52 protein-coding genes and 1 other RNA gene (2 of these 53 only partly in view) are annotated in these 56279 nt (G+C 67.5%); 28 read left to right on the top strand and 25 right to left on the bottom strand.

From position 1 onward, the window contains the following. Positions 1-49: the 3' portion of a glutathione S-transferase family protein gene (locus tag EAH76_RS00545; RefSeq protein WP_140846709.1), read on the top strand. Its footprint begins 617 nt before the window's first position; the window shows 49 of its 666 coding nt (coding positions 618-666); its start codon lies off the left edge, out of view; the stop codon is at positions 47-49. 4 nt (positions 50-53) lie between these two features. On the opposite strand, the gene EAH76_RS00550 is transcribed toward EAH76_RS00545, so the two are convergent. Further along, positions 54-518 carry a cupin domain-containing protein gene (locus EAH76_RS00550; RefSeq protein ID WP_194150914.1) on the bottom strand — a complete coding sequence of 155 codons (465 nt, stop codon included), beginning with the start codon at positions 516-518 and terminating at the stop codon, positions 54-56. A 10-nt stretch (positions 519-528) separates the two neighbouring features. Between EAH76_RS00550 and dapE the strand changes: the two genes are divergently transcribed. Then, a complete protein-coding gene (gene dapE, locus EAH76_RS00555; RefSeq protein WP_140846713.1) occupies positions 529-1665 on the top strand; it encodes a succinyl-diaminopimelate desuccinylase in 1137 nt (378 codons plus the stop codon). 110 nt (positions 1666-1775) lie between these two features. Then, entirely contained in the window at positions 1776-2918 is a 1143-nt protein-coding gene (locus tag EAH76_RS00560) for an SET domain-containing protein (protein WP_140846715.1), read from the top strand. 4 nt (positions 2919-2922) lie between these two features. Here the strand turns inward: EAH76_RS00560 and EAH76_RS00565 are convergent, their stop codons facing one another. The 5 genes from EAH76_RS00565 to EAH76_RS00585 all read right to left on the bottom strand — a co-directional run bounded on the left by EAH76_RS00565 (position 2923) and on the right by EAH76_RS00585 (position 9832). Then, complete coding sequence (locus EAH76_RS00565) at positions 2923-5901, bottom strand: PAS domain-containing protein (protein ID WP_140846717.1); 2979 nt, start codon at positions 5899-5901, stop codon at positions 2923-2925. A 122-nt stretch (positions 5902-6023) separates the two neighbouring features. Further along, positions 6024-7256, bottom strand: coding sequence for a threonine synthase (locus tag EAH76_RS00570; protein WP_194150915.1), 1233 nt, complete (start codon positions 7254-7256; stop codon positions 6024-6026). Between the two features lie 142 nt (positions 7257-7398). Continuing rightward, positions 7399-7947: a nucleotide exchange factor GrpE gene (gene grpE, locus EAH76_RS00575; RefSeq protein WP_140846719.1), complete on the bottom strand. Its 549-nt coding sequence runs from the start codon at positions 7945-7947 to the stop codon at positions 7399-7401. 16 nt (positions 7948-7963) lie between these two features. Further along, on the bottom strand, positions 7964-9007 hold the full coding sequence (gene hrcA, locus EAH76_RS00580; RefSeq protein ID WP_140846720.1) for a heat-inducible transcriptional repressor HrcA: 1044 nt from the start codon (positions 9005-9007) through the stop codon (positions 7964-7966). Positions 9008-9067: 60 nt separating this feature from the next. Continuing rightward, on the bottom strand, positions 9068-9832 hold the full coding sequence (locus tag EAH76_RS00585; protein ID WP_140846723.1) for an energy transducer TonB: 765 nt from the start codon (positions 9830-9832) through the stop codon (positions 9068-9070). Positions 9833-9942: 110 nt separating this feature from the next. Here EAH76_RS00585 and rph point away from each other — a divergent pair, with 110 nt between their 5' ends. Together rph and rdgB are read left to right on the top strand one after the other, a co-directional pair. Continuing rightward, positions 9943-10659, top strand: a complete 717-nt coding sequence (gene rph / locus EAH76_RS00590; protein ID WP_133186384.1) for a ribonuclease PH — start codon at positions 9943-9945, stop codon at positions 10657-10659. After that, positions 10656-11288: an RdgB/HAM1 family non-canonical purine NTP pyrophosphatase gene (rdgB, locus tag EAH76_RS00595; RefSeq protein ID WP_140846724.1), complete on the top strand. Its 633-nt coding sequence runs from the start codon at positions 10656-10658 to the stop codon at positions 11286-11288. The genes rph and rdgB overlap by 4 nt, the downstream gene beginning before the upstream one ends. Before the next feature lie 120 nt (positions 11289-11408). On the opposite strand, the gene EAH76_RS00600 is transcribed toward rdgB, so the two are convergent. Continuing rightward, the gene (locus EAH76_RS00600; RefSeq protein WP_140846726.1) at positions 11409-11978 is read right to left on the bottom strand and encodes a CAP domain-containing protein; all 570 of its coding nucleotides are present in this window, start codon (positions 11976-11978) and stop codon (positions 11409-11411) included. A gap of 39 nt (positions 11979-12017) precedes the next feature. Here EAH76_RS00600 and hemW point away from each other — a divergent pair, with 39 nt between their 5' ends. Then, positions 12018-13205 (top strand): radical SAM family heme chaperone HemW, encoded by a 1188-nt coding sequence (gene hemW, locus EAH76_RS00605; RefSeq protein WP_140846728.1) that lies wholly within the window; start codon positions 12018-12020, stop codon positions 13203-13205. 84 nt (positions 13206-13289) lie between these two features. On the opposite strand, the gene EAH76_RS00610 is transcribed toward hemW, so the two are convergent. Continuing rightward, positions 13290-14489, bottom strand: coding sequence for a penicillin-binding protein activator (locus tag EAH76_RS00610; RefSeq protein ID WP_140846729.1), 1200 nt, complete (start codon positions 14487-14489; stop codon positions 13290-13292). 11 nt (positions 14490-14500) lie between these two features. Here EAH76_RS00610 and rsmI point away from each other — a divergent pair, with 11 nt between their 5' ends. The 4 genes from rsmI to EAH76_RS00635 all read left to right on the top strand — a co-directional run bounded on the left by rsmI (position 14501) and on the right by EAH76_RS00635 (position 17657). After that, positions 14501-15334 (top strand): 16S rRNA (cytidine(1402)-2'-O)-methyltransferase, encoded by an 834-nt coding sequence (gene rsmI, locus EAH76_RS00615; RefSeq protein WP_140846732.1) that lies wholly within the window; start codon positions 14501-14503, stop codon positions 15332-15334. 190 nt (positions 15335-15524) lie between these two features. Further along, the gene (locus tag EAH76_RS00620; protein WP_140846734.1) at positions 15525-15878 is read left to right on the top strand and encodes a YraN family protein; all 354 of its coding nucleotides are present in this window, start codon (positions 15525-15527) and stop codon (positions 15876-15878) included. A 92-nt stretch (positions 15879-15970) separates the two neighbouring features. Next, positions 15971-16927, top strand: a complete 957-nt coding sequence (gene gshB, locus EAH76_RS00625; RefSeq protein ID WP_140846736.1) for a glutathione synthase — start codon at positions 15971-15973, stop codon at positions 16925-16927. A 130-nt stretch (positions 16928-17057) separates the two neighbouring features. Further along, positions 17058-17657 carry a DedA family protein gene (locus EAH76_RS00635; RefSeq protein WP_140846737.1) on the top strand — a complete coding sequence of 200 codons (600 nt, stop codon included), beginning with the start codon at positions 17058-17060 and terminating at the stop codon, positions 17655-17657. A gap of 126 nt (positions 17658-17783) precedes the next feature. On the opposite strand, the gene EAH76_RS00640 is transcribed toward EAH76_RS00635, so the two are convergent. After that, positions 17784-18668 carry a tyrosine recombinase XerC gene (locus tag EAH76_RS00640; RefSeq protein ID WP_140846738.1) on the bottom strand — a complete coding sequence of 295 codons (885 nt, stop codon included), beginning with the start codon at positions 18666-18668 and terminating at the stop codon, positions 17784-17786. Between the two features lie 239 nt (positions 18669-18907). On the opposite strand from EAH76_RS00640, the gene EAH76_RS00645 reads away from it, so the two are divergent. Continuing rightward, positions 18908-21085, top strand: a complete 2178-nt coding sequence (locus tag EAH76_RS00645; protein ID WP_140846740.1) for a primosomal protein N' — start codon at positions 18908-18910, stop codon at positions 21083-21085. Positions 21086-21098: 13 nt separating this feature from the next. Here the strand turns inward: EAH76_RS00645 and EAH76_RS00650 are convergent, their stop codons facing one another. Beyond that, the gene (locus tag EAH76_RS00650) at positions 21099-21953 is read right to left on the bottom strand and encodes a GAF domain-containing protein (protein WP_140846741.1); all 855 of its coding nucleotides are present in this window, start codon (positions 21951-21953) and stop codon (positions 21099-21101) included. A 407-nt stretch (positions 21954-22360) separates the two neighbouring features. On the opposite strand from EAH76_RS00650, the gene EAH76_RS00655 reads away from it, so the two are divergent. Beyond that, the gene (locus tag EAH76_RS00655; RefSeq protein ID WP_170207995.1) at positions 22361-23884 is read left to right on the top strand and encodes a S1 family peptidase; all 1524 of its coding nucleotides are present in this window, start codon (positions 22361-22363) and stop codon (positions 23882-23884) included. On the opposite strand, the gene EAH76_RS00660 is transcribed toward EAH76_RS00655, so the two are convergent. From EAH76_RS00660 to EAH76_RS00675, 4 genes are all read right to left on the bottom strand, one after another. Next, on the bottom strand, positions 23873-24352 hold the full coding sequence (locus tag EAH76_RS00660) for a DUF1203 domain-containing protein (protein ID WP_140846746.1): 480 nt from the start codon (positions 24350-24352) through the stop codon (positions 23873-23875). The genes EAH76_RS00655 and EAH76_RS00660 overlap by 12 nt on opposite strands. Further along, positions 24349-25389, bottom strand: coding sequence for a bifunctional DNA-binding transcriptional regulator/O6-methylguanine-DNA methyltransferase Ada (gene ada, locus EAH76_RS00665; RefSeq protein WP_140846748.1), 1041 nt, complete (start codon positions 25387-25389; stop codon positions 24349-24351). The genes EAH76_RS00660 and ada overlap by 4 nt, the downstream gene beginning before the upstream one ends. 62 nt (positions 25390-25451) lie before the next feature. Next, positions 25452-26129, bottom strand: a complete 678-nt coding sequence (locus EAH76_RS00670; RefSeq protein WP_140846750.1) for a dienelactone hydrolase family protein — start codon at positions 26127-26129, stop codon at positions 25452-25454. Positions 26130-26198: 69 nt separating this feature from the next. After that, positions 26199-27980: a methyl-accepting chemotaxis protein gene (locus tag EAH76_RS00675; RefSeq protein WP_140846753.1), complete on the bottom strand. Its 1782-nt coding sequence runs from the start codon at positions 27978-27980 to the stop codon at positions 26199-26201. 220 nt (positions 27981-28200) lie between these two features. Between EAH76_RS00675 and EAH76_RS00680 the strand changes: the two genes are divergently transcribed. The 6 genes from EAH76_RS00680 to EAH76_RS00705 all read left to right on the top strand — a co-directional run bounded on the left by EAH76_RS00680 (position 28201) and on the right by EAH76_RS00705 (position 34878). Beyond that, complete coding sequence (locus EAH76_RS00680; RefSeq protein WP_133186361.1) at positions 28201-28755, top strand: F0F1 ATP synthase subunit delta; 555 nt, start codon at positions 28201-28203, stop codon at positions 28753-28755. Between the two features lie 3 nt (positions 28756-28758). After that, the gene (gene atpA / locus EAH76_RS00685; RefSeq protein ID WP_140846756.1) at positions 28759-30288 is read left to right on the top strand and encodes a F0F1 ATP synthase subunit alpha; all 1530 of its coding nucleotides are present in this window, start codon (positions 28759-28761) and stop codon (positions 30286-30288) included. A gap of 91 nt (positions 30289-30379) precedes the next feature. Next, positions 30380-31267, top strand: a complete 888-nt coding sequence (locus EAH76_RS00690) for a F0F1 ATP synthase subunit gamma (RefSeq protein ID WP_140846758.1) — start codon at positions 30380-30382, stop codon at positions 31265-31267. 19 nt (positions 31268-31286) lie between these two features. Next, positions 31287-32762, top strand: a complete 1476-nt coding sequence (gene atpD / locus EAH76_RS00695; RefSeq protein ID WP_140846760.1) for a F0F1 ATP synthase subunit beta — start codon at positions 31287-31289, stop codon at positions 32760-32762. Between the two features lie 182 nt (positions 32763-32944). Next, entirely contained in the window at positions 32945-33196 is a 252-nt protein-coding gene (locus tag EAH76_RS00700; protein WP_140846761.1) for an ATP synthase F1 subunit epsilon, read from the top strand. A 182-nt stretch (positions 33197-33378) separates the two neighbouring features. Further along, positions 33379-34878 carry a CpaF family protein gene (locus tag EAH76_RS00705; protein ID WP_140848267.1) on the top strand — a complete coding sequence of 500 codons (1500 nt, stop codon included), beginning with the start codon at positions 33379-33381 and terminating at the stop codon, positions 34876-34878. A 794-nt stretch (positions 34879-35672) separates the two neighbouring features. On the opposite strand, the gene EAH76_RS00710 is transcribed toward EAH76_RS00705, so the two are convergent. Both EAH76_RS00710 and phaR read right to left on the bottom strand, forming a co-directional pair. Continuing rightward, positions 35673-35852, bottom strand: coding sequence for a hypothetical protein (locus EAH76_RS00710; protein ID WP_140846763.1), 180 nt, complete (start codon positions 35850-35852; stop codon positions 35673-35675). A gap of 7 nt (positions 35853-35859) precedes the next feature. Then, positions 35860-36441 carry a polyhydroxyalkanoate synthesis repressor PhaR gene (gene phaR, locus EAH76_RS00715; protein WP_133186349.1) on the bottom strand — a complete coding sequence of 194 codons (582 nt, stop codon included), beginning with the start codon at positions 36439-36441 and terminating at the stop codon, positions 35860-35862. Between the two features lie 32 nt (positions 36442-36473). Here phaR and EAH76_RS00720 point away from each other — a divergent pair, with 32 nt between their 5' ends. From EAH76_RS00720 to EAH76_RS00730, 3 genes are all read left to right on the top strand, one after another. After that, positions 36474-37541, top strand: coding sequence for an alpha/beta fold hydrolase (locus EAH76_RS00720; protein ID WP_241659481.1), 1068 nt, complete (start codon positions 36474-36476; stop codon positions 37539-37541). A gap of 29 nt (positions 37542-37570) precedes the next feature. Beyond that, positions 37571-38743, top strand: a complete 1173-nt coding sequence (locus tag EAH76_RS00725; RefSeq protein ID WP_140846766.1) for an acetyl-CoA C-acetyltransferase — start codon at positions 37571-37573, stop codon at positions 38741-38743. A 205-nt stretch (positions 38744-38948) separates the two neighbouring features. Further along, positions 38949-42260, top strand: a complete 3312-nt coding sequence (locus EAH76_RS00730) for a TonB-dependent receptor domain-containing protein (protein ID WP_241659482.1) — start codon at positions 38949-38951, stop codon at positions 42258-42260. A gap of 117 nt (positions 42261-42377) precedes the next feature. On the opposite strand, the gene EAH76_RS00735 is transcribed toward EAH76_RS00730, so the two are convergent. The 3 genes from EAH76_RS00735 to EAH76_RS00745 all read right to left on the bottom strand — a co-directional run bounded on the left by EAH76_RS00735 (position 42378) and on the right by EAH76_RS00745 (position 45464). Then, positions 42378-43412 (bottom strand): alanine racemase, encoded by a 1035-nt coding sequence (locus EAH76_RS00735; RefSeq protein ID WP_140846771.1) that lies wholly within the window; start codon positions 43410-43412, stop codon positions 42378-42380. Between the two features lie 45 nt (positions 43413-43457). Then, positions 43458-45071, bottom strand: coding sequence for an MFS transporter (locus tag EAH76_RS00740; protein ID WP_140846772.1), 1614 nt, complete (start codon positions 45069-45071; stop codon positions 43458-43460). 108 nt (positions 45072-45179) lie between these two features. Next, positions 45180-45464 (bottom strand): chorismate mutase, encoded by a 285-nt coding sequence (locus tag EAH76_RS00745; RefSeq protein ID WP_140846773.1) that lies wholly within the window; start codon positions 45462-45464, stop codon positions 45180-45182. 107 nt (positions 45465-45571) lie between these two features. On the opposite strand from EAH76_RS00745, the gene EAH76_RS00750 reads away from it, so the two are divergent. Both EAH76_RS00750 and EAH76_RS00755 read left to right on the top strand, forming a co-directional pair. Next, on the top strand, positions 45572-46588 hold the full coding sequence (locus EAH76_RS00750; protein WP_140846775.1) for a polyprenyl synthetase family protein: 1017 nt from the start codon (positions 45572-45574) through the stop codon (positions 46586-46588). Positions 46589-46680: 92 nt separating this feature from the next. Continuing rightward, positions 46681-46869, top strand: a complete 189-nt coding sequence (locus tag EAH76_RS00755; RefSeq protein WP_140846776.1) for a hypothetical protein — start codon at positions 46681-46683, stop codon at positions 46867-46869. Here EAH76_RS00755 and EAH76_RS00760 read toward each other — a convergent pair. Continuing rightward, on the bottom strand, positions 46859-47842 hold the full coding sequence (locus EAH76_RS00760; protein ID WP_140846778.1) for a cation diffusion facilitator family transporter: 984 nt from the start codon (positions 47840-47842) through the stop codon (positions 46859-46861). The two genes, EAH76_RS00755 and EAH76_RS00760, sit on opposite strands and share 11 nt — an antisense overlap. A gap of 196 nt (positions 47843-48038) precedes the next feature. Between EAH76_RS00760 and hrpB the strand changes: the two genes are divergently transcribed. Continuing rightward, positions 48039-50579 (top strand): ATP-dependent helicase HrpB, encoded by a 2541-nt coding sequence (gene hrpB / locus EAH76_RS00765; protein WP_140846781.1) that lies wholly within the window; start codon positions 48039-48041, stop codon positions 50577-50579. Positions 50580-50588: 9 nt separating this feature from the next. Continuing rightward, entirely contained in the window at positions 50589-50870 is a 282-nt protein-coding gene (locus EAH76_RS00770; protein ID WP_140846782.1) for an ETC complex I subunit, read from the top strand. Between the two features lie 77 nt (positions 50871-50947). On the opposite strand, the gene EAH76_RS00775 is transcribed toward EAH76_RS00770, so the two are convergent. From EAH76_RS00775 to EAH76_RS00790, 4 genes are read right to left on the bottom strand one after another with little or no spacing between them, the layout of a single operon-like run. Continuing rightward, complete coding sequence (locus EAH76_RS00775; RefSeq protein WP_140846784.1) at positions 50948-51460, bottom strand: NUDIX hydrolase; 513 nt, start codon at positions 51458-51460, stop codon at positions 50948-50950. Then, positions 51457-52140: a TPM domain-containing protein gene (locus EAH76_RS00780; protein WP_140846786.1), complete on the bottom strand. Its 684-nt coding sequence runs from the start codon at positions 52138-52140 to the stop codon at positions 51457-51459. The genes EAH76_RS00775 and EAH76_RS00780 overlap by 4 nt, the downstream gene beginning before the upstream one ends. Further along, positions 52140-53006, bottom strand: coding sequence for a TPM domain-containing protein (locus tag EAH76_RS00785; protein ID WP_140846788.1), 867 nt, complete (start codon positions 53004-53006; stop codon positions 52140-52142). The genes EAH76_RS00780 and EAH76_RS00785 overlap by 1 nt, the downstream gene beginning before the upstream one ends. 33 nt (positions 53007-53039) lie before the next feature. Then, positions 53040-53624 carry a LemA family protein gene (locus tag EAH76_RS00790; RefSeq protein ID WP_140846790.1) on the bottom strand — a complete coding sequence of 195 codons (585 nt, stop codon included), beginning with the start codon at positions 53622-53624 and terminating at the stop codon, positions 53040-53042. Positions 53625-53708: 84 nt separating this feature from the next. On the opposite strand from EAH76_RS00790, the gene mscL reads away from it, so the two are divergent. Further along, positions 53709-54137, top strand: a complete 429-nt coding sequence (gene mscL / locus EAH76_RS00795; protein WP_140846791.1) for a large conductance mechanosensitive channel protein MscL — start codon at positions 53709-53711, stop codon at positions 54135-54137. 118 nt (positions 54138-54255) lie between these two features. Here the strand turns inward: mscL and EAH76_RS00800 are convergent, their stop codons facing one another. Further along, the gene (locus tag EAH76_RS00800; RefSeq protein WP_140846794.1) at positions 54256-54687 is read right to left on the bottom strand and encodes an RrF2 family transcriptional regulator; all 432 of its coding nucleotides are present in this window, start codon (positions 54685-54687) and stop codon (positions 54256-54258) included. Between the two features lie 106 nt (positions 54688-54793). Here EAH76_RS00800 and ssrA point away from each other — a divergent pair. Both ssrA and dinB read left to right on the top strand, forming a co-directional pair. After that, positions 54794-55138: a transfer-messenger RNA gene (gene ssrA, locus EAH76_RS00805) on the top strand. Positions 55139-55208: 70 nt separating this feature from the next. Next, a protein-coding gene (gene dinB / locus EAH76_RS00810; protein ID WP_140846796.1) for a DNA polymerase IV crosses the window boundary here: on the top strand, positions 55209-56279 show its 5' portion. The gene runs 24 nt beyond the window's last position; 1071 of the gene's 1095 nt are visible here — the first part of the coding sequence; its start codon is at positions 55209-55211; its stop codon lies off the right edge, out of view.

A 56279-nucleotide genomic window follows, 5' to 3' on the forward strand; every position in this document is an offset into this window, starting at 1 on the left:
GGAAGAGGAATGGGTGATCGAACAGTTCGAGCAACCCGCCACCGCGTGATCGCCTACGGCAGCCGCTCGGTCGGATAGGGCGTTCCGTCCTTGCGCTCGTAGCGGCCGGGCAGGAAGCGCATGTCGATATCGGAATACTCTCCGCCCTGCAGCCGCGGCCCCGCGCCGATCGCGACGAACACGCAGGCCGTATCGCTGCGGTTCTGCAGATGATGCCCATCCTCGACCCCGGCCGCAAACGTCGCGACGTCGCCAGCGCGCAGCAGCGTCTCGCCGCCGTTCTCGACCAACACCGCCTCGCCCGACAGCATCACGAGCAGTTCGTCCTCATCGGCATGCCAGTGCCGCTGCGACGACCAGCCGCCGGGCGCGAGCGTTACATGGCTCGCGCCGAAATGCGTCAGCCCAGCAGGCGGCGCGAGCCGGCGATACCACCGCCCCTGCACCGGCGCATCGAACGGCGGCGGATAGCCCGTCGCATTGGTTTGCGGGATTGTATCGAGGTCGAGCTTGGGCAATGTCGCCTCCATGGATAACGCGACCACCCTGCCTGACTGCATCACCCTCGCCAAGGCGCTGCTCGCTTGCGAGAGCGTGACCCCGGCGCGGGGCGCCGTGTTCGACGTGGTCGAAGCGGCGCTGCTGCCGCTCGGCTTCACGGTCGATCGCTTCACTATCGGCGAAGCCCCCGACGGCCCTGTCGAAAACCTGCTCGCGACGCGCGGCGGGACCGGCCCGCACCTCGCCTTTGCCGGGCATCTCGACGTCGTGCCCCCCGGCGAAGGCTGGACGAGCGGCGCGTTTGCGCCCGAGATCCGCGGCGACCTGCTCTATGGGCGCGGCGCGGTCGACATGAAGGGTGCGATCGCCGCCTTCATCGCCGCGATCCCGCCCGAGCCCACCGCCCCGCTCAGCCTGATCCTGACCGGCGACGAGGAAGGCCCCGCCACCTACGGCACGTGCAGCCTGATCGAGCGGATGGCGGAAACGGACGTGCAGCCCGATTACTGCCTGGTCGGGGAACCGACGTCGTCGGCGAAGCTCGGCGACATGGTCAAGATCGGCCGGCGCGGCTCGGTCAATCTGTGGATCGCGGTGCCGGGCAAGCAGGGCCATGTCGCTTATCCCCAGCTTGCCGACAATCCGATCCCGCGGCTGGTCGCGATGCTCGCCGAGATCGACGCGATCGTGCTCGACGCCGGCAATGCCTGGTTCCAGCCGTCGAACATCGAAGTCACCGACATCACCGTCGGCAACCCCGCAACCAACGTCATCCCGGCCAAGGCGACGGCGCGCCTCAGCATCCGCTTCAACGACGAGCAAAACGGCGCTCGCCTGGTCGAGCGGATCGAAGAACTCGTCCACCGCCATGATCCCGCCGCGACCGTGACCGCACGGATTTCGGGCGAGGCGTTCCTCACCGAACCGGGACCATTCTCGGCGCTGATCGGCGCCGCGATCGAAGCGAAGACCGGTTTGGTGCCGGCGCTGTCGACCACCGGCGGCACGTCCGACGCGCGCTTCCTCTCGGCGCTGTGCCCGACGGTCGAATTCGGTCTGGTCAACGCGACGATGCACAAGCTCGACGAAGCGGTGGCGGTGGCGGACCTCGTCGCGCTGACCGCGATCTACGGCGAGATCATCGCCCGAATCGGCCGGTCCTAACCGATTCCAAAGCATCGGAACTCGGCGCGACTCGTGGAGATTCCTAGCTTTTCATGGACGCGAGTCGGCAGATGCGATACGCATCGGATTAACCTTAACGGTGCGCGGGCATGCCGATCGATCCCTGGTTCCTGATTGCGATCGCATGCAGCTTGGTCGGCTATGGCCTGTACCTGGTCGGCCTGCGTCGCCATCTCGTCCAGCCCAACCGCGCCTCCTGGCTGATCTGGAGCGCCGCCACCGCGGTCGAGGCTGCCACTTATGCCGCGGTCAATCCGAGCGCGCTCCCGGGCTGGGTGTTCGCGCTGTCGGCATGTGCGTGCGCCGCAGTGACGATCGGCATCTGGCGCCGCTCGATTTGGAGCGCGCCCTCACGCGGCGAGCTGTTCTGCATGGCCGCGTGCCTCGCCGCGCTGACACTGTGGATCGTTTCGCGCAACGCCTTCTGGGCGCATATGCTCGTCGTCGTCGCGGTACCGGTGAGCTTCTGGCCGACCTGGCAGAGCGTGCTGCAGGACCGCACCCGCGAACGCTCGCCCGCCTGGGGGCTATGGTCGATCGGCGACCTCGCCACCTTGCTCGTGGCGACGCGCAGCGGCGATCAGCATGTCGGCGAATATGCCTATATCCTCGTCGAATTGCTGTGCCATGCGAGCGTGTGGTTCATGGTCGGCTTGGCCACGATCAACCCCTTGCGCTCGCTCGGCTTCCGCCACGGCCGCTTCTACGTGCTCGACGCCTATAGCCCCGCCGCCAATCTGTTCGCGGTCGGCGAGACGCATCTCGGCAAGGCGGTCTATGCCGCGCAAGGCTTTGCCGAGGGCGATGCGATCATCCGCTTCACCGGCCGCCGCTTCCGCGCGGACCAGGTGCCGAGCCTGATGCGCGGCTCGAGCGACCGTTTCGTTCAGGTGACCCCGCAGCATTTCATGGGGCCGTCGGGCAAGATCGACGATCTCATCAACCATAGCTGCGACCCCAATGCCGGCCTGCGCTTCGCCGGCGGCAGCGTGACGCTGGTCGCAGTGCGCGACATCGCGCCCGGCGAGGAGATCGCCTGGGATTATTCGACCACGCTCGCCGAATCGAACTGGCACATGATCTGCCAGTGCCGCAGCCCCGAGTGCCGCCGTGTAATCGGCAATTTCTCGACGCTGTCGCAGGCGCGCCAGGAATGGTTCCGGTCGCGCAACCTCGTCGCGCCCTATCTGCGCCGCCGCGATGCCGTGACGGCGCGCGACCGGGCAGCGTAGCAGGTCACCCGCCGAGCATCGCGCGAATCCGCTGCGCCAGCGTCTCGATCGCGAACGGCTTGGCGAGCAACGCCATCCCCGGCTCGAGCGCGCTGTCGCCGACCACCGCATTCTCGGCAAAGCCGGTGATGAACAGCACCGGCAGCATCGGCCGCGCGACCCGCGCCGCATCGGCGACCTGCCGGCCGTTGAGCCCACCGGGCAGCCCGACATCGGTCACCAGCAGGTCGATCCGCTCGGCCGAGCGCAACAGCTCGAGCGCCGCCGCGCCCGTCGCCGCCTCGAGCGCGACATAGCCGAGATCGCCGAGCACTTCGCTCACCAGCATCCGCACGCTCGGCTCGTCATCGACGACGAGCACGGTCTCGCCGCGCTGCGCCCCGCCGAGCATGGGCCCCGCCTGGGCCGGCGCGCCGTCGCCGACGGCACCGTCATGCCGCGGCAGATACAGGCACATCGTCGTGCCTTCGCCGAGCCGCGAGTCGATCTGCACCTGCCCGCCCGATTGCCGGACGAAGCCGTAGATCATCGACAGGCCGAGCCCCGTCCCCTGCCCGGTCGGCTTGGTGGTAAAGAACGGATCAAACGCGCGGGCGATCACCTCGGGGCTCATCCCCGTTCCCGAATCGGCGACGCACAGCACGAGATAGGCACCGGGCACGAGGTCGCGCAGAGCCGCGGCAGCGGGATCGAAGGTCTCGTTATGCGTCGTGATCCGCACCGTGCCGCCGGCCGGGCTGGCATCGCGCGCATTGATGCACAGGTTGAGCACCGCGTTCTCGAGCTGGTTGGCATCGGCGAGCACCGACCAGCTGTCGGCGTCGATCGCGGTCTCGAGCGTAATCGACGGTCCAAGTGTCCCACGTACGAGGTCCTCGACCCCGGCGATGAGCTGCGGGACATGGACCGGGCGCGGATCGAGCGGCTGGCGGCGCGAGAAAGCGAGCAGCCGGTGCGTCAAGGCCGCCGCCCGCACCGTCCCCGCCTGCGCCGCGTCGAGATAGCGCGGCAGATCATCGCTCCGCCCCTGCCGCACGCGCAGCTGCATCAGTTCGAGCGCGCCCGAAATGCCCATCAGCAAATTGTTGAAATCATGCGCCAGCCCGCCGGTGAGCTGCCCGACCGCTTCCATCTTGTGCGCCTGGCGCAGCCGCTCCTCGAGCTCGCGCTGGCGACTGACATCGACGCCGACGCCGACCACCGTCTCGGGCCGGCCGGCGGCATCGTGCTGGACATGGTTGCGCGCCATCACCCAACGCACGCTGCCATCGGGCAACAGCAGGCGATATTCGTGCGCCCCGTCCTGTCCGGTCTTGCGGGCAAGCTCGATCGCGGCGTCGAGGATCGGCCGATCCTCGGGATGGATCCGCCCCGCCACATCGCAAAGCGAGACGCCCGCCTGCATCTGTTCGGGGGTGAAGCCGTACAGCTCGGCAAACCCGATCTCGCTGTCGAAACGGTCGCGGACGACGTCGTAGGTCCACACCCCGACCCCCTCCATCGCATCGAGCACGATCCGCGTCCGCGCATCGGCGGCACGCAAAGCGGCTTCCTGGCGCCGCTCCTCGGTGATGTCGCGCGCATTGGTATATATCCGGTCCCCGACCAGGATCGTCTGCCAGGCGAAGGTGCGGTAACCGCCGTCGCGCGTGCGCAGCCGCTTTTCGAGCCGGTGCGTCGTCCCGCTCGCCGCGATCCGTGCGATCTCGGCGGCGTTGCCGCCCGCATCGTCGGGATGCCGCAGCCACTGGCTGTCGCGCCCGATAATGTCTTCGCTCGCCCAGCCGAGCAACCGTTCCCACGCCGGATTGACCGAGATCCAGCGTCCGTCCCGTTCCGCGATGCCGAGCAGATCGGTGCTGAATTCCCACAATTGGTCGCGCTCGGCGGTGCGCGCGGCGACCTTGCTCGCGAGCTCGGCATTGAGCGCGCGCAATTCGGTGACCGCGCGGACCCGCGCGACGGCGTCCCAGCTCAGTTCGGCGACTTCCTCGACCAGCGCGATCTCGCCCCGCGTCCAGGCGCGCGGTTCGGCATGGCTGATATAGAGGGCCGCCTGCAGCGTCCCCCCGCGCACCAGCGGCACGCTCATCCCCGCCTTGGTTCCGGTCGCGCCGAGCACGGCTTGCGGGGGCGCATCGGGGTCGTCGGGCGCGCTGAACGCCAGCGTATTGCCGAGCTGCACCATTGTGCCGACCATCTTGCCGAACATCACCGTCGGCATCGTGCCGGTCAGCGCCGACAGCCGCCCACTGACCCAGCACGCGCCATATTTCAGCAGATCGTCGGGCGTGACCTCGAAAAAGCCGACCCGATCGACCTCGAGAAACTTGCCCAGCACCTCGGCGGTGTGCTGCATGACATCGTCCGGCGCGGGCTGGATGCGCTGTTCCTCGACCAGGGTGAGGATGAAATCGCGCTCGCGCTTGGCCGCGCGGAGGGCCTGCTCGGTCTCGACATGGCCCGTCACCTCAAGGCCCTGGTTGAACAGGCCGCAGACGGTACCGTCCTCGTCCTGGATCGGCGAAATGTTGTAGGTCCAGTAGGTGAGCGACGGCGCGCCGTCGCGCAGCATCGTCACCGGCTGCGCCGAGAAGGTCGCGCCTTCGCCCGTTTCGAAGGTGCGACGGAAATGCGGTTCGATCATCGGCCACAGTTCGGGCCGCGTCTCCGCCACCGGACGCGCGAGCTTCGACCCATCGGCGTCACCATCGGATATGCCGGTCCAGGCGTCGTTATAGATCAGCCAGAAATCCGCGCCCCAATAGACTGCGCTCGGGAAGCGCGCGCGCAGGCAGAGGCTAACACTGAGCTTGAGCGTGGCGGGCCAATCCTCGGGCGGCCCGAGCGGATGATCGCTCCAATCGCGCGTCCGCAACCGCGTCGCGGTCGGCCCCGCGCCATCGAGAAAGCGCAATTTCGCTGAAATCGACTCCGCATTCGACCTCGGCACGAGATCGGGCACGGGATGTTCAACGGCCATAGGCTCAGCTCTCGTACACGGGCTCTGCGGCGCCGGACGGCGGCCGCCAAACCGTGCGGGCTCATGGCAACGCTGTCAATATGGCAATAGGCGGCCCTAATAATAAGCGCTGTCAGCGCGCTTCACAGCGCGCCGAGATCGATCTCCGCAAACCGATCGACCGCGGCATTGGCCTCGGGCATCGGGTATTTCAGCCCGGTCGCGCAGTTGAACAATACGACGCGTTCCTCCTCGTCGACCTCGCCGGTGCGCAGCGCCTCGCGATAGGCGGCAAGCGTCGCGCCGCCTTCGGGGCAGAGCAGCAGCCCGTCCTTCTTCGCACAATCATCGACCGCCTTGAGGATCGCGGGATCACCGACGCCGAGCGCCTTGCCGCCGCTCTCGCGCACCGCGCGCAGGATCAGGAAATCGCCGACCGCTTTCGGCACGCGGATGCCGGCGGCGACGGTCGCCGCATCTTCCCAGCGCTCGGCATGTTCCTCGCCCGCCTCGAATGCGCGGACGATCGGTGCGCAGCCGCTCGCCTGGATGGCGTACATGCGTGGACGCTCCGACCCGATCCAGCCGAGCTTTTCGAGCTCGTCGAACGCCTTCCACATGCCGATCAGGCCAGTGCCGCCGCCGGTCGGGTAGAAGATCGCGTCGGGCAGTTTCCAGCCGAACTGCGCGGCGAGTTCGAGCCCCATCGTCTTCTTGCCCTCGATCCGATAGGGCTCCTTCAAGGTCGAGAAGTCGAACCAGCGGCCTTCGGCAGCGCCGCGCCCAACGATCGCACCGCAATCATCGATCTGACCGTTGACGCGGTAGACGCGAGCGCCCTGCGCGGCGATCTCGCGGATATTGACCTCGGGCGTTTCCTGCGGCGCCAATACGATCGTCTCGATCCCGCAGCGCGTCGCATAGGCCGCGAGCGCCGCCCCCGCATTGCCGTTGGTCGGCATCGCGATCTTGGTGACGCCCAGCTCCTTCGCCATCGCCACCGCCATGACGAGGCCGCGCGCCTTGAAGCTGCCCGTCGGCAGGCGCCCTTCGTCCTTGACCAGCACGTTGGCGCTCCCCGAGCTCTTGGGGATCGGCACCAGTGGCGTCTCGATCTCGCCGAGGCTTACGATGTTGCCGGTATGGCGCACCGGCAGCAGCTCGCGCCAACGCCACAGATCGGTCTGCCGCGCTTCGAGGGTCGCCTTGGGCAGCGCGGCTTTCACAGCGTCCAGATCATAGCGGACGAGCAACGGCCGCCCGACGCGCGACAGGCCGTGGAGCTCGTCGGCCTCGTAGCGCTCGCCGGTCATCGAACATTCGAGATGCGTGACGAAGGTCTGACGGTCGGCGGTCAGATTGGCGTTGATCGACATGAAGCATCTCCGACTCGCACGTATCGCGCGGGGTAAGCCCAGGAAAGGCGAGATAAGGGCGCTGGTAGTCGCTACCGGCCGCACAGAACCGCGCTAGCGGCGGGGATGGCAAACCCATACCCGCCAAAGCGCGAAACGGCGGTCAGCCCGCCTTAGCCACGCCCACCAAAGCCGGCCGCAACAGACGGTCCTTGATCATGTACCCAGCCTGCATCTCCTGCACGACCGTGCCCGGCGCCTGGTCGCTCGGCAGTTCGAACATCGCCTGGTGGAAATTCGGGTCGAGCTTCTCGCCGATCGCGACCATCTTCTTGATGCCGTGGCGCTGGAACACCGCCTCGAGCTCGCGACCCGTGGCTTCGAGGCCCGCGACGAGGCCCTTCATCTTCTCGTCGGCGCGCAGCTCGGCCGGGATCGCCTCGAGCCCGCGCGAGAGGTTGTCGGCAACCGACAGCAGGTCGCGCGCGAAATTGGTCGAGGCGTAGGCCTTCGCGTCGGCGGTTTCCTTCTCGGCGCGGCGGCGGACGTTCTGCGCCTCGGCATGCGCATAGAGCACGGCGGCCTTCGACTCGGCGAGCTCGGCGCGCAGCTTGGCGGTCTCGTCATGCTCGGCAACCTCGGGCGCCGCTGCGGCGGTTTCTTCGCGCAGCTCGGCCGCGTCGTTCGCCACGGTGTTTTCGTCTTCGATCATGTCGTCTCTAGTCCATCTAAGCCATCAGCCGCGCGAGTGTCGCGGCGGTATAATCCACCATGGGCACGACGCGCGCATAGTTCAACCGCGTCGGACCAATCACGCCGACCACGCCGACCACGCGACCGTCCAATCCGCGGAACGGTTTGGCGATCACCGACGAGCCCGACAGCGAGAACAATTTGGTCTCCGCGCCGATGAAGATCCGCGTCGCATCGCCCGCGCTGGCATTGTCGAGCAGGCGCGCAATGTCCTGCTTGCCCTCGAGATCGTCGAGCAAATAGCGCACGCGTTCGAGATCGGCGGCGGCGGCATCGTCGATCAGCCGTGCCTGGCCGCGCACGATCAGCACCGGGCGGCGCTCGCCATCCTCGCTCCAGATGGCGAGGCCGCGTTCGATCAGCGCGCGTGCGGCGCCGTCGAGCTCGGCGCGTTCTGCGAGCAGTTCGCGCTCAATTTTCGCGCGTGCCTCGAACAAAGTGAGGCCGCCGAGCATCGCGCTCATATAATTGCCCGCCTCGATCAGCGCCGACAGCGGCAGGCCGGCCGGCAGGTCGATCACGCGATTCTCGATCGAGCCGTCCTCGCCGACGAGCACCGCGAGCGCCTTGTCGGCCGACAGCGGCACGAAGCTCATCTGGCGCAGCACCAGCTCGCGCTTGGCGACCATCACCATCCCGGCGCAGGCCGACAGACCCGACAGTGCCGCGGTGGTGGCGGCGATCGCTTCCTCGACCGGGCCGGTCTGGACGAGCTGGCGTTCGATCGCGGCACGCTCCTCGAGCGAGGGTTCGAGCGCCTGCATCATCCCATCGACGAACAGCCTGAGGCCGATCTCGGTCGGCATCCGCCCGGCGCTGGTGTGCGGCGCGGCGAGGAGCCCCAGTTCCTCGAGATCCTGCATCACGTTGCGGATCGAGGCGGGCGACAGATTGAGCCCCGACAGGTGCGCGATGGTACGCGACCCGATCGGCGCGCCGGTATCGAGATAGCTCTGCACGACGACGCGGAAGACGTCGCGGGCGCGGTCATTGAGTTCGGAAATCGGGGGCAGCCGCATACACCCTATATGGGGGGCACGCGCGAAAGCCTCAACCGGTTGCGTGGACAGGCTCCGCGGTCAGCGATCGCGCCCCACATCACGATCCGGATCGCGCGTCACCGTCCATTCCTGTTCGAACAGCGCCGAGTCCGCCACCTTGCGCCCGCTCGCATCGCGCGCCGGGCGGAAGCGGACGTGCTGCAGCGCGAGCGCGCAAGTCGCGGCATCGAGCGCGCGATTGCCACTCGACTTCACCACCCGGCAATCGCTGAGCCGCCCGTTCACCCCGATCGTCGCGCGATATGTCACCATCCCGGCGGCCTGCGATTCATACACGTCGCGCGGCAGATCGCGGTAGCGCAGTTCGTTGCTGACAAGCTCGGCGTCGGTCCCGCCGCCCCCGCCGTCGCCGTCGCCGCTATCGCCGCTGCCGGTGCCATTACCCTGCCCGCCGCTCCCCGTTCCCGGCCCGGCAACGGGCGCCGCGCCGGTTGAACGCTCGGCGCCGATCCCGGCGATCGGCGCGACCACCACCGGCGGCGGCTGTTGCAGCACGATCGGCGGCGGCGGGGCGACGATCTCGGTCGCCTTTGACTTCAGATTGGGCGGCGACGCCGCGCCCTCCTTGCGTTTCTCGGCCTTCTTTGGAGCGGGCACCGGATCGGGCTTGGGCGGCGGCGAGTCTGGCAGCACCGAAATCACCGTCAAATCGTCGACGATGCGGCGCTGGAAATCGACCCCGAGCCCCATCACCAGCCCATAGCCGATCAGGCCGACCAGCACCGCAGCGCCGCCCGCCCCGATGATCCGGTCCTGCCGTGTTGCTGCTGCGTACCCCGTCATGTGCGTGCGTCGTCCTTCGCCCGAATGTGGGCATTCGCCGCCCCGAGCCAAGGGGTGACACCCGCCCAACGCACAGCTAGGGCGACTCGATCATTTCCAGGAGAGTCCCCATGCGCCCAAGCGGCCGCACCCCCGACCAGATGCGCACGATCACGATCGAGCCGCGCTTCACCAAACATGCGGAAGGCTCGGTGCTGATCGGCTTCGGCGACACCAAGGTGCTGGTGACGGCGTCGATCGAGGAGAAGGTCCCGCCGTTCCTGCGCGGCAAGGGCGAAGGCTGGGTGACGGCCGAATACGGCATGCTCCCGCGCGCCACGCACACCCGCGGCAGCCGCGAAGCCGCCAAGGGCAAGCAGTCGGGCCGCACGCAGGAAATCCAGCGGCTCATCGGCCGTTCGCTGCGCGCCGTGACCGATCTCAAGCTGCTCGGCGAGCGCCAGATCGTGCTAGATTGCGACGTGATCCAAGCCGATGGCGGCACCCGCACCGCGTCGATCTCGGGCGCATGGGTCGCGCTGCGGCTCGCGATCGACGGGCTGATGGCGAGCGGCAAGCTCACCGCCGACCCGCTGACGCAGAAGGTCGCGGCGATCTCGTGCGGTATCTTCAAGGGCACGCCGGTGCTCGACCTCGACTATGACGAGGATTCGAACGCCGACGCCGACGCGAACTTCGTCCTGCTCGAGAACGGCAACATCGCCGAAGTCCAGGCGACCGCCGAGGGCGCGACCTATGACGAGGAGGCGCTGCTGCGCCTGCTCCGCCTGGCGCGGATCGGCTGCACCGACATCTTTGCCGCGCAAGCCAAGGCCGTCGCAAAATGAGCGAAGCGGTCGTGCCGCAGGCGATCCGCAAGCTCGCCCCGGGCAAGCTCGTCATCGCGAGCCACAATGCCGGCAAGGTGCGCGAAATCGGAGCCCTGCTTGCCGAGCATGGCATCGAGGCGATCTCGGCAGCCGACCTCGACCTCCCCGAGCCCGAGGAGACCGGCACGACCTTCGTCGCCAATGCCGAACTGAAGGCGTTGCAGGCGGCCGATCTGTCGGGCCTCCCCGCGCTCGCCGACGATAGCGGACTGTGCGTCGAGGCGCTGAACGGCGATCCCGGCGTCTATACCGCCAATTGGGCGGAGACGCCGAACGGGCGCGACTGGACGCTAGCGATGACCAAGGTCGAGCAGGCGCTCGCCACCAAGGGCCCCGACGCCAGCCGCGCCGCGCACTTCGTCTGCGTCCTCGCGCTGGCTTGGCCCGACGGGCATGTCCAATGGTTCGAGGGCCGCGCCGAGGGCACGATGATCTGGCCGCCGCGCGGTAATGTCGGGTTCGGCTATGATCCGGTGTTCGTGCCCGCGGGCGGCGACCAGAGCTATGCCGAGATGGACCCGGCACAGAAGCATGCGATCAGCCACCGTGCCGATGCCTTCGCGCAGCTCATTGCGGCGGTGCTCTAAGCCCTAACCCGTCACCCCGGCCCTGTGCCGGGGTCCACCGGGAGGCACGCGCAACGCTTCAGTCGTGCGGCATCCCGGCGGCTTGGTGGACCCCGGCACACGGCCGGGGTGACGGTGGGGTCAATCCGCCACGCGCTGTCCCACCACATTCCCTGGCGGCGTGTAGCGGCACACCAGATAATCGTCGCGCGCACTGCTCGCGAGCGCACAGCCGACCTGGCTGGTCCGCCGCCAGACGATCTGCGTGTAATGCCCGACATCCTGCCAGCGTCCGGTCGTGCTGATGTCGGGCACCGCGCCAGCGCGATAGAAACGCCGTTCGTCGGCCCACAAGCGCACCATCTCGTCATAGCGATACGCTCCGCGCGATCCCATGAAGAGGTTCTCGCCCTCGGGGATGCGCCCGCGCACGCCCGTCGAATGCTTGAAGTCGCGTGTCGCGGCGAGCACCGCGGCATAGCGCGCGGCATCGGCGGCGAGTTCGTCGCTCCACGTCAGCGGCGCCGCGCCGACCGCCGCGCGCGCGGCATTGTGCTCGACCAGCATCGCCCGCCGCAGCAACGCGTCGCCGCGCGCGGCGGGGCGATCGTCGGGGCGCAGTTCGGTGACGCGCGGCGGTTCGTCGGGATCGGGGGCGGCGCATCCCGCCAGCATCGCAAGCGCCGCCAAAGCCAGCCAGTGAACGCGCATCTTTCGTAATCTCCCCGACACGCCCATAGGCTCCCGCTGATGAATGACCCCGAAACGCCCCTGCTAACGCCGCCGCTCGCGCTTTATGTCCATTGGCCGTTCTGCGTCTCGAAATGCCCCTATTGCGATTTCAACAGCCATGTCCGCGAGAGCGTCGATCAGGCGGCGTGGCGCGACGCGCTGCTCGCCGACTTGGCGTATGAGGCCGCGGCGCTGCCCGGGCGGCGGCTCGGCTCGATCTTCTTCGGCGGCGGCACACCATCGCTGATGCCGCCCGTGACGGTCGCCGCGATCATCGATGCGGCGACCACCTATTGGCCGCCCGAACCCGATATCGAGATCACGCTCGAGGCGAACCCCTCCTCGGTCGAGGCGGCGCGGTTCGCCGATATCGCGCGCGCCGGGGTCAACCGCGTGTCGCTGGGGTTGCAGGCGCTCGACGATCAGGCGCTCGTGTTTCTCGGCCGAGCGCACGGCGTCGACGAAGGCCTCGCCGCGCTCGCCACCGCGCAGGCGGCGTTCACGCGCGTCAGCTTCGACCTGATCTATGCCCGCCCCGGCCAGACGCTCGCCGCCTGGGATGCCGAGCTCACCCGCGCGCTGTCGTTCGGCACCGAGCATCTCTCGCTCTATCAGCTCACGATCGAACCCGGCACGCGCTTCGCGACCGAGGCGGCGGCGGGGCGGATCGTCATTCCCGAAGGCGATGCCGCCGCCGATCTGTTCGAGGCGACGCGCGCGACCACTGCGGCGGCGGGACTGCCGGCGTACGAAATCTCGAACCATGCGCGGCTCGGCGCGGAGAGCCGGCACAATCTCGTCTATTGGCGCTATCGCGATTATGCCGGGGTCGGTCCGGGCGCACACGGGCGGCGCGGCGGGCTGGCGACTGCACGGCACAAGAAGCCCGAGAACTGGATCGGCGCGGTCGCGCGCAACGGCCACGGCGCGCAGATCGAGCAGCCGCTGGTGCCGAGCGAACGCTCGACCGAGGCGCTGCTGATGGGGCTGCGGCTACGCGAGGGGGTCGATCTCGCGCGGATCGCCGGCCTTGGCGAAACGACGGTCGATGCGCTGATCGACTGGACGGCTGCGGCGAAGCTCGAAACGCAAGGGCTGCTTGCGCGCGCGGGCAATCATCTGCGCGTCACCGAGGCCGGGATGCTGCTGCTCGATGCGATCCTGCCGCTGATCGTCCTAAGCCCCTCCCCTTCAGGGGAGGGGTAGGGGGTGGGGGGTGCCTCGCAGAGACCTGCGCTTGTGACTTCCCCACCCCAACCCCTCCCCTGAAGGGGAGGGGCTTTTTATGGGTCAGAACCCGCCGGGCGCGGGCGACACCGTCACCGTCGTGCCGTGACGGATCTCCTGCACCTCGAGCGCACGCTCGGCGACATTGTCGCGGCCGAAGCGGAACGCGCCGTCGATGCCGGAGAAACCACCGCGATCCTTCAGCCGGTCCTCGGGGAACGGCGTATTCATCGGCCAATCGCGCATGATGCGGATCGTCAACAGCACCGAATCATAGCCGAGGCTCGACAGGCGGAACGGCGCCGCGCCGAAGCGCGCGCGATATTTCGCGGCATATTGCCGGTACAACCCGTCCGAGACGCTCGCGAACCACGCGCCTTCGAGCGCAGGCTTGCTCGCGATCGAGGCTTCCGAATTCCAGAGTTCGGTGCCCAGGATATGCGCGCCGCCCATGCCGTTGCGACGCAGCACCGGGACACCCGCCGCCGCCGCCGCGCCACCATCGGCGATCAGGATCGCCTGATACGGGGCGCTCTTGGCCATGCGCGTGATCGCCGCGGTCATCGATCCGGGGGCGCGGTCATAGGTCTGCAACGCGCCGACGCGGCCGCCCGCGGACTCGACGGCGCGCAGGAACGCCGTCGAGGCCCGCTCGCCATAAGTGCCGTTGGGGACGAGCCCGCCGAAGCTCGCCACGCCCTGATCGTGCGCGTAATTGACGACGCGGATGATCGACTGCGCGGGCACATAGCCCATCAGATAGGCGCCATTGCCCGCCGCCGTCGCGTCGTTCGAGAAGCTGACGACGGGAACGCCGGCGCGCCGCGCGATCGGCGTCACCGCTCGGACGTCATCGGCAAGCAACGGACCGAGGATCAGCTGGTTGCCGTCGTCGAGCGCGCGCTGCGCGGCGAGCGCCGCGCCGGCGGCAGTGTCGTAGCTGGTGATGCGGACGCGCTCGTTCTTCGAATCGAGCAACGCCATCTGCGTCGCATTGGCGAGGCTCTGCCCGACGCCGGCATTCGCGCCCGACAGCGGCACGAGCAAGGCGACCCGGTGCCGCTGCGTGTCGGTCGGGATGCCCTGCTCGACCGCGGGTTGCTGCCCCTGCGAGGGGCGCTGCGTCGGCGGACGCCGCGACGGGCCCGGTCCCGGCACGACCGTCTGGCAGCCCGCGAGCAGCACAGCGCCGACCAGCGCCACCCCACGCAAAAGCCGCTTAATCCCGATGGGACGTTGCGCGCCCATATCCTGCTCTGCCATGACCGCTCCCGATGAACCCTGATCTTTCGCCCGGCCTCTACATCGTTGCCACCCCGATCGGCAATCTCGGCGATCTCTCGCCGCGTGCGGCGCACATTCTGGCGCATGCCGCGGTAATTGCGGTCGAGGACAGCCGCGTGACCGGCAAATTGCTCAACCATATCGGCGTCAAACGCCCGATGACGCCGTATCACGACCATAATGCCGAAGACGTCCGCCCCGGTCTCATCGCGCGCATGGGGACCGAGGCGGTGGCGTTGGTGTCGGATGCGGGGACGCCGTTGATTTCCGACCCCGGCTACAAGCTCGTCCGCGATGCGCGTGCGGCGGGGCATACGGTGTGGACGATCCCGGGGCCGTGCGCCGCGGTGGCGGCGCTGACGCTCGCCGGGCTGCCGACCGACCGTTTCCTGTTTCTCGGTTTCCTGCCGTCGAAGGTGCAGGCGCGCGCCGCCGCGATCGCCGAGGTCGCAGCGATCCGTGCGACGCTGGTGCTGTACGAATCGGGGCCGCGGCTCGGCGTGATGCTGGCGGCGCTCGCCGAGGGGCTCGGCGACCGCGAGGCGGCGGTGACGCGCGAGATCAGCAAGCATTTCGAGGAAGCGGTGACGGGCACGCTGTCCGAGCTCGCCGCGCGCTACGCCGAGGCGCCGCCCAAGGGCGAAATCGTCGTGGTGGTTGCAGGGCCGGGCGCGCCCGAGGCGGCGAGCGCGGCGGATGCCGATAGCGCGCTGACCGAGGCGCTGACGCGGCTGTCGACCGGGCAGGCGGCGAGCGAAGTCGCCAAGGCGCTCGGGCTCGACCGCAAGACACTCTACGCACGGGCGCTGGAATTGAAGGCCTGATGGCTCCCGTCCCCTTCCTTCTCCCCTCCCTGGAAGGGAGGGGTTGGGGGTGGGTCGGCCCGGTAGGCGAGGTGGTCGCGATCCTCGGGCCGACCCACCCCCGGCCCAGTGTCGGGTCGGTCCTGCCCCCGGCAGGACCTGAACAGCGCGGGGCGCTGTTCACCCGACACTCTTCCAGGGAGGGGAGGAAATGAGGGACCGCCGTGTAGCCGAAGCCGCGGGCCGACGCGGCGAACGCTTGGCCGGCTGGTGGCTCCGCCTCAAAGGCTGGCAGATTCTCGCACGCCGCGTCCGCACCCCCGCCGGCGAGGTCGATCTCGTCGCCCGCAAGGGCACCCTCGTCGCCTTCGTCGAAGTGAAAATGCGCGCCACCGCAGCCGAACTCGACTTCGCGATCGACGAGCGCCGCCTCGCCCGGGTTGCCGCGGCGGCGGAATATCTCATGCCGACCTATGCCGGCCCCGGCGACGATATCCGAGTCGATGTCATCCTGCTCGCGCCGGGCACGCGGCCGCGCCACATCGAGAATGCGTGGATCGGCTAAGGCGGGGCGGGTGACAGCGCGCCCCGCGCGCCCTATCTGCGCTCCCGTTACCTCGGCCGAGGCGGGGTGACGGATTTGGACGGAGAATTTCGATGAGCCTGACAGTCGCCGTCCAGATGGACCCGATCGCGCATATCAACATCGCGGGCGATTCGACCTTCGCGCTGATGCTCACCGCCCAGCAGCGCGGGCATAAGCTGTTCCACTACAACGCCGAAGACCTCAACTATTCCAACGGCCGCGTCTGGGCCAAGGCCGATCCGGTCACGGTGCAGCGCGTCGTTGGCGATCACTACAGCTTCGGCGAGCCGGTAAGCCTCAATCTCGGCGATGAGGCCGATGTTATCCTGATGCGCCAGGATCCGCCGTTCGACCTCGGCTATATCACCGCGACGCATCTGCTCGAGCGGATTGCGCACAAGACTTTGGTGGTCAACGACCCCGCCTCAGTCCGCAACGCGCCCGAGAAGGTGTTCGTGCTCGATTACCCGCAGTTCATGCCGCCGACGCTCGTCACGCGTAGCCTCGACGAAGCGCGCGCCTTCCTCGCGCAGCATGGCGAGATCGTGATCAAGCCACTCCACGGCAATGGCGGCAAGGCGATCTTCAAGGTCGGCGCCGACGGCGCGAACCTGTCGGCGCTGATCGAAGTGTTCAACACGATGTGGCGCGAGCCGCACATGGTCCAGGCCTTCCTTCCCGCGGTCGCCAAAGGTGACAAGCGCATCGTGCTGATCGACGGCGAAGTCGCTGGCGCGATCAATCGTCTGCCGGGCGAAGGCGAGATCCGCTCCAACCTCGCGGTCGGCGGCTCGGCGGTGAAGACCGAACTGACCGAGAAAGAGCGAGAGATCTGCGCTGTGCTTGGGCCGGAACTCAAGAAGCGCGGGCTGCTGTTCGTCGGGATCGACGTGATCGGCGGCGAGTGGCTGACCGAGATCAACGTCACCTCGCCGACCGGGATCGTCGCGATCGAGCGCTTCGATGGGACCGATGTCGCCGGGCTGATCTGGGATGCGATCGAGCGGAAGGTTGTAGAGCGTGGGTGAGGTAGCCTTTTCCTTCTCCCCTCCCGCTTGCGGGAGGGGCTGGGGGGGGGCGCGCGCTATCGGCCGGTGCTAGCCGTGAGAGCGCGCGCCCACCCCCGACCCCTCCCGCAAGCGGGAGGGGAGTGAAGGCGTGACCGACTTCATCGTCAACCTCACGGCATGGGGCGGCTATTTCGGCATCTTCGTGCTGATGGTGCTCGAAAACGTCTTCCCGCCGATCCCATCCGAAGTGATCATGGGCCTCGGCGGGATCGCGGTCGCGCGCGGGCAGATGACGCTCGTCCCGCTGATCGTCGCGGGCACGGTCGGGACGGTCGTCGGCAATTATTTCTGGTACGCGATCGGCTACCGGCTCGGTTATCACCGGCTGCGGCCGTTCGTCGATCGCTATGGCCGCTGGCTGACGCTCGACTGGCAGCATGTCGTCGCGCTCGAGCGCTTCTTCCGGTCGCGCGGGCAATGGGTGGTGTTCGTGTTCCGCTTCATGCCCGCGTTCCGCACGATGGTGTCGCTGCCCGCCGGAATGGCGCGGATGTCGCACCTGCGTTTCCTGCTGTGGACTGCGGCGGGCTCGGCGATCTGGAACACCGGGCTGGCGTTTGCCGGCTATTATCTCGGCGCCAATTTCCGCGAGCTCGATCGGTTCATCGGCCCCGCCGCGATTGTGCTGACCGTGGCGATCATCGGCGGGTATCTGTGGCGACTGCTGCGCTGGAAGCCGCGCCCCTGAAGTCTGGTCGCCCCCTAAACCGTCACCCCGAGCTCGTCCCTGGGCCCACCGGGACAAGCGCCCCGCTCGCGAAGCTCGCGCGGGGCGATGCCCCCCGGCACGAGGCCCGGGTGACGAAGAAAGAGCCTAAGCCCGCGGATGCGCGTTGCGGTAGACGTCGAGCAGATGCGCCGCATCGACCTGGGTATAGACCTGCGTCGAGCTGAGGCTCGCATGCCCGAGCAGTTCCTGCAGCGCACGCAGATCGGCGCCCCGCCCGAGCAGATGCGTCGCGAACGAATGCCGCAGCGCGTGCGGCGTGGTGCGATCGGGCAGGCTCAGCCGCACCCGCGCGCCCTGCACCGCGCGGCGCACCAGCCGGGGTGACAGCGGACCGCCCTTCGCGCCGCGAAAGATCGGCGCATCGCGCGCGGTGCCGTACGGGCTTAGCGCGACATACGCCTCGACCGCCTCGCGCACCTGCGGGAGCAGCGGCACGATCCGCGTCTTGTCGCGCTTGCCCGTGACGCTGAGCGTCGCGCCGAGCGGCAGCACCGCGCCGGTCAGTGAGAGCGCCTCGGCGACGCGTAGCCCCGCGCCGTACAGCAGCAGCAGCACCGCGAGATCGCGTGCGCCGATCCACGGTTCGCTCGCATCGTCGGCAACATCGTCGGCGAGCGCGACCGCCTCGTCGGGCGAGATCGGCCGTGGCACGCCTTTCTTGACGCGCGGCCCTTTGAGCCGCGGGGTGGTGCCCTCGCCCGTCGCGAAGGCGAGGAAGCCGCGCACCGCCGACAGTTCGCGCGCGGCGGAGGCGTTGGTGAGGCCCTCGCCGCGGCGTTGGGCGAGGAACGCGCGGAGGTCGGCGGTGTCGGCCTTGGCGAGCGCTGCACGGTCGATCGCCTCGCCCCAATGCTGGGTGAGGAAGCCGCACAGCCGCGTCGCGGTCGCCTCATAGGCGCGTACGGTATGGACCGAGCGGCGCCGATCGCGCGCGAGGTGGTCGGCATAGAGGCGCGGCAGTTCGGACATGGCTGTGGGTGTAGCACGAGCTTGGCGCGACATAAGCCCCTCCCCTTCAGGAGTGGCGGGTGAACAGCGCCCCGCGCTGTTCAGGTCATGCCGGGGGCATGACCGGCCCGCCGCTGGGTTGGCGTGGGGCTGTAACAAGCGCCACGCTCTGCGAGGCTTCCCCCACCCCCAACCCCTCCCCTGAAGGGGAGGGGCTTAGGAAAGTTCAACCCTTTGCACCCGCCGCCTCGACCCGCCATATGCGCTCCATGTCCCGCGCCCGCGTCCTCGTCCTTAATTCCGCGCTCGGCCCGCTCGATTACCGCGTGCCGCACGGCATGAGCGTCGAGCCGGGCTCGGTCGTCGTCGCGCCGCTCGGGCCGCGGCAGTTGCTCGGCGTGGTGTGGGAGCCCGAGCGGATGCCGTCCGACGCCGAGGTCGGCGACAATCGGCTGCGCAATCTCGTCGGCGTGGTGCCGGTGCCGCCCTTGGCTGCGCCGCTGCGGCGGCTGATCGAATGGACCGCAGACTATTACCTCGCGTCCCCCGCAGCGGTCGTACGGATGGCGCTGTCATCGACCTCGGCGCTCGAAGGCAGCAAGACGATCACCGAATATCGCGCGACGGGTGACGTGCCCGCGCGCCTCACCCCGCAGCGCGAACAGGCGCTCGAGAAGATCGGCAGCTTCCAGGGCCTGATCCGCGAACTCGCCGCGCTTGGCAACGTGTCCGACGCAGTGATCCGCGGTCTGGTGAAAGTCGGCGCGCTCGAGGCGGTCGAGGTCGATATCGACAGCCCCTTCCCCGCCCCCGATCCCGATTTCGCCGCCCCCGCGCTCTCGCCCGACCAGCGCGCCGCTTCGGGCACGCTCGTCGCCGACGTCACCGCGCGCGCGTTTGCACCGACCTTGCTCGACGGCGTCACTGGCTCTGGCAAGACCGAGGTCTATTTCGAAGCGGTCGCCGCCGCGATCCGCGAGAACCGCCAATGCCTCGTGCTGCTCCCCGAGATTGCGCTGACCGAGCCCTTCCTCAAGCGCTTCGCAGCGCGCTTCGGCGTCCAGCCGGTCGCGTGGCATTCGGGCCTGCGCCAGTCGCAGCGGCGGCGCGCGTGGCGCGGTATCGCCAGCGGCCAGGCGCTCGTCACCGTCGGCGCGCGTTCGGCCTTGTTCCTGCCCTACGCCAATCTCGGCCTGATCGTCGTCGACGAGGCGCACGAGACGAGCTTCAAGCAGGAAGAGGGCGTCCACTACCACGCCCGCGACGTCGCGGTGATGCGCGGCAAGTTCGAGGAGATCCCAGTGATCCTCGCCTCGGCCACCCCGGCGATCGAGACGCGCCAGCAAGTCGCCCTCGGCCGCTATGCCGAGGTCAAGCTCCCCGGCCGCTGGGGCGCCGCCGAAATGCCCGCGATCGAGGCGATCGACCTGATCGCCGAGCCGCCCGAACGCGGCCGCTGGATCGCGCCGCGGCTCGTCAAGGCGATGGAAGCAACGCTCGAACGACGCGAGCAATCGCTCCTCTTCCTCAACCGACGCGGTTACGCGCCGCTCACGCTGTGCCGCACCTGCGGCCACCGCTTCCAATGCCCCAATTGCACCGCGTGGATGGTCGAGCACCGCCTCGTCCGCCGGCTCGCGTGCCACCATTGCGGCCATACCGAGCCGGTCCCGAAGATCTGTCCCGAATGCCATAACGAAGACACGCTCGCCGCGGTCGGCCCCGGGGTCGAGCGAATCGCCGACGAAGTGACCGAGCTGTTCCCCGCCGCCAAGATCGCGGTGGTCACCTCGGACACGATGTGGTCGCCCGCCAAGGCCGCCGAGTTCGTCGCGCGGATGGAAGCGCACGACATCGACATCGTCGTCGGTACGCAGCTGGTGACCAAGGGCTATCACTTCCCCAACCTCACGCTGGTGGGGGTGATCGACGCCGATCTCGGGCTCGACGGCGGCGATCTGCGTGCGAGCGAGCGCACCTTCCAGCAGATCTGCCAGGTCGCCGGGCGCGCGGGTCGCGGCGCCAAGCCGGGCCACGTCTACATCCAGACGCACAGCCCCGACGCCGCAGTGATGAAGGCGCTCGTCTCGGGCGATTCGGAGGCGTTCTACAGCGCCGAGACCGAGCATCGCCGCGAGGCCAACGCCCCGCCGTTCGGCCGCTTCGCCGGGATCGTCGTGTCGAGCGAGGACCAGCAGGCGGCGCTCGAAACCGCGCGCCAGATCGGCCGGGCGGCACCGCAGCTCGAGGCGATGGAGGTTTATGGCCCCGCCCCCGCCCCGCTCGCGATGCTACGCGGGCGGCACCGTTTCCGCCTGCTGATCCACGCCAAGCGCGGGCTGGCGGTGCAGGACGTGGTGCGCGACTGGCTCGGCGGGCTCGACTGGCCGAGCAAGGTGCGCGTCGTCGTGGATGTGGACCCGTACAGCTTCGTGTGACGCCGCCGCGCGTTCACACCAACAACGGCGGCGCCTCGACGATTGACGGCGCGGGCGCGGGACTCGGCGATCGCGCGCCGTGGCGGAGCCGGTCGTTCATCCGCGCGATCAGGACTGGGTCGATTGGGCCCTCGAACGCCAGGCCGGCGGCGTCCTCGCGGCTCCATACGACGGTCGCGACGACGACCGTGTTGCGGATCGTCAGGATCAGCGCGGTATCGCGCTGCAGCTGCGGGAGAGCCCCACGGATCATCGCGCCGCGCGCGGAAATGTTGGGGATTTCGACCGGCGTCGGGATGACGCCGTAGCCGCTCACCATACCGTGCAACGCGACCTCTAAGCGATCCGCATGGCGTTGCTCGCCATAGGCCGCGCGACGATCCAGCTCCGCCATCGCCACCGTCGCCAAGGCCGCCAGTTGCTGGCGCTCACGGCTGCGAAAGTCGTCGCGCGGCGCCGAATCGATGACGCAGAGCGTCCCGATGTTGAAACCGGCGGGCGTCGTCAGCGGCGCACCGGCATAGAAGCGGATATACGGCGTGCGCACGACGAGCGCAGTGTCTCTGAACCGCGGGTCGCGCATCGCGTCGGGAACCACCATCGGCGCATCCGACAGGATCGTGTGCGTGCAAAAGGCGTCTTCGCGCCGCGTCTCGGCAAAGGCGATCCCGCGTCGCGCCTTGAACCATTGCCGATCGTCGTCGACGAACGACACCGCGCTCGATGGCACCGCGAACACGCTTTGCGCGAGCTTCACGACATCGTTGAAGACCGGTTCCGGAGCGGTATCGAGGATCGCGTAGCGCGCCAGCGCGTCGAGCCGCGACGCTTCATTGTCTGGGACGGGATAGCGCCGGTCGGAAAGCATCGCAAACCTTTGAAAACCTCTCTGTTGCTACGGCATTAAGTGTCTCTGCTGCCAAATCCTGTTCGGGGCTTTTCCGGTATCGACAGGGATCGCTCCGACACTGAACAGCCACTTCTCTTTCTATAGAGGCTTGGTGCCTCCACATTGCCCTTAGGGAAATCTACAACAGTCGGGTGGATCCCTGCCGTCGTGGCGTCGAGGAAGGGCTTGGTCGCGCGCGCGCCCCGGGCGATCGAGCCGGTACACACTTTCCCCTGTCCCGCGCGACGCGATCCTGCCAGAATCGGGCGATGTCCTGCCTGCCCTCCCCGTCGCGTCGCGACAGCGGTCTTCGCGCCGCGTCGCGCGATGTCCTTGCCATAGTTTTCAAGCGGCATTGCGCGGCGTTGCTTGCCCTGATCGCGACGATGCTCTTCGCCGCCGCCCCCGCGCACGCCGACGACATCTCCGCCACCGCGCGCAGCGTGGTACGCGTCGTGACGATCGCGATCGTCGATGATGAAGTCGTCGGCTTCGGCCATGGCAGCGGCTTTGCGGTGGCGCCCAACCGGATCGTTACCAACGCGCATGTCGTCGAACTGCTGTCGCGCTATCCCGGCAATGTCGTGATCGGCATCGTGCCGTCGGAGGGCTCGAAAAGCTATCAGGGCAAGGTCATCGCGCTCGACACCGCGCACGATCTCGCGCTGATCGAATTTACCGGCAAGCCGATCCCGACCAGCGCGATCTACACCGGGCCGGTCGACGAAGGCAGCCTGGTCACCGCGCTCGGCTATCCCGGCAATGTCGATATGGCGACCGCGAAATCGGCGGTCGACTACATCCATCCGCTCTCGCCGATCCGCTCGGAGGGCGTGTTTTCGGGGCGGCGGCAGATGTCGGGCACCGCGGTGATGCTCCACACCGCGCAGATCGCGCGCGGCAATTCGGGCGGGCCGCTGCTCGATCCGTGCGGGCGCGTGATCGGCGTCAATTCGGCGATCACGCGCGGCGAGGAAGGCGATTCGAGCTTCGGCTTCGCGATCGCCAATAGCGAGCTCACCGCCTTCCTGATCCGCGCCAAGCAAAGCTATGCCGCGGTCGGTACGCCGTGCACGAGCATCGCCGACATCGACAAGGTCGACGCGCAGGCCGAGGCCAAGGCGGCCGCCTTGGCCGACGAAGCGCGGCGCACCGCTGCGGGCAAGGCGCTGGTCGCGCGCGACGCCGCGTGGATCGCCGCGCGCGACGCCGCCGATCGGCACCGCGAAAACGTCATGGCGATCGCCACTTTGCTCCTCGTGCTCGGCGCGATGGCGATCGGCCTGGGCGGACTGCTCGATGCGCAGGCGCTGCGGCGTGGCGCGATCTGGGCGTGGGGGCTTGGCGCCTTGATGATGGTGGGCGCCGTCGTGCTCTTCCTGCTGCGCCCGACCGGCACGCCGATGCTTGCCACCAACGAAACCGCGAAGATCGACGCGCCTGTCGCGCCGATGTCGTCGAGCGTACCGCTCGGCAAGATGGTGTGCAGCTTCGTCCCCGAACGCAGCCGCGTCGTGTCGTCCTCGACCGAGGACACGGTGATCGACTGGGGCCAGGCCGGCTGCATGAACGGCCGCACGCAATATGCCGAGAATGGCAGCAAATGGGACCGCATCCTGGTGCCCGCGCAGGAGCAGACCGTGTCGGTGCTGCAGTTCGATCCGGCGACGCGCCGCTATGTCACGACGCGGTACTTCCTCGGGTCCGACCAGATGGACGAGCTACGGAAAATCCGCTCGCAGGTGACGCTCAAGGCGTGTTCGCCGGATGAGGCCGGGCGCGCCAACCTCGCCTCGCAACAGGCGGCGATCCGCACGAGCCTGCCGGCACGGCCCAACGAGAAGATCGTCTATCAGTGCACGCCCGCGCCGGCCGGGGCGTCCAGCAGCCCGACGCCGTCAGCCGGCTGAGCCGCGGTCGATCCGCGCGGCGAAACAGCCCGGCTTGGCATTGTGCGCGTGGAGATAGGCGATGGCGGGGTCGGCGAAGAAGCGCTCGATCGCCGCGACCAGATCGCGGCCCTCGACCACATCGGCGTCGCGCATCATCCCTGCGGCGTCGAAGGCACGCAGCGACAGCAGCCGGATCGCCAATTGCCGCGGCACGTGGTCGACATGATACGCCGCCTGCGCCTCGCCTTCGCGCACGAAGATCGCATGGCGCGCCCGGTACGGCGTATCGACCGGGAGATGCTCGTAATTGAGCAGCAAGACCGACTCGCCGACTACGGCATCCTCGAGCGAGACGCGGCACGGAAAGCCGGGGCTGGCATCGACGGTCATCCGCAGCGCGCCGTGCTCGCGCAGCGCCGCATCGGACAGGCCGTAGAGCGGGACGAATGGCGCGGGGTCGATCCCGCGAAGGACGAAGCCACTCACTTCACCCCCTCGCGGTCGCGCAGCGCGACCTTGCGGTCGATCCCATAGGCATAGCCGCCGAGCGTCCCGTCGCTGCGCTGCGCGCGGTGGCACGGCACGATGATCGAGACCGGATTGGCGCCGCACGCGCTCCCCGCAGCGCGGACCGCCTTGGGATTGCCCGCGGCGGCGGCGAGTTCGGCGTAGCTGCGCGTCTCGCCCAAGGGGATTTCGCGCAGCGCCTGCCAGATCGCCTCCTGGAACGCCGTCCCGCGGACGTCGAGCGGCAGATCCTGGTCGCGCTCGGGCGATTCGACGCTGGCGACGACCTGCGCGGCGAGATCGGCCAGCGCCGTGCCGCCGGGGACGATTTCCGCGCGCGGGAAGCGTGCCCGCAACGCACCGTCATCCTCGTCGAACGAGACGCGGCACAGCCCCGCATCGGTCGCCGCGACGAGCACCGCACCGAGCGACGTCTCGGCGAGGATCCAGCGGATCGTCACCCCCTCGCCGCCACGCTGCCACGCGCTCGGGCTCATGCCGAGCCGCTTGGCGCCGCCTTCGTAGAAGCGGCTCGGCGCCGAATAGCCGGCCTCGTAGAGTGCTGCCGTCACGGTGCTCTCCTCGGTCAAAGCGCGCGCGGCACGGCCCGCCATCAACCCGCGCGCGTAAGCGGCAGGCGTCACGCCCGTCGCGCGCTTGAACAGGCGGTGGAAATGATGCGGCGCATAGCCGACCTGCGCGGCGATCGTGTCGAGCCCGACCAGTTCCTCGGCCGCCTCGATCAGCGCGATCGCGCGCGCCACCGCGATCCGGTCGCGCCCGACCTCGTCGGGGGTGCAGCGCAGGCACGCCCGGAACCCCGCCCCCCGCGCTTCCTCGGGCGTGCGATAGAAGTCCATATTCTCGCGCTTGGGGCGCCGCGCCGGGCAGCTCGGCTTGCAATAGATGCCGGTGGTCTTCACCGCGCCGACGAAGCGGCCATCGGAATGCCGGTCGCGCGCCTCGAAGGCGCGCCAGGCGGCGTCTGGGTCGAGCGGGAGGCGCGGCGTGGTCATGCAAGCGTTGTAGCCGCACGCTCACGCCGCGCCATCCCGGCGCTTGCGCTCAAAGCGAAGCGTCAGCCTGCGTTAGCGGCGAACAGCTCGAGCGTGCGCGCCTTGGCGAGCTTGGCGCTCTCGGCGTCATAGGCTTCGCGCCGGTCCGAATTGAAGCCGTGGCCCGCTTCGTAGACATAGACCGTCGCGTTCGGCCACTCCTTGGCGATGACCTTCTCGACGCCCTCCATCGGGATGCCCTGATCCTCGCGGCCGAAATGGAGGATGACGGGAACCTTGGGCTCCTCGTCGGCGGCGGCGGGCACCATGCTGCCGTAATAGGCCGAAGCCGCCGCGACATTGTGCATCCGCGTCGCCGCGAACCACGCGACCGAACCGCCATAGCAATAGCCGACGACGAACACCGGCCCGGCCTTGGCCAGCGCATCGACACAGGTCTGCACGTCGGCGAGGCTCAAATCGAACGGATGGACTTCGCGCGCGAGCTTGATGCCTTGCGCCATGCCCTCGGCATCGTGATCGGCCTCGAAGCCGGGATGCTCGCGGTCGAAGATCGCGGGCGCGAGCACTTCATAGCCGTCCGCGGCATATTCGTCGCACAGCGCACGGATATGCGCGGTGACGCCGAAGATCTCCTGGACCAGCACCAAGCCGCCCTTGCGGGTGCCGCTCGGCTGCGCGTGATAGACGCCGATCGTTGCGCCATCGGACATCGTCATCTGCTGCATCTGGCCGGTCATTTTACTCTCCGTCACTGTCGCCCCCGCGACCGCGCCGCTAGCAACATTGCGGCGTGCACGGAAGCGCGATCAGGCGGCGCGGACGTCGGCCATCAGCTGGTTGATCTGCCCGCGCAGCCGTTCGACGCTGCCCGCGACCTCCTCGGCGGTGCGCGTCACGTCGTCCGACGTCTGGCGCGAGCGTTCGGCGCGTTCGCGCAGCGTCTGCATGTTGGCGGCGGCGTCGGCAGTGCCGTCCTCGACCTCGGCGATGGCATAGGCGATCGCCTGCGTCATCCCGCGCTGCTGGTCGACCGCATGCGCGACATTGGCCGACGACTGGTCGAGCTCGGCGACCAGCCCGTCGACCGATTCGATCGTCGCGAGCACGGTGTCGCTCGCGGTGCGCACCGCCGCGAGCCGTGCCTCGATCCGCCCCGCCGCGGTCTGCGTCTGGCGGGCGAGCCCCTTCACTTCCTCGGCGACGACGGCGAAGCCCCGCCCCGCCTCGCCCGCGCGCGCCGCCTCGATCGTCGCGTTGAGCGCGAGCAGATTGGTCTGCCCGGCAACCGCGGCGATCATGTCGAGCACTGCGGCGATCTCCGCCACGAGCGCCCCCATCGATTCGGCATGGCCGCGCCCCTCGAGCGTGCGCTCGCGCACCGTCGCGACGCCCGCGCGCGATTCGTTCGCCGCACGGCTGATCTGCTCGATCGCGCCGGCAAGCGCGGTGGCCGATTGCGCGATCGTGCGCGCATTGTTCGCGCTCTGCTCGGTCAGCGCGGCGGTTGCCATCGCATGTTTCTCGGTCGTCCCCGCCTCGCTCGACATCGCCGCGGCGGTCTCGCGCAAGGCCGGGCCGGTCGAGGCGAGCTGGCGCACCGAAAGCCCGGCCGCGCGCTCGAACACTTCGAACAGCGAATCGAGATAGGCGGCGCGCTTGGCGCGCGCGGCATCCTCGCGCCGCTCGCTGGCATAGAGCGCGTCGGCGGTGTGGCGGGCTTCCTCGCTCAGCCGGCGCGCATCGGCCGAGCGTTGCCGCGCAAAGGCGAGCGCGCGGGCGATGTCGCCGATCTCGTCGCTGCGGTCGAGCGCAGGGATCGGCGCGTCGGCACGTTCGAGCGTGATGTCGCGCGTCGCCTCGGCGATCAGCGCGAGCGGCCGTTCGACGCGCAGGCTGAGCATCCGCATCCCCCAGAATGCGACGAGCAACGCCACCACGGTCACGAAGGCGACGAGCAGATAGACCTCGACGAACCCGGTATCGAGTGCCGCGCTTTCGCGCGTCGCATCAGCGCGCAGGTCGGTCATCAGCGTGGTGCTCGACGCGGTCAGCGGATCGATCGCGGCGTAGAGCGGCCCGCTGACGAAGAAATCGAGCTGGTCGAGCCGCCTGGCGCGCAGCAGGTCGAGCAAGCGGTCGAGCGCGGCATCGGCCTCGTGCCGCGCCGCGGCGACCTGCGCGACCTCGCCCGCCCGCCGGGTGTCGAGCCTGTGCTGCGTGAACGCCGCCCAGTTCGTTGCGATCTCGGCGCGCGTCGCCTGGATCGTCGCGACCGCGCCGGTCGCCGAGAGATTGCCGCTGCGCACCTTGTGCGCGGTGAGCAGTGCGGTCGCGTAGCTGGCGTTGACGCGCTGCAATTCGCCGATCGGATAGAAGCGATCGACCACCAGCACGCTGACGCGGTGGCTCGTCGCCAGCGTCGTGCCGATCAAGGCGAGCGCGAGCAGCGCCTGGATCGCCAGCAAACCGCCGACGATCCGCCGCAACTGCATCCGCAGATTGCGCCCGCCAGCGTCCCAGCGCGCAGCAATACGATCGATCCAGAAGCGAAACAGCGGGATGTGCGGAGCGAAAGCGATTCGTTTCATGTCCGACATTATTGTCGGAAAGCTCCCAACCAATGGTTAAGCGATTATTACAGTTACGTGAAAGCAACGCCTTGTTGAGGGCAATAGGGCCGCTTTGTGCGCATGGCTTGCAAGCGACCCGAGCCGATGCTAACCGCTCGCCATCCCATCTGAAGGCGCATTCCCCAGCGCCCTCTTTTTGCATGGGGCCACCAATCGTGCCCAAGAGGACCTCAATCGCGTGGAAGCATCCGGCGGTATTCAAGCAAGCTTAAGCGGCCGCTATGCCACCGCTTTGTTCGAGCTCGCGCGTGACACCAAATCGATCGACGCCGTCGAGGCGAGCCTCGGCCGCGTCCGCGCCGCCATCGCGCAGTCGAGCGAGTTCGCGCAGCTTATCGGCAGCCCGGTCGTCTCGCGGCAGCAGGCGGCCAAGGCCGTCGCGTCCGCCGCCGAGATGATCGACGTCGATGACACGACCGCGAAGTTCCTCGGCGTGCTCGCCGACAATCGGCGCCTGTCGCAGCTCCCCGCGATCATCCGCGCCTTCCGCGACCTGGCGGCACGCCACCGCGGCGAGACGACCGCCGAAGTGACCTCGGCGCATCCGCTCACCGAAGAGCAGGTCGAGGCGCTCAAGCAGCAGCTGCGCACCCGCATCGGCACCGACGTTTCGGTCGATCTTTCGGTCGACCCCACCCTCCTCGGCGGTCTGGTCGTCCAGATCGGCTCGCAGCGGATCGACAGCTCGATTCGCACTCGTCTCAATGCTCTCGCGCACGCGATGAAAGGTTAAGTCATGGATATCCGCGCCGCAGAAATCTCGAAGGTCATCAAGGACCAGATCGCCAATTTCGGCACCGAAGCGCAGGTTTCGGAAACCGGCCAGGTGCTCAGCGTCGGTGACGGCATCGCGCGCATCTTCGGGCTCGACAACGTCCAGGCGGGCGAGATGGTCGAATTCTCGAACGGCGTGCAGGGCATGGCGCTCAACCTCGAGGCCGACAATGTCGGCGTCGTGATCTTCGGGTCGGACTCGCAGATCAAGGAAGGTGACGTCGTCAAGCGCACCGGCACGATCGTCGACGTCCCCGTCGGCAAGGCGCTGCTCGGCCGCGTCGTCGATGGCCTCGGCAACCCGATCGACGGCAAGGGCCCGATCGAGACGACGCAGCGCAGCCGCGTCGAAGTCAAGGCACCGGGCATCATCCCGCGCACCTCGGTCAACGAGCCCGTCCAGACCGGCCTCAAGGCGATCGACGCACTCGTTCCCGTCGGCCGTGGCCAGCGCGAGCTGATCATCGGCGATCGCCAGACCGGCAAGTCGGCGGTCGCGATCGACACCTTCATCAACCAGAAGGCAGCGCATCAGGGCGACGACGAGTCGAAGAAGCTCTATTGCATCTACGTCGCGGTCGGCCAGAAGCGCTCGACCGTCGCACAGCTCGTCCGCACGCTGACCGAGCAGGGCGCGATGGATTACTCGATCGTCGTCGCGGCAACCGCGTCGGACCCTGCCCCGCTGCAGTTCCTCGCGCCGTACACCGGTTGCGCGATGGGCGAATATTTCCGCGACAACGGCATGCACGCCGTCATCGTCTATGACGATCTGTCGAAGCAGGCCGTCGCCTACCGCCAGATGTCGCTGCTGCTGCGCCGCCCGCCGGGCCGCGAAGCCTATCCGGGCGACGTGTTCTATCTTCACTCGCGTCTCCTCGAGCGCGCGGCCAAGATGAACGACGCCAACGGGGGCGGCTCGCTCACCGCACTGCCGATCATCGAGACGCAGGCGGGTGACGTGTCGGCCTACATCCCGACCAACGTGATCTCGATCACCGACGGCCAGATCTTCCTCGAGACCGACCTGTTCTTCGCGGGCATCCGTCCCGCCATCAACGTCGGTCTGTCGGTGTCGCGCGTCGGCTCGGCCGCCCAGACCAAGGCGATGAAGAAGGTCTCGGGCTCGATCAAGCTCGAGCTCGCGCAGTATCGCGAAATGGCGGCGTTCGCGCAGTTCGGCTCGGATCTCGATGCCTCGACGCAGAAGCTGCTCAACCGCGGTGCGCGTCTGACCGAGCTGCTCAAGCAGGCGCAGTTCGCGCCGATGCCGTTCGAAGAGCAGACCGTGTCGATCTTCGCTGGCACCAACGGCTTCCTCGATACCGTGCCGGTCAACGCGGTCGTCCGCTACGAGCAGGCGATGCTCGCCGAGATGCGCAGCAGCCACGCCGCTCTCCTCACCGACATCCGCGACAAGCGCGACCTGTCGAAGGAGACGACCGAAGCGCTGAAGACCGCGCTCGGTGCGTTTTCGAAGACGTTTGCGTAAAACCAACCACGTCGCCCCGGCGCAGGCCGGGGCCGCTCAGTAACAGAGCGATCCCGGCCTTCGCCGGGATGACGGCAAAGGGAAGAACGAGTTGGCAAGCCTAAAGGCCCTCAAGATCCGCATCGGCTCGGTGAAGTCGACGCAGAAGATCACCAAGGCGATGAAGATGGTCGCCGCCGCCAAGCTGCGCCGTGCCCAGGAAGCGGCGATCGCGGCGCGTCCCTATGCCCTTCGCCTTGAGCAGGTGATGGCGAGCCTCGCCTCGAAGGTGACCGTCAGCGAATCGAGCCCCAAGCTGCTCGCCGGCACCGGCAAGGACCAGGTCCATCTGCTGGTCATCGCGACCTCGGAGCGCGGCCTCGCAGGCGCGTTCAACTCGAACATCGTCCGTGCCGCACGCCGCAAGGCGGAAGAGCTCGAGCGCGCGGGCAAGACGGTGAAGTTCTACATCGCCGGCAAGAAGGGCCGCGTGATCAAGCGCTTCTTCCCGACGCAGATCCTCACCGATCACGAGATGAGCCACATCAAGACCGTCGCCTTCGTCGATGCCAAGGCGATCACCGACGATCTGATCGCACGCTACGAAGCCGGCGAATTCGACGTCGCGCATCTCTTCTACGCCCGCTTCCAGTCGGCGCTGGTGCAGGAGCCGGTCGGCCGTCAGATCATCCCGGTCGCGCTGCCGTCCGCGGCGAACGACGTTGCCGCGACTTCGGCGACCGCCGCGGTCGAATATGAGCCAGACGAGGAATCGATCCTCGCCGAGCTGCTGCCGCGCAACATCGCGATCCAGATCTTCGGCGCGTTGCTCGAAAATGCCGCGTCGGAGCAGGGCAGTCGCATGACCGCGATGGACAATGCGACGCGCAACGCCGGCGACATGATCAATCGCCTGACGATCCAGTACAACCGCAGCCGCCAGGCCGCGATCACCACCGAGCTGGTGGAAATCATCTCCGGCGCCGAAGCGCTCAAGTAGTCGATACGAGGAAAGCATCATGGCAACCGCCCCAGACACACTCCCCCCGGTCGCGACCACCAACAGCGTCGGCCGTATCAGCCAGGTCATCGGCGCCGTCGTCGACGTCACCTTCGAGCAGGATCGCCTCCCCGCGATTTTGAACGCGCTCGAGACGTCGAACAACGGCAACCGCCTCGTGCTCGAAGTCGCGCAGCATCTCGGTGAGAACACTGTCCGCACGATCGCGATGGATTCGACCGAGGGTCTGACCCGCGGCCAGGAAGTCACCGACACCGGCTCGCAGATCCGCGTTCCCGTCGGCCCGCAGACGCTCGGCCGCATTCTCAACGTCATCGGCGAGCCGATCGACGAGCGCGGGCCCGTCGGCCACACCGAGACGATGCCGATCCACGCACCGGCTCCCCTCTTCGTCGATCAGTCGACCGAGAGCGCCATTCTGGTCACCGGCATCAAGGTCATCGATCTGCTCGCTCCTTATGCGAAGGGCGGCAAGATCGGCCTGTTCGGCGGCGCCGGCGTCGGCAAGACCGTGCTCATCCAGGAGCTGATCAACAACATCGCCAAGGGCCATGGCGGCACCTCGGTGTTCGCGGGCGTCGGCGAGCGTACCCGTGAGGGCAACGATCTGTACCACGAGTTCCTCGACGCAGGCGTCATCGCCAAGGATGCCGACGGCAATCCGACGCCTGAGGGCTCGAAGGTCGCGCTCGTGTTCGGCCAGATGAACGAGCCGCCAGGCGCGCGTGCACGCGTCGCGCTCTCGGGCCTGACGATCGCCGAATATTTCCGCGACGTCGAAGGCCAGGACGTTCTGTTCTTCGTCGACAACATCTTCCGCTTCACCCAGGCGGGTTCGGAAGTGTCGGCACTGCTCGGCCGTATTCCGTCGGCAGTGGGCTATCAGCCGACGCTGTCGACCGACATGGGCGCGCTGCAGGAGCGCATCACGTCGACCAACAAGGGCTCGATCACCTCGGTGCAGGCGATCTACGTTCCGGCCGACGATCTTACCGATCCGGCTCCGGCAACCTCGTTCGCCCATTTGGACGCGACGACCAACCTCAACCGCGCGATTTCGGAGCTGGGCATCTACCCGGCCGTCGATCCGCTCGACTCGACCAGCCGCGTGCTGACCCCGGCGATCGTCGGCCAGGAGCATTACGACACCGCCCGCCGCGTTCAGGAGACGCTGCAGCGCTACAAGTCGCTCCAGGACATCATCGCGATTCTCGGCATGGACGAGCTGTCGGAAGAAGATAAGTCGACCGTTTCGCGCGCTCGCAAGATCCAGCGCTTCCTGTCGCAGCCGTTCCACGTCGCCGAGGTCTTCACCGGCATCAGCGGCAAGTTCGTCCAGGTCGAAGACACCGTGAAGTCGTTCAAGGCCGTGGTCGACGGCGAGTACGATCACCTGCCCGAGAGCGCCTTCTACATGGTCGGCGGGATCGACGAAGTGATCGCCAAGGCCGAGAAGATGGCCAAGGAAGCGTAAGCTACCCCTTACTAGCCCGCTCCCGCCTTCGCGGGAGAGGGTTGGGTGAGGGTCTTCTTCTTCGCCGCACTCCGGACAGGAAGAAGACCCTCACCGACTTCGACTAGGCCCGCCTGAAGAAGGCGGCCCAAGTCTCCGTAGCCTCTCCCGCGCGCGGGAGAGGACCAGGAGAAGGACAAGACATGCTGCACTTCGAACTCGTCACCCCTGAAAAGCTCGTCCGGTCGGAAGAGGTCTATATGGTCGTCGTCCCCGGCACCGAGGGCGATTTCGGCGTGCTCGAAGGCCATGCGCCCATCATGTCGACGATCCGCGACGGCGCGCTGTCGGTCTATCGCACCGAAAAGGGCGAGCCCGAGCTGATCGCGATCGAAGGCGGTTTCGCCGAAGTCAGCGCGACCGGCCTCACGGTGCTCGCCGAGCGCACCGCTTAAGTTTTACGCTCTCCCGCGATCGGGCACTGTCATCGTCATGATGACGGTGCCCTTTTCGTTTTAGCGGTCCGCGCCACCCGGGCGCGCGGTTTGGTTAGGAAAATGTCAAACACTCTCCCCTAACGCTTGTCGCCAAGCATGAGGAAACTGGCGGCATGAGTGCATTTGGGCGTCGACCTGGCATGACGGGCGCAGGCGCGAGACCCGCGTTCGGCGTCGCGCGCCCGATGCAGGGCGGCGGTTCGCGTCCCGCCGATGGCGAAGCGGCGCCCGGCGCGGGCGAGCAGTTCCCCCCGCTGCCGAGCGGCGCAGAACCCGAAGCGTTCGGCACGATGCCGGGCATGCAGCAGGACGCGATGCAGCGCCTCGCCGACCGCCAGGCGCTATCCGGCGAATCGGGCAGTTCGAGGGTCGAGGGCTTCGAAAGCTCGATCCACAAGATCAAGGAGCAGGTCCTCCCGCGGCTGCTCGAACGCGTCGATCCCGAGGCGGCGGCGACGCTCGACAAGGACGAACTCGCCGAGGAATTCCGCCCGATCATCGGCGAAGTGCTCGCCGAGCTGAAACTCACGCTCAACCGCCGCGAGCAGTTCGCGCTCGAAAAGGTGCTGGTCGACGAACTGCTCGGCCTCGGGCCGCTCGAAGAATTGCTCGCCGATCCGAACATCACCGACATCATGGTCAACGGCCCCGAGCAGACCTATGTCGAGCGCAAGGGCAAACTCGAGCTCGCGCAGATCCAGTTCCGCGACGAGGAACACCTGTTCCAGATCGCGCAGCGCATCTGCAACTCGGTCGGCCGGCGCGTCGACCAAACCACCCCACTCGCCGACGCCCGCCTCAAGGACGGCAGCCGCGTCAACGTCATCGTGCCGCCGCTGTCGCTGCGCGGCACCGCGATCTCGATTCGTAAGTTTTCCGCCAAGCCGATCACGCTCGACATGATGGCGGGCTTCGGCTCGATGTCGCCGAAGATGGCAACCGCACTGAAGATCGCCGGCGCGTGCCGCTTCAACGTCGTCATCTCGGGTGGTACCGGCTCGGGCAAGACGACGATGCTCAACGCTTTGTCAAAGATGATCGACCCGGGCGAGCGCGTGCTGACGATCGAGGACGCGGCCGAACTCCGCCTGCAGCAGCCGCACTGGCTCCCGCTCGAAACGCGCCCCGCCAACCTCGAGGGCCAAGGCGAGATCAGCATCCGCGATCTCGTCAAGAACGCGCTGCGTATGCGCCCGGATCGCATCATCCTCGGCGAAATCCGCGGCAGCGAGTGTTTCGACATGCTCGCGGCCATGAACACCGGCCACGACGGTTCGATGTGTACGCTCCACGCCAACTCCCCGCGCGAGGCGCTCGCGCGTATGGAGAACATGGTGATGATGTCCGACATCAAGGTGCCGAAGGAAGCGATCTCGCGTCAGATCGCCGATTCGGTCGAGATGATCATCCAGGTGAAGCGTCTGCGCGATGGCTCGCGTCGCGTCACCAACGTCACCGAGGTGATCGGCATGGAAGGCCCGGTGATCGTCACGCAGGAGCTGTTCAAGTTCGAATATCTCGACGAATCGGCCGACGGGAAGATCATCGGCGAATATCGCTCGATGGGCCTGCGTCCCTATACGCTCGAAAAGGCGCGGACCTTCGGGTTCGACCAGGCGTATCTCGAGGCGTGCCTGTAAGGCGGCGCGAAGCTGGCCGGTGCTCGCGGGAGCGGCGGCTGGATCGCTTTGCGCCCTTGTGCTTTTGTGTCAAAAATTCTTCCTCATCTACGGCAGAGGGAAGAAGAAGGTGACTCAAACGAAGGCACCAAAAGGAAGGATTACGGTGTTGCGCGGCGCGCCGCGAACCTGCGCCAAGCGCAAAAGCTGCGTGGCAAAGATCGTACCACTATCGCCGTTCTATCCCACCAGAGGCGTCCGCAAAACCGGCCATTCTGCCAATGTAATTACTACGAGACCGGCGGGTGCATTTTAAGCCAGTCCGCCTCTGAATATTCTACACAATCCCTCTCGGTAGAGCAGTGCAACCGAGCTTCCATTTCGCGGCGCACACGGAGAACTTCTGCACAGTTCGCGTGTGGTTCGGGGACGAGCGCAGTGACAGGACGGGGATTCAATGATCGCACCTGATCTAGATAGTCGTTGAGGGTCGGCCGATCGATTGCGACACCGTTCCAAAGGATCGCCGACGGAGACAACACAAGACGGTTGTATGTCATCAACTCGCCAGTCTCAGCCCCACTCGCGCTCCAAATGGGCTGACCGCCACACAGGTCTTTTGAATAGCTCGCGGGATTTTGACGCTTAATAGGTACAGAGTTGCACCCGGCGACAATCAGCGCGAGTGGCAGGCACGTTCCGCAGACAGACCACCGATTAGGAAGCATTTTGCTACGCTAACAGAGATGTGGCCGCTTTCAATGGGGAGAGGCCAAGAGCAAACTATCGCCTCTTCACCGCCATAAGACAGAGCCTCACCGGCGCCACGCCAGCGCCGCGCAAAGCGCGGTCGCCACCAGCGCGAGGACGTGGAGGGTGCGCCAGTCGATCCAGCCGACCGCGTCGAGGTCGTCGCGCCGCTGCCGCCGCCAGTCGGCGACGCCTGCCCAAACCGCGACGAGCATCGCACCCGCCGCACCGATCCACCACCCCATCGCCGAATCAGTCGCCGAGCTTCTCGATCTTCTCGTTCAGCCGGCCGAGCTCGGCCTTGAGCGCGGCGATCTCGTCATCCTTGCTCATCGCGGCAGCTGGAGCAGGCTTTGCCGCCCCACCGGGCACCGCGCCGGGCTTGAACGCCGCGGTCGCCGCTTCGAACATCGCCATGTTCTGCTTGGCGATCTCGGCGAACGGCGTGTTGGCGAAGGGCGACTGCGCGAAAGCCCCCTCGACCGCCGACTTGAACTGCTGCTGGTTGTGGCGGAAGCTGTCCATCGACGCTTCGAGATAGCCCGGCACCATCGCCTGCATCGAATCGCCGTACATCGCGATCAGCTGGCGCAGGAAGTTGACCGGCAGCATCGTCTGGCCGCGCTGTTCCTCCTCCATGATGATCTGGGTAAGGATATTGTGCGTGATGTCTTCTTCGGTCTTCGCGTCGAGCACCTTGAAGTCGCGCCCCTCGCGCGTCATCGCGGCGAGATGCTCGAGGGTGATGTAAGACGAGGTCTCGGTATTATAGAGCCGACGGTTCGCATACTTCTTGATCGTCACCGGGCCGTCGCCCGGAATGGTCTTTTTCATGCAGAAGGGCTCCCCGATATATGTTTGGCCAGATGCTACCACCAATTATTACCGCATCGCAACACGGCCCGCGCCCGCTGCCATTATTCCTCGAAATGCTGCTTGCCGAGACCGCGACCGCGCCCGAACGCCGCGCCGCAGCACTGGCGGGACTGCGCGCCTATCAGGACGCGCCGCGCGGCCGGGTGCGGAAACCGATGCCCGCGCGCTACCGAAAAGGGAAAGCGCGGCTGCGCGATTACGGCGCGAAAGGCGCCACCGGACGCGCGGTGCTGTTCGTCCCCTCGCTGATCAATCCGCCGCATATCCTCGACCTGCTGCCCGACGTTTCGCTGCTGCGCTGGCTCGCGGCGCAGGGGCATCGCCCGTTCCTGCTCGACTGGGGGACGCAGGCGCCGGCAGGCGGCACGCTCGACCTCGATGCGCATGTCACGCGCGTGCTGCTGCCGCTGATCGCGAAGTTCGACACGCCGCCGATTCTCGTCGGCTATTGCCTCGGCGGGACGCTGGCGCTGGCCGCGGCGTGTCTCACCGAGGTCGCGGGGTTGGCGCTGATCGCGGCACCGTGGCATTTTGCGGGGTTCGGGGCTGCGGCGCGCGCCGACATGGCGGGTCTTTGGGCATCGGCCAAGCCGGCGTGCGAGGCGCTGGGGCTGGTCCCGATGGAGGTGTTGCAGTCGGGCTTCTGGCGACTCGATCCCGCACGCACGATCGCCAAATATGAAGCCTTCGCCGCGATCGAGCCCGGCAGCGCCGCGGCGCAGCGCTTCGTCGCGATGGAGGATTGGGCGAATGGCGGTGCCCCCCTCCCCTATGCCGCCGGGCGTCAGCTGTTCGAGGAGTGCATCGCGCAGGACCTGCCCGGCAGCGGCGCCTGGCAGATCGCCGGCACCACGATCGACCCTGCGGCGCTGCGCTGCCCGACGGTCGATTTCGTCTCGCTCAACGACCGCATCGTTCCCGCCGCCACCGCCGCCAATCTTCCCGATCGCCACGATCTCGGCGCGGGACATGTCGGGATGATCGTCGGGCGCGGCGCGCGATCGCAACTTTGGGAACCGCTGGCGGGGTGGTTAAACGCCCTGCCCCCCGCTAAATAGCCGCCAGATCATTCCGCCGGAGAAGAGCCATGCAGGACATCGTCATCACCGCCGCCAAGCGCACGCCCGTCGGCAGCTTCCTCGGCGCCTTCGCCGCGACGCCGGCGCACGAACTCGGGCGGATCGCGATCGAGGCGGCGCTCGCGCAGGCAGGAGTCGCCGGCGAGGACGTCTCCGAAGTCATCCTCGGCCAGGTGCTGACCGCCGGCCAGGGGCAGAACCCGGCGCGCCAGGCCGCTATGGCGGCGGGCATTCCCAAGGAAATCCCCGCCTGGGGCGTCAACCAGGTGTGCGGCTCGGGCCTGCGCGCGGTGGCGCTCGCGGCGCAGGCGATCGCGTGCGGCGACGCGCGCATCATGGTCGCGGGCGGCCAGGAATCGATGTCGCTCAGCGCGCATGCGCAGAACCTGCGCGGCGGCACCAAGATGGGCAATGTCACGATGGTCGACACGATGATTAGCGACGGCCTGACCGACGTGTTCAACAACTATCACATGGGCATCACCGCCGAAAACCTCGCCGAGCAATATCAGATCAGCCGCGAGGCGCAGGACGTCTTCTCGGTCCGCTCGCAAAACCTCGCCGAGGCCGCGCGCGGTGCCGGCCGCTTCCGCGACGAGATCGCGCCGGTCACGATCAAGGGCCGCAAGGGCGACACGATCGTCTCGGACGACGAATATATCCGCGCCGGTGCGACGCTCGAAAGCGTTGCGGGCCTGCGCCCGGCGTTCAAGAAGGACGGCACCGTCACCGCCGCGAATGCGAGCGGCCTCAACGACGGCGCCGCCGCTTTGGTGCTGATGACGCGCGCCGAGGCCGAGAAGCGTGGGAGCCCGATCCTCGCGCGAATCGCGAGCTGGGCGTCGGCCGGGGTCGATCCGTCGATCATGGGAATCGGCCCCGTCCCGGCGACCCGCCGCGCGCTCGAGAAGGCCGGCTGGAGCATTGCAGACCTCGATCTGATCGAGGCGAATGAGGCGTTCGCGGCGCAGGCGCTGTCGGTCGGCAAGGAACTCGGCTGGGATCCCGAGCGCGTCAACGTGAACGGCGGCGCGATCGCGATCGGCCATCCGATCGGCGCCTCGGGCGCGCGCGTGCTGACGACGCTGCTGTACGAGATGGCCAAGCGCGATGCGAAGAAGGGGCTGGCAACGCTTTGTATTGGTGGGGGAATGGGGATTGCGGTGTGCGTGGAGCGGTGACGCTCTGATTGGGAATGGCGACGCGTCGTGCCCAGGCTAGGGGTGGCGACCGTCGCATTTCAAACGTGACATTTTGATCACATTCCCACGAAACCTTCATACTAGGTTCATGTTCGGCAACAGTAGGTATTGCGGCGGCCCTATATTTCTTATTTGTTACCCCCAATCGAGACGGCCGAACGCCGCCCGGTAAATGGGGGTTCAAGTGAAAATACACGCATTTCTGTCGGCAACGGCTCTTGGCAGCCTGACGCTCGCTCTACCCGCCGCCGCCTGGGCGGCCGAACCGGTTACGGCCGCCGCGGCCGTAGCTGCCGCACAAACCGAGCAAACGACCCCACCGGCCCCGGCGGACGGGACGTCCGCCTCGGAAGAGGACGATAGCAACATCGTCGTCACCGGGTCCCGGATCCGCTCGCCCAACGCCGAATCGAACGTGCCGATCACGTCGATCTCGAGCGCCGAGATCTTCCAGAGCGGCCGTGTCCAGATCGGTGACGTCCTCAACGATCTGCCGCAGCTGCGCTCGACGCTGAGCTCGCAGAACTCGCTCACCGGTTCGCTCGGTCTGCGCGGCATCAACGCGCTCGATCTGCGCGGCCTCGGCACGGTGCGTACGCTGGTGCTCGTCAACGGCCGCCGCGAAGTCGCCGCCGACATCGTCAACAACCGGGCGATCGTCGATACCAACACCTTCCCGACCGACCTGATCGAACGCGTCGACATCGTGACCGGCGGCAACTCCTCGGTCTACGGCTCGGACGCGGTCGCCGGTGTCGTCAACTTCATCCTCAAGGACAATTACGACGGGCTTCGCCTGCACGGCCAGACCGGCATCAGCAAATATGGCGACGGTGGCAACCAGTACATCTCGCTCGTCGCGGGCAAGAACTTCGCCGACGGACGTGGTAACATCGCCATCAACGCGGAATTCGCGCATCAGGAGCGGTACTTCGCCTCGGATCGCCCGGCTTTCTCGCACAATGACGGCTTCGTCACCGTCGAAACCGATCCTGCCGGATCGGTGAACGGCTCTGATGGCATTCCCGATCAGACCTTCTTCCAGGACATTCGCTCGAGCACGATCTCGCTCGGCGGTCAGCTCGGCTTCCGCTATTCGAACGCGGCGGCGCCGTGTGGCCTCGACGGCAACGGCAACGCCGCAGCGCGCTCCGCCTTCACCTGCACCTATCTGTTCCAGCCGGACGGTTCGCTGGTCCAGCAGACCGGTCAACGCGTCGGCATCGGGCCGAACGGCAGCTTCCTGTCGGGGAACGGCTATTCGGGTCGTGAACGCGAATTGGTGGCGCTGACGCCCGACCTCAAGCGCTATGCCTTCAACGCAACCGGTCACTTCGAAGTCGCGCGCGCGTTCGTGCCGTTCTTCGAAGCGCGCTTTGTGCGCACCGAGGCGTTCGGCTCGTCGAGCGGTCCGTTCTTCTCGCAGGGGCAGACGGTCGGCGATGCAACCACAGTGGCCGGCTTCACCGACGTGTCGTATTCCAACTCGGCGACCAACACCGTGGTCAACCGCGAAGGCATCCGGCTCGATAACCCCTATCTGTCGGCCCAAGCGCGCGGCGTCATCCAGTCGCAGCTCGTCGCGTCGGTGAATTCGGGCGTTAACCCCAATACCGGCACGGCCTATGGCACGACCGCGGCCGGCCTCGCCGGGCAGGCGGCGGCGCTGCGGCAAATCGCCGCCGGCACGTTCCGCTTCTCCAACCGTCGCAACTATCTCGACCTCGGCGTCCGCGACGAAGCCATCAAGCGCGACACCTACAAGGCCGTGATCGGCGTGCGCGGCGATTTCAACGATGATTGGCACTATGAAGTCTCGGCCAATTATGGCCGGCATGAAGAAACCAACATCATCGCGGGCAACATCAACGCCCAGCGCTTCCTGCTCGCCAACGACACGGCGCGCAACGCGGCGGGCCAGATCGTCTGCCGCTCGCAAATCGACCCGGCCTATGCCAACTCCCGCGCGGGCACGACCGGCACGCCGACCTCGACCAAGGCCGCGATCCTCGCCGCCGACGTCGCAGCCTGCGTTCCACTCAACCCGTTCGGCGAGGGCAACATCAGCGATGCCGCGAAGAACTATCTGACCTCCACCACGACGGCAGGCGGGCGCTCGACCCAGTTGGTCTTGAATGGCTACGTGTCGGGGGATTCGAGCCAGCTGTTCAGCTTGCCCGGCGGCCCGGTCGCCTTCTCGATCGGCGGCGAATATCGTCGCGAGACGCTGAAGTACACGCTCGATCCGGTGACCCAGGCCGGCTACAACTTCTACAACGCAATCCAGAGCTTCAACGCCCCGTCGTTCGAAGTGAAGGAAGCCTTTGGCGAGCTCCGACTGCCGATCGTCAAGGACCTTCCGCTGCTGCGCGAACTGTCGGTCACCGGTTCGGGCCGCGTATCCGATTACAAGGGTTCGGTCGGTACGGTTTACACCTACAGCGTTGGCGGAACGTATAAGCCGATCACCGACTTCGGCTTCCGGGGCTCCTATTCGACCTCGGTTCGCTCGCCCTATCTCGGGGATCTCTATTCGCCTGCGGGTCAGAACTTCGCGACGGTCACCGATCCGTGCTCGAACCGCAATCTGGCCAACGGCACGACCTTCCGCGTCGCGAACTGCAACGCAGCCGGCAAGCCAGCCAACTATGACTATGTCTACAGCAGCTCGCTCGAGATCATCAGCGGCGGCAACCCAAACCTGAAGGCGGAGACTTCCACCTCGCTGACGCTGGGCGGCGTATTCTCACCGCACTACGTTCCCGGTCTGACGCTCACCGCCGATTACTGGAACATCACGGTGAACAACGTCATCAGTTCCGTCGCAGCACAGACGATCCTCAACCTGTGCTACGACTCGGCGACGCTCAACAATCCGTTCTGCGGACTGTTCTCGCGCGCCGGCGCTAGCGGCGGCGCGCGTGGCGAACAGCAGTTCCGCGTTCTGGAAGGGTCGCTGCTGCAGTCTTCGGCGAACTTCGCCAAGCAGAAGGCCCGCGGCGTCGATTTCACGATGGACTACACGCACCAGTTCGACTTCGGGCGGGTGAACCTGAGCGGTGTGTGGACGCATGTCATCCAGCGCGACAACTACAACAACCCTTCGAATCCGTCGTTCAAGGATGTGATCTCGCAGGAACTCGGCGATCCGCAGGATACGTTCAACATCAACGCGAACGTCAAGCTCGGCGTCGTGACCCTCGGGTACGGCCTGCGCTGGATCGGCAAGCAGTATCTCGGCGCCTACGAGAACTATAACGGCGTTAACGGCCAGCCGCCGCAGAACACCGATCTCGCTCAGGTCGTCTTCTATCCAGCGACTGCCTATCACGATCTGCGCATCGGGGTTCAGGTCAACGACAAGTTCGACCTCAACCTGAACGTCAACAACGTCGGGAACACGCTCCCGCCTTATGGCCTCACCGGCTCGGGCAACGGCGCGATATACGACAGCCGTGGTCGGTACTTCTCCGTGGGCGTCCGCGCGCGGTACTGATCAAACACACGATCACAACGCGACGGCCGGGGCTCATGCCCCGGCCGTTTTCGTTTGTGGCCCGGCCGGCGTTCGAGGGGGATCGTCCCCGGCGGATGGTCGTGGGTCAGGGTGGTGCTATGCGGTCCAAACCCGCGCGAACCGCTGCCCCAACCCCGTCAGCAACTCATATTGCGACATGCCCGATGCGGCCGCAGCCGCCGGCAACGCATAGTCGAGCGAAACCCAATCACCCTCGACCAGCCCCGGCGCCGCCGCAACCGAGATCGCGGTCAGATCCATCGACACCCGTCCGATCACCGGCAGCGCTGCATCGCCGACGCGCGCGCACCCGGCATTGCTGAACCCGCGCCAATAGCCGTCGGCATAGCCGATATTGAGGATCGCCACCTCGGTCGCTGCCGTCGCCGTGAACAGCGCGTTATACCCAATCGACTCGCCCGCCGCGAGCGTACGGCGCTGGAGGATCTGTGCCTCGGGCGTCACGACCTGGTGTAGCACGCCCGCCAATTCGCCGCGCGGCACGCCGCCATAGAGCGCAAGCCCCGGCCGCGTCAGGTCGAAGGCATAATCGGCGCCGAGCGCGATCCCCGCCGAATTGGCGAGGCTCATCCGCCGCGCCGCGGTGCGTCCGCCGAGCTCGCGCAACGCCGTCGCTTGGCGCGCATTCATCGCGCTGTCCTCGTCGGCGCAGGCGAGATGGCTCATCAGCGTGTCGATCGCGAGCCCGTCGAGCAGACCGTCCTCCACCTCGGCGATCGAGACGCCGAGCCGGTTCATGCCGGTATCGACCATCACGTCGCAGCGCCCGCCACCGCCCTCGCGCCAGCGCGCGATCTGCGTGGCGGTGTTCAGCACCGGCCGCGCGATGCCGCTCGCGGCGGCCGCCATGTCCTCGGCGCGCGCGCCGTGCAGCACCGCCACGTCGAACCCGAGCCCGGCGAGGCGCTCGGCCTCGCGCCAGGTCGCGACGAAGAAATCGCGGCATCCAGCACCCGCTAGACGCTCGGCGACACCCGCCGCGCCGAGCCCATACCCATCGGCCTTGATCGCAGCACCACAGGCCGCCGCGCCGCTCAGCGCGTCGAGCGCGCGCCAGTTCGCTACGAGCGCGGCGGTGTCGAGGCGGAGGCGGAGCGGGGCATCGGTCATGCCAGAGCGGTTAGCCGCCGCGGCACGGCCGCGCCAGTGCGGCGTTCAGTCGGCGCTCGCCCGGCCGGGCTTGCTTTCCTCGAGCCCGTACAGCGCGACGACCAGCGCCATCGCCACCACCGCGATCGTGTACCACAGCCCGGCATAGGGGTTGCCCGTGCGCGCGACGATCACCTGGCTGATCAGCGGCAGGAAGCCGCCGAAATAGCCAGTGCCGAAATGATAGGGGATCGACATCGAACTGTAGCGGATCCGCGGCGGGAACATCTCGCAAAGCAAGGCGGCGACGGGGCCATAGGTAATCCCGGCAAGTGCGCTGAGCGCAAAGATCGCGAGCAGGATCAGCGCGATATTGCCTGGCGACGGCACGACCGGGCGCAGATCGTATCCGCCATTGGCCAGCGCGGCATCGATCCCGGCGTCGCTCAGATCCTCGACGCCGACGCCACCGATCAGCACCAGCGTCACCGGCGTATGCGCCTTGGTGTAGGGCACGCCCTTTTTCGACAGATAGTCGAGCAGGCGGCGGCATTCGGTCGGCTTGGCCGGGAACAGGTCGTATTGGCACGCCGGGCCCGACACGACGACAGGCGCGCGCTTGGCGGCATGCGCGAGTTCGGGATTGGCGGCGCTGCCCATCACCCAGAAGATCGGAAAGAGCAGCACCAGCGTCAGCGCATAGCCGATCACGATCGGCGTCTTGCGCCCGACTCTGTCCGACAGCCAGCCGAACAGCACGAAGAAGCCGAGCCCGCCGAGCGCGCCGAAACCGACGATCAGTTGCGCCGCGGTCTCCTGAACGCGTATCGTGCCCTGGAGGAAGGACAGCACAGTGAACATCGCGGTGTACCAGATCACCGTCAGCCCCGCCGCGATTCCGAACAGCGCGACGAACAGCCGCTTGAGGTTGCCCGGATAGGTGAAGCTCTCGACGAACGGGTTCTTGGCGGTCTGGCCCGCCGCCTTCATCTGCTTGAACACCGGGCTTTCGGACAGCTTCAGCCGCATCCACAGCGACACCGCAAGCAGCACGAGCGAGAAGACGAACGGCACGCGCCAACCCCATGCGTCCCAAACGCCGGCGGGCATCACGGCCTTGGCGAGCAGGACGACGATCAGGCTGAGGATGAACCCGCCCGCGACGCTCGCCTGGATGAAGCTGGTGAAATAGCCGCTGCGCCCCGGCGGCGAATGTTCGGCGACATAGATCGCAGCGCCGCCATACTCACCGCCGAGCGCGAGCCCCTGCAGGATCCGCAGCCCGATGACGATAAACGGCGCGGCCAGCCCGATCGTCGCCGCGCTCGGCACCAGCCCGACACCGGCGGTCGCCAGCCCCATCAGCGTGATCGTCACAAGGAAGGTGTATTTGCGCCCGAGCTTGTCGCCGAGAAAGCCGAACAGGATCGCGCCGAGCGGGCGAAACCCGAACCCGACCGCGAAGCCCGCCCAGGCATAGAGCGTCTGAAGCAGCTCGCTCTGCGCGGGAAAAAAGGTCCGGCCGATGATCCCCGAGGCGGCGAGCGTGCCGTAAATGAAGAAATCATACCATTCGAAGATCGTGCCGAGCGACGAGGCGGTGATGATCAGCTGGATGTCCTTGCGGCTCGGCGCCGCCGGTGCGTCCGGCCCCACATCGCTCGCCAAGATCGTCGCCATAGTCGCTATCCCCACCCATGCTTCGGGCCCGGCGCGACGATAAGCGGTTTCGCACGTGCGGCAAGCCGTGCAGCGAGACGCATCCCGCCCGCACGCTATCCGATGCGATTATCCCGCGTCGCGCACGCGCTCGTGATGGCGGATCACTTCGTCGATGATGAAGCGCAGGAATTTCTCGCTGAAATCGGGATCGAGATCGGCTTGCTTGGCCAGGCCCCGCAGCCGCGCGATCTGCGATTCCTCGCGCCCCGGATCGGCCGGCGGCAGCCCCGCGGTCGCCTTGTAGCGGCCAACCGCCTGCGTCGTCTTGAAGCGCTCGGCAAGCAGGAAGACCAACGCCGCATCGATATTGTCGATGCTCTGGCGGTATCCGTTCAGCGTCTCGTCGGCCACCGACTGCTCCCCATCTGATGTCCTCGCCCTATTGCGGGCACGGGAGGACCCATGCAAGCCGGGAAACGCTTGCCTTTGGGCGCGCGCGCGGCCACATCGCAGCCCACATGAGCGCCACCCTTCTCCGCCTCGATCCGAGCCGCGCCCAGCCCTCGCTGGAGCCGATGGTGCAACTCGTCACCGGCGACATGAACATGGTCAATGCCGTGATCCTGTCGCGGATGCAGTCCGAGATCCCGTTGATTCCCGAACTTGCCGGCCATCTCATTGCCGGCGGCGGCAAGCGGATGCGCCCGATGCTGACGCTCGCGAGCGCGCGGCTGCTGAGCTATACCGGCACGCGCCACCACCGGCTCGCCGCCGCGGTCGAGTTCATTCACACCGCCACGCTGCTGCACGACGATGTCGTCGACGGCTCCGACCTGCGCCGGGGCAAGCGCACCGCCAATCTGATCTGGGGCAATCCGGCGAGCGTCTTGGTCGGCGACTTCCTGTTCAGCCGCTCGTTCGAGCTGATGGTCGAGGACGGGTCGCTGAAAGTGCTCGGTATTCTCGCCGGCGCGAGCGCGATCATCGCCGAGGGCGAGGTCAACCAGCTCACCGCCGCGCGCCGGATCGACACGCCCGAGGAACGCTATCTCGACATTATCGGCGCGAAGACCGCCGCTTTGTTCGCCGCGGCGTGCCGCGTCGCGGCAGTCGTTGCCGAGCGGCCCGAGGCCGAAGAGCTCGCGCTCGATTCGTACGGCCGCAACCTCGGCATCGCATTCCAGCTGGTCGACGATGCGATCGACTATGTCTCCGACGCGGGCACGATGGGCAAGGATGCCGGCGATGATTTCCGCGAAGGCAAGGCGACGCTGCCGGTGATTCTCGCTTACGCTCGCAGCACGGGCGACGACCGCATCTTCTGGAAGGCCGCGATCGAGGGCCATCGCAATCGCGACGAGGATTTCGCGCGCGCGATCGAACTGGTCCGCACGACTCGCGCGGTCGACGACACGCTCGCACGCGCACGCCATTATGGCCAACGCGCGATCGATGCGCTCGGCATCTTCGCCAATGGCAAGGCCAAGGACGCGATGATCGAGGCCGTCGAATTCGCGATCGCCCGCGCATATTGATCCGCTAACGCCGCCGCTTTGGCGGCCTTTGCAGCTTCCTAATTCGGCGGAATAGAGCATAGTGCCGCGGGTGCGGCACAGGAGCATCGAGCATGTTCGTCGATTTCCGGAACGAATGGACCCCGCCCGAACGGCCCGAACCCAAGCCCGCCCCGCGCCAGAACAAGCGTGCCGAATCGGTGGCCGCCTGGATCATCGGCTTCAACCTGCTGATGCTGCTGGTAGGGCCGCTCGCCGGGGCGACCTTGTTTGATGCGGTCGTGGCGCTGTTTAGGCGCTGAGCGGCGGCGGCGGCTGACAGCCCGATTTGGCGGTCTGCGCTTCGGCGCCGACCAGTTCGACCTGCAACGTTGCATGACCGATCCCGAAACGCTTCTTGAGCATGGCGCGGGCGCTATCGAGAAACGCGTCGCCCGGATGCCCGTCAGGCATGACGAGATGCGCGGTCAGCACGGTTTCGGTCGTGCTCATCGGCCAGATATGGACGTGATGCACGCGCGCGACGCCGGGCAGCTCGCGCAATTCTTCCCAGACCTCGTCCGAATCGATGCTGCGCGGGACCGCCGCCAGCGCCATCTCGACCGATTCGCGGAGCAAGCCCCAGGTCTGCAGGAAGATCAGCACCGCGATGACGATGCTGACGATCGGATCGATCCAGGTCGCGCCCGAGAGCCAGATCACCAGCCCCGACACGACGACGCCCGCCGACACCATCGCGTCGCTCAGCATGTGGAGATAGGCGCCGCGAATGTTGAGGTCGCCCTTGCGGCCGCGCATGAACAGCAGCGCGGTCGCGCCGTTGACGAGGATCCCCGCCCCCGCCACCCAGGCGACGGTCGGCCCGTCGACCGGCGCCGGCACGGCGATCCGCTGCACCGCCTCGAGCACGATCGCGCCGAGCGCGACGAGCAGCAGCAGCGCGTTGAGCAGTGCCGCGAGGATCGTCGAGCCCTTGAGGCCATACGTGAAGCGCTTCGACGCCGCGCGCCGCCCGAGCGCGATCGCCGCCCAGGCCGCGCAGAGGCCGAGCACGTCGGACAGATTGTGCCCGGCATCCGCCAACAACGCGACCGACCCGGCGATCAGCCCGAACACAACTTCGCCGACGATGAAGGCGAGGTTGAGCGTGATCCCGATCGCAAAGGCGCGGTCGTGGCCCTCGGCCGGCGGGCCGTGATCGTGCCCGGCATGGCTATGCCCGCCCCCATGCGAATGGCCGTGCGAATGTCCATGATTGTGCGAATGGCCGGCCACGACGTTCTCCGAAACTCTGGGCACCCGCCTAGCATCGCGATTGCGGGATATACTAGGACGTTGGGACCGTCTTTGCGGTTCCCGCGTGGCCGGTCGGATGCCCCCGAACAACGCGCTGTTCTCGCGTCGCACGATCGGGCACAGCGCGGTGCATCGTGGTCGCTTTCGTTCCCCCTTTCCGTGTGCGTCGGTTGCCATGACGCTGCCGATCCTCGCTGTCCTGCCCGCTCTGCTCGCGACGTTGCGCGACACCAGCAACGCGGTGCTCGTCGCACCGCCCGGCGCGGGCAAGACGACCGCGGTCGCCCCTGCCCTGCTCGACCAGGCGTGGTGCAGCGGCGAGATCCTGCTGCTCTCCCCGCGCCGCCTCGCCGCGCGGGCAGCAGCCGAGCGGATGGCGGCGACCGCCGGCGAACCGGTCGGGCGCACTTACGGCTATGCCACACGGATGGATTCGAAACGCTCGGCGGCGACGCGCGTCACCGTCGTGACCGAGGGCATTTTCGTCGCGCGCATCCAGCACGATCCCGAACTCGCGGGCGTGTCGGCGGTGCTATTCGACGAGGTGCACGAGCGCAGCCTCGACAGCGATTTCGGGCTCGCGCTCGCGCTCGATGCGCAGGCCGGGCTGCGGCCCGATCTGCGGCTGCTCGCGATGTCGGCAACGCTCGACGGCACGCGCTTTTCGGGGCTGATGGACGGCGCGCCGGTGATCGAGAGCGCCGGGCGGATGCACCCGCTGACGCTGCGCCATCTCGGGCGCGCGGCCGAGGCGCGGATCGAGGATTCGGTCGCCGCCGCGGTGCGGCTCGCCTTGCGCGAGGAGAGCGGCGGGATCCTCGCGTTTCTGCCGGGCGTCGCCGAAATCGAGCGGACTGCCGAGCGGCTCGACGGGCTCGGCGAGGGCATCGTGCTCCATAAGCTGCATGGCAGCCTCGACCCGAGCGCCCAACGCGCGGCGATTGCGCCTGACGGCGCGGGGCGGCGCAAGATCGTGCTCGCGACCTCGATCGCCGAGACCAGCCTGACGCTCGACGGCATAGCGGTGGTGGTCGATTCGGGACTCGCGCGCCGTCCGCGCTACGATCGCGCGGCGGGGATGACGCGGCTCGTCACCGAACGCGCGAGCCAGGCGGCAGTGACCCAGCGCGCCGGACGTGCCGCGCGCCAGACCCCGGGGGTCGCGTATCGGCTGTGGGAGGAGGCTGCGACCGCCGGGCTCCCGCGCTTCGATCCGCCCGAGATCCTCGAGGCCGATCTGTCCGCCCTGACGCTCGACTGCGCGCTGTGGGGCGTCGCCGATCCGCGGCAGTTGCGCTGGCTCGACGCGCCGCCCGAGGCCGCGGTGCAGGAAGCCCGCGCGCGACTGTCGGCGCTCGACGCGCTCGACGAGGATGGCCGCCCGACGCCGCACGGCCAGGCGATCGCACGGCTGCCGCTCGCACCGCGGCTCGGGCATATGCTGGTGCGCGCCGGGGGGCTCGGGCTGGCCGACGTGGCGGCCGAGGTGGCGGTGCTGCTCGGCGAGCGCGGGCTTGGCGGGAGCGATGTCGACCTCGAGACACGGCGCCGCCGCTGGCGCAGCGAACGTGGGCCACGGGCTGAGGCCGGGCGGAAATTGGCGAAGCGTTGGGCCACACTCTCTCCCTCTCCCCTCCGGGGAGAGGGTCGGGGAGAGGGGGACGCCCGCCCCAAACCGAGCGCTCGCGGCAGCGTTCCCCTCTCCCCGGCCCTCTCCCCTGAAGGGGAGAGGGAGACGGCTGTCGCCATCGCCCTCGCCTTCCCCGACCGAATCGCGCGCCGCCGCGACAGCTCGGGCGAAACCTGGGCGTCGGTCGGCGGACGCGGCTTCAAGCTCGATCCGACAACCAGCCTCGCGCGCGAGGAATGGCTCGCCGTCGCCGAGATGCAGGGCATGGCGTCGGGCGCGCGGATCCTGTCGGCCGCCGCGTTCGACCTCGCGACGATCGAGTCGCTGTTCGGCGACCGGATCGCGACGCATCGCACGGTCAGCTTCGACCCCGCGACCGGCGGCATCCGCGCATTGCGGGAGCGCCGCCTGGGATCGCTGCGACTGTCGAGCGGCCCCGATGCGAACGCCGACCCCGAGGCGATCGCCGCTGCGCTCCTCCAAGGCATCCACGCAACCGGCCTCGCACGCCTGCCGTGGAGCGACGCCGCGCTCGCGCTGCGCCACCGCGCCGCCTTCGCGCAGGAGCATGGCGGCGCCGAACTCGCGCTCGACGATGCAGCCCTGCTCGAGCGTGCCGACGAATGGCTCGCCCCGCTGCTCGCCGGAAAGCGCCGCCTCGACGCGATCGACCCCGGCGCGCTGACCGAAGCCTTGCGCACGCTCATCGGCTGGGACGCGTTGAAGACGATCGACCGCCTCGCCCCAACGCACTTCACCAGCCCGGCGGGATCGAGCCATCCGATCGACTATGACGCCGAGGGCGGCCCACGCGTCGACTTGCGCCCGCAGACGCTGTTCGGGCTCGCGACGCATCCGATGATCGCGGGCGGGCGCGTCGCGCTGGTGCTGAGCCTCACCTCGCCCGGCGGGCGGCCGATCCAGACGACGCGCGACCTGCCCGGCTTCTGGGCCGGAAGCTGGTCGGCCGTCGCCAAGGAAATGCGCGGCCGCTACCCGCGCCACCCCTGGCCCGACGACCCCGCCGCAGCCTCTGCGACACTGCGCACGAAAAACGCAGATGCGCGGCGCCAAGAAGCACGATAAGGAGACCCCATGTCGATCGCCCGAATCTATCAGCGCCCCAAGAACGCCATGTCGTCGGGCCGTGCCCGCACCACCAGCTGGGTGCTCGATTTCGCCCCCGCAGAGGCCAAGCAGCCCGACCCGCTCACCGGCTGGGCCGGCTCGGGCGATACGCGCGACCAGGTGCGGCTGAGCTTCCCGACGCAGGAAGCCGCGATCGCTTATGCCGAGCGCGAGGGCCTCGCCTTCACCGTCGTGCCCGCGCCGACCCGCACGCTCAAGCTGCAGAGCTACGCCGACAATTTTCGCTGATTGCGGTCGGTCCGCACAGCTGTACCGTAGCGTAGCGCTCCGTCGCCACGGCTGCGATGCAGCCGCTGCGTCGCGGATCAGCCCGTCAGAATTCCGCCGCTGAGCAACAGCAGCATCTTCACGTCGATCGCGACACCCTCGCTGCGCTTGGCGGCGACGAACGCGGCGATCTCGCCGAGCGGAACGCGGTGCACGGTGATGTTTTCACCGTCAACACCGCCGCCGGCGCTCACCTTGGTCAGCCCTGTCGCGCGGACGAGCGTAAAGCCTTCGGACACCATCCCCGGCGACGAATGGAAGAAGCCGATCGATTCGATCTCGGCCGCGGCATAACCGGTTTCTTCCTCCAACTCGCGCGCAGCGGAGGTGTGGATGCTCTCGCCCTCGGTTTCATCGCCGACCAGGCCAGCCGGCAATTCGAGACAGCGCCGCCCGAGCGGCACGCGATATTGCTCGACCAGGATCACCGCACCATCGTCGATCGCCAGGATGACCGCGGCGCCGATCCCGCGGGCCCGCGCGACATATTCCCAGGTTCCGTCTTTGATGACCTTGATGAACTTGCCGTCCCACACCGTCTCTGCGGTCATACTTCGATCAGCCTGTCGGGAAGTTCGTTGCGGTCGTCGGCGGTCTTGGGGAAGGTTTCCGAGAGGATCACGCCGATCTGCTCGACCGCCGCAGCCATGCCCGCGGCGGGTCGCCCGGCGCGCGATTCGGCGACCAAAGCCGCCATCGCCGCGCCCCAGCGTTCGGCCGGGACCGCACGGTGGATCGCTTCATCGGCGACGATTTCCGCCATGCGCTCGTCACGCGAGAGATACAGCAGGATGCCGACGCGTGCCGCGGTACGCCGCTCGGCGCCGACCTTGAAATATTGGATCGCACGACGCCGCACGCGCCGCGCGCGCGTCGCCTTCGGCACCAAGGCGATCCGCCACGCCGCATTGCCCAGCGCATAGCGGACGATCAGGAAGACGATCGCCTCGACCACGAGCAACGCCGACAGCAGCAGGCGCGGATCGGCCGGCGCATCCCACTCACCCGACAAACCCCCGAGCCAGCGCTCGATCGCCAGCGGGTCGATCGCGAACAGCGCGACGACGAGCAGCATCGCCGCCACCGCATAATGCAACGCGGCATCGCGATACTTATCCGAGCGTTCGCTGACGATCGTGACGATCTCGCCGTCGGTCCCCGCCTCGGCGGCCTTCACCGCGGCGAGGACGAGCGCATGGTCGTCCGCGGTCAGATGGGCAGTGCGCGGCATTACCAGTCTCCCGAGGCGCCACCGCCCCCAAAGGATCCGCCGCCACCGCCGGTGAAGCCACCGCCGCCCCAACTCCCGTCGGAACCGCCGCCACCACCGCCGCCCCAGCCGGAGTCGCGGCGCGAGTCCCCGCCGCCTAGCCCGCCGAGCATCGCGCCCCACAGCACCGCAGATCCGACCCCGTCATTATATTGCTGCCCGCCGCCGCGCCGGCGCAGGCTCGACAGGATGACGAAGCCGATCACGAGGCCCCAGAAGATCAGGCCGAACGGAATGCCGCCACCTTTCGCGCTGCTGCGCTTTTGCGTGGCATCGAACGAGGCTGCGGCTTTGTCGAGATTGGCCTTCTGCTCCTCGGGCGATGCGCGCAGTTGCGCGATCACGGCATCGGTGCCCGCCTCCATAGCGCCGGGAATGTCGCTCGGCTGCTTCTTGAGCAGCGGCAGCATCTTCTCGCGGATCATCACGCCCGAAAAGGCGTCGGTCAGGAAGGGTTCGAGCCCATAGCCGACTTCGAGCCGCGGGCCGCGATGGCCGGCGGCCTCGTTCGGCGCGATCATCAGGATCGCGCCATTATTGACGTCCTTGAGCCCGACGCCCCAGGCACGCCCCAGCCCGACGCCATATTCGGACAGCTCGCGCCCCTGCAGATCGGGGATCGTCGCGACGACCAATTGTCGCTTGGTGTCCTTCTGCAGCGCCTCGAGCTTGGCCGTGAGATCGTCCTTGGTCGCCTCCGGCAATACATTGGCGGCATCGACCACCAGCCCGGTGAACTTCGGATAAGTCTGCGCTGCTGCGGGGACGAGCCCCAGCAGCAGCGCGACCAACGTCGCAAGCAAGGCCTGAATCAGGCGCATCGGCATCAAATCGCCTTCGGGGCCTTCGGCCCGGTTATTTTAGTTGGTGTTGCCGAAATTGACCGCCGGTGCCTCTTCCGCGCCCGCGCTGGTCGCCTTGAACGGGACCAGCGGCTTCGCGCCGTAGAACACCTTCGCGCCGATCGCGTCGGGGAAGGTGCGGATCGTCGTGTTATACGATTGCACCGCGTCGTTATAATCGTGGCGCGCAGTCGAGATGCGGTTCTCGGTGCCCTCGAGCTGCGTCATCAGCGTGGCGTAATTGCCCTGCGACTTGAGCTCGGGATAGGCTTCCTGGAGGCGCTGGAGCGACATCGTCACACCGGCCTGCGCCTTCTCGTAGCTGGCGACCTTCGCCGGATCGCTAAGATCGGCACCCGACACCTTGACCTGCGACGCCGAGGCGCGTGCCTGGGTCACTTCGACGAGGATCGACTTCTCCTGCGCGCCGGCGGCCTTCACCGTCGAGACGAGGTTGGGGATGAGATCGGCGCGGCGCTGATAGTAATTCTCGACATCGGCCCATTTGGCCTTGGCATTCTCTTCCGCGGTCGGAACGCTGTTGAGCCCGCAGCCGGCCAAGGTGACGGCGCCGAGGAGAACGAGCGGAGTGCGGTACTTCATGTCGTAGGGATCCCTTCAGATCTTGCGTCACCATGATAGCCGGGTACGGTGGCCTCGCGAAATGAAATCGGAAGGGCGCGTGTGATGTTCAAGGAGTTCAAGGCATTCATCGCCCGGGGGAACGTGCTCGATCTCGCCGTTGCGGTGATCATCGGTACGGCGTTCGGCAAGATCGTGACCTCGCTGACCGACGACGTGATCATGCCGATCATCGGCAAGATCTTCGGCGGACTCGATTTTTCGAGCTACTTCGTCGTGCTGGGGAAAGTGCCGCCGGCGCTCGCCGGATCGTCCGATTATGCCGCGCTGAAAAAGGCCGGCGTGCCGCTGTTCGGCTATGGCGCGTTCGTCACCGCGGCGGTGAACTTCCTGATCGTCGCGTTCATCATTTTCCTGATCGTGCGTGCGGTGAACCGGCTGATGCCCAAGGCGCCCGAGGTGATCGCCGAGCCGGTCGAGCCGACCGACGTCACGCTGCTGCGCGAGATTCGCGACGAGCTGCGCCGGCGGTGATGGCCGATAGCCCCTCCCCTTCAGGGGAGGGGTTGGGGTGGGGACGTCCAAGCACGGGCAGGTCTCGGTGAGACTCCGCCCCACCCCCAGCCCCTCCCCTGAAGGGGAGGGGAGCAAGTCAGGCCGCGACCAGTTCCTCGGCGGTCGCATCCGCCAAGCTGGTGCCATCCAAAATCCGCGCAGTCTCGTCGCGCACGCGCATCATCGCGTGGCGGATCGCGCAGGTCGCCTCGTCCTTGCAATCCTTGCACGAGCGGTACGCGGTACGGCTGACGCACGGCACCAGCGCAAGCGGCCCCTCGATCACACGGATGATCTCGCCGAGCGAAATCAAATGCGGCGGGCGCGACAGGCAGTAACCGCCCATCTTGCCGCGATGGCTGTGGAGGAACCCCGCCTCGCGCAGATCGGCGAGGATCAGCTCGAGAAACTTGCGCGGAACGTTCGCCTCGGCGGCGATGCGGTTCATCGGGATCGGGGGGCTTCCGGCGGGGGCTTCGGCCAGGAACATCATCGCGCGAAGCGCGTAGCGGGAACGTTGCGTCAACATGATACTATACCCCATGCACCCGATTTGTGGCGAGTGAAAGGCGGAAGGTGTCAAACCGGGCCTTTTCATCGCGTTGCGCGCGGCTCTTTTCACCGCTGCGCGACCGGCCCTTTTCATAGCGCTGTAACATGCCTATATCGTTCGTGCCGGGCTTGCCCGGCTATGGTGATAAAGTGCGGCGTAGAATAGATGCAGCGGACCCGGGGGCAGTACCCGGCGACTCCACCACACCCCCTCTCTCCAGAGGGGTTATGACGGGGTCGAACTAGGATCGACGTGTATTGAAAGGCGCTGTTTTTGCCCAGGCTGAGTAACCTGTTCAAGGCTCATAACCACAAGTGCAAACGATAACCATGCACTCGCGATTGCTGCGTAACACTAAGGCCTAACGGTCTAAGTTACTAAGTTAAAAGCGCGGTCCGAGCCGCACCGGGCAACAGAAGCGGACACCGGCGGTCCGGGGGGCACCGAGCAACAGAAGCTCCCCACCTATCTCTTCGGCGAGTAGCGTTCCGCGAAGCATGGCCGACTCCGAAGACGCCCCCCCGCCCCAACAGCGCAAGATCATCCATATCGACATGGATGCCTTCTATGCGTCGGTCGAACAGCGCGATGATCCGAGCTTGCGGGGCCGCCCCGTCGCGGTCGGCGGATCGCGGGCGCGCGGTGTCGTCGCGGCGGCGAGCTACGAGGCGCGGACCTTCGGCGTGCGTTCGGCGATGCCGTCGGTCACCGCGCTGCGGCGCTGCCCCGACCTCGTGTTCGTGCCGCCGCGCTTCGACGTCTATGGCGCGATCTCACAGCAGATCCGCGCGATCTTCGCCGATTATACCGACCAGATCGAACCGCTCTCCCTCGACGAGGCGTATCTCGATGTGACCGAGGACCGGCACAATCTCGGCTCGGCCAAGGCGATCGCCGAGCAGATCCGCGCCCGGATCAAGACCGAGACGCGGCTCACCGCCTCGGCGGGGGTGAGCTACAACAAGTTCATCGCCAAGCTCGCCTCGGACCAGAACAAGCCCGACGGCATCTGCGTCATCCCGCCCGCGCGCGGCGCGGCGTTCGTCGCGAGCCTGCCGGTCAAGCGCTTCCACGGCGTCGGTCCGGTGACCGCGACGCGCATGGCGGCGCTCGGGATCGAGACCGGCGCCGATCTGCTCGAGCAGCCGCTCGCCTTCCTCCACGCGCATTTCGGCAGTTATGCCGACTATCTCTACGGCGCGGCGCGCGGGATCGACCATCGCCCGGTGCGCAGCAACCGCGCGACCAAGTCGGTCGGCGCCGAGCGCACCTTCGAGAGCGATATCGCGTCCCCCGCCGACCTCCACGCCGCGCTCGACCGTGTCGCAGAGGCGGCGCTGGTGCGGATCGAGCGCCACGGCGTGCGCGGGCGGACGGTGACGCTCAAGCTGCGTTTCTCGGATTTCCGGACGATTACGCGCGCGCGTTCGCTCAGTCGCGGCGCGTTCGACCGGGAGAGCTTCATCGCGGGCGGACGCGAGTTGCTCGATGCGCAGCTTCCCGTTCCGCTCGGGGTGCGGCTGCTGGGGCTGACGCTGTCGGGAATTCACGATGGCGAGGAAGCGACC

Source organism: Sphingomonas glacialis, assembly GCF_006439055.1.
GTDB classification, from domain to species: Bacteria; Pseudomonadota; Alphaproteobacteria; order Sphingomonadales; family Sphingomonadaceae; genus Sphingomonas; species Sphingomonas glacialis_A.

What these genes read in the sequence shown, in the direction of transcription:
- EAH76_RS00775 (WP_140846784.1), bottom strand. Translation starts at nt 51,460, where the DNA reads ATGACCGCAGAGACGGTGTGGGACGGCAAGTTCATCAAGGTCATCAAA.
- EAH76_RS00570 (WP_194150915.1), bottom strand. Translation starts at nt 7,256, where the DNA reads ATGTCGATCAACGCCAATCTGACCGCCGACCGTCAGACCTTCGTCACG.
- EAH76_RS00700 (WP_140846761.1), top strand. Translation starts at nt 32,945, where the DNA reads ATGCTGCACTTCGAACTCGTCACCCCTGAAAAGCTCGTCCGGTCGGAA.
- EAH76_RS00725 (WP_140846766.1), top strand. Translation starts at nt 37,571, where the DNA reads ATGCAGGACATCGTCATCACCGCCGCCAAGCGCACGCCCGTCGGCAGC.
- EAH76_RS00650 (WP_140846741.1), bottom strand. Translation starts at nt 21,953, where the DNA reads ATGCTTTCCGACCGGCGCTATCCCGTCCCAGACAATGAAGCGTCGCGG.
- EAH76_RS00770 (WP_140846782.1), top strand. Translation starts at nt 50,589, where the DNA reads ATGTCGATCGCCCGAATCTATCAGCGCCCCAAGAACGCCATGTCGTCG.
- EAH76_RS00655 (WP_170207995.1), top strand. Translation starts at nt 22,361, where the DNA reads ATGCTCTTCGCCGCCGCCCCCGCGCACGCCGACGACATCTCCGCCACC.
- EAH76_RS00720 (WP_241659481.1), top strand. Translation starts at nt 36,474, where the DNA reads ATGCTACCACCAATTATTACCGCATCGCAACACGGCCCGCGCCCGCTG.
- EAH76_RS00705 (WP_140848267.1), top strand. Translation starts at nt 33,379, where the DNA reads ATGACGGGCGCAGGCGCGAGACCCGCGTTCGGCGTCGCGCGCCCGATG.
- EAH76_RS00790 (WP_140846790.1), bottom strand. Translation starts at nt 53,624, where the DNA reads ATGAAGTACCGCACTCCGCTCGTTCTCCTCGGCGCCGTCACCTTGGCC.
- hemW (WP_140846728.1), top strand. Translation starts at nt 12,018, where the DNA reads ATGAATGACCCCGAAACGCCCCTGCTAACGCCGCCGCTCGCGCTTTAT.
- EAH76_RS00740 (WP_140846772.1), bottom strand. Translation starts at nt 45,071, where the DNA reads ATGGCGACGATCTTGGCGAGCGATGTGGGGCCGGACGCACCGGCGGCG.
- EAH76_RS00620 (WP_140846734.1), top strand. Translation starts at nt 15,525, where the DNA reads ATGAGGGACCGCCGTGTAGCCGAAGCCGCGGGCCGACGCGGCGAACGC.
- rph (WP_133186384.1), top strand. Translation starts at nt 9,943, where the DNA reads ATGCGCCCAAGCGGCCGCACCCCCGACCAGATGCGCACGATCACGATC.
- rsmI (WP_140846732.1), top strand. Translation starts at nt 14,501, where the DNA reads ATGAACCCTGATCTTTCGCCCGGCCTCTACATCGTTGCCACCCCGATC.
- rdgB (WP_140846724.1), top strand. Translation starts at nt 10,656, where the DNA reads ATGAGCGAAGCGGTCGTGCCGCAGGCGATCCGCAAGCTCGCCCCGGGC.
- phaR (WP_133186349.1), bottom strand. Translation starts at nt 36,441, where the DNA reads ATGAAAAAGACCATTCCGGGCGACGGCCCGGTGACGATCAAGAAGTAT.
- EAH76_RS00600 (WP_140846726.1), bottom strand. Translation starts at nt 11,978, where the DNA reads ATGCGCGTTCACTGGCTGGCTTTGGCGGCGCTTGCGATGCTGGCGGGA.
- grpE (WP_140846719.1), bottom strand. Translation starts at nt 7,947, where the DNA reads ATGATCGAAGACGAAAACACCGTGGCGAACGACGCGGCCGAGCTGCGC.
- EAH76_RS00780 (WP_140846786.1), bottom strand. Translation starts at nt 52,140, where the DNA reads ATGCCGCGCACTGCCCATCTGACCGCGGACGACCATGCGCTCGTCCTC.
- EAH76_RS00675 (WP_140846753.1), bottom strand. Translation starts at nt 27,980, where the DNA reads ATGAAACGAATCGCTTTCGCTCCGCACATCCCGCTGTTTCGCTTCTGG.
- EAH76_RS00645 (WP_140846740.1), top strand. Translation starts at nt 18,908, where the DNA reads ATGCGCTCCATGTCCCGCGCCCGCGTCCTCGTCCTTAATTCCGCGCTC.
- dapE (WP_140846713.1), top strand. Translation starts at nt 529, where the DNA reads ATGGATAACGCGACCACCCTGCCTGACTGCATCACCCTCGCCAAGGCG.
- ada (WP_140846748.1), bottom strand. Translation starts at nt 25,389, where the DNA reads ATGACCACGCCGCGCCTCCCGCTCGACCCAGACGCCGCCTGGCGCGCC.
- EAH76_RS00735 (WP_140846771.1), bottom strand. Translation starts at nt 43,412, where the DNA reads ATGACCGATGCCCCGCTCCGCCTCCGCCTCGACACCGCCGCGCTCGTA.
- EAH76_RS00640 (WP_140846738.1), bottom strand. Translation starts at nt 18,668, where the DNA reads ATGTCCGAACTGCCGCGCCTCTATGCCGACCACCTCGCGCGCGATCGG.
- EAH76_RS00800 (WP_140846794.1), bottom strand. Translation starts at nt 54,687, where the DNA reads ATGTTGACGCAACGTTCCCGCTACGCGCTTCGCGCGATGATGTTCCTG.
- mscL (WP_140846791.1), top strand. Translation starts at nt 53,709, where the DNA reads ATGTTCAAGGAGTTCAAGGCATTCATCGCCCGGGGGAACGTGCTCGAT.
- EAH76_RS00670 (WP_140846750.1), bottom strand. Translation starts at nt 26,129, where the DNA reads ATGACCGGCCAGATGCAGCAGATGACGATGTCCGATGGCGCAACGATC.
- gshB (WP_140846736.1), top strand. Translation starts at nt 15,971, where the DNA reads ATGAGCCTGACAGTCGCCGTCCAGATGGACCCGATCGCGCATATCAAC.
- EAH76_RS00710 (WP_140846763.1), bottom strand. Translation starts at nt 35,852, where the DNA reads ATGGGGTGGTGGATCGGTGCGGCGGGTGCGATGCTCGTCGCGGTTTGG.
- EAH76_RS00565 (WP_140846717.1), bottom strand. Translation starts at nt 5,901, where the DNA reads ATGGCCGTTGAACATCCCGTGCCCGATCTCGTGCCGAGGTCGAATGCG.
- atpA (WP_140846756.1), top strand. Translation starts at nt 28,759, where the DNA reads ATGGATATCCGCGCCGCAGAAATCTCGAAGGTCATCAAGGACCAGATC.
- EAH76_RS00755 (WP_140846776.1), top strand. Translation starts at nt 46,681, where the DNA reads ATGTTCGTCGATTTCCGGAACGAATGGACCCCGCCCGAACGGCCCGAA.
- EAH76_RS00785 (WP_140846788.1), bottom strand. Translation starts at nt 53,006, where the DNA reads ATGCCGATGCGCCTGATTCAGGCCTTGCTTGCGACGTTGGTCGCGCTG.
- atpD (WP_140846760.1), top strand. Translation starts at nt 31,287, where the DNA reads ATGGCAACCGCCCCAGACACACTCCCCCCGGTCGCGACCACCAACAGC.
- EAH76_RS00585 (WP_140846723.1), bottom strand. Translation starts at nt 9,832, where the DNA reads ATGACGGGGTACGCAGCAGCAACACGGCAGGACCGGATCATCGGGGCG.
- hrcA (WP_140846720.1), bottom strand. Translation starts at nt 9,007, where the DNA reads ATGCGGCTGCCCCCGATTTCCGAACTCAATGACCGCGCCCGCGACGTC.
- EAH76_RS00610 (WP_140846729.1), bottom strand. Translation starts at nt 14,489, where the DNA reads ATGGCAGAGCAGGATATGGGCGCGCAACGTCCCATCGGGATTAAGCGG.
- EAH76_RS00560 (WP_140846715.1), top strand. Translation starts at nt 1,776, where the DNA reads ATGCCGATCGATCCCTGGTTCCTGATTGCGATCGCATGCAGCTTGGTC.
- EAH76_RS00750 (WP_140846775.1), top strand. Translation starts at nt 45,572, where the DNA reads ATGAGCGCCACCCTTCTCCGCCTCGATCCGAGCCGCGCCCAGCCCTCG.
- hrpB (WP_140846781.1), top strand. Translation starts at nt 48,039, where the DNA reads ATGACGCTGCCGATCCTCGCTGTCCTGCCCGCTCTGCTCGCGACGTTG.